At 68.9% G+C, this 56,816-nt stretch carries 50 protein-coding genes and 10 pseudogenes; 29 read left to right on the top strand and 31 right to left on the bottom strand.

All coding sequences use genetic code 11. From position 1 onward, the window contains the following. Nucleotides 1-268: 268 nt before the first annotated feature. Nucleotides 269-1,621: an outer membrane protein assembly factor BamB family protein gene (locus ACZ5ID_RS23590; protein WP_468901243.1), complete on the bottom strand. Its 1,353-nt coding sequence runs from the start codon at nt 1,619-1,621 to the stop codon at nt 269-271. Between the two features lie 689 nt (nt 1,622-2,310). Between ACZ5ID_RS23590 and ACZ5ID_RS23585 the strand changes: the two are divergent. Both ACZ5ID_RS23585 and ACZ5ID_RS23580 read left to right on the top strand, forming a co-directional pair. Next, a pseudogene (locus tag ACZ5ID_RS23585) lies at nt 2,311-2,761 on the top strand (transposase); the annotation flags it as partial. A gap of 685 nt (nt 2,762-3,446) precedes the next feature. Continuing rightward, a complete protein-coding gene (locus ACZ5ID_RS23580; protein ID WP_468901240.1) occupies nt 3,447-4,622 on the top strand; it encodes a Cmx/CmrA family chloramphenicol efflux MFS transporter in 1,176 nt (391 codons plus the stop codon). Nucleotides 4,623-4,751: 129 nt separating this feature from the next. Here ACZ5ID_RS23580 and ACZ5ID_RS23575 read toward each other — a convergent pair whose 3' ends face one another. Continuing rightward, the gene (locus tag ACZ5ID_RS23575) at nt 4,752-5,066 is read right to left on the bottom strand and encodes a hypothetical protein (RefSeq protein WP_468901238.1); all 315 of its coding nucleotides are present in this window, start codon (nt 5,064-5,066) and stop codon (nt 4,752-4,754) included. Between the two features lie 346 nt (nt 5,067-5,412). Between ACZ5ID_RS23575 and ACZ5ID_RS23570 the strand changes: the two are divergent. The 6 genes and pseudogenes from ACZ5ID_RS23570 to ACZ5ID_RS23545 all read left to right on the top strand — a co-directional run. Beyond that, nucleotides 5,413-5,933: pseudogene (locus ACZ5ID_RS23570) on the top strand (IS5 family transposase); the annotation flags it as partial. 104 nt (nt 5,934-6,037) lie between these two features. Continuing rightward, a complete protein-coding gene (locus ACZ5ID_RS23565; protein WP_468901236.1) occupies nt 6,038-6,772 on the top strand; it encodes a phytanoyl-CoA dioxygenase family protein in 735 nt (244 codons plus the stop codon). Nucleotides 6,773-7,242: 470 nt separating this feature from the next. Next, the gene (locus ACZ5ID_RS23560) at nt 7,243-7,401 is read left to right on the top strand and encodes a hypothetical protein (protein ID WP_468901234.1); all 159 of its coding nucleotides are present in this window, start codon (nt 7,243-7,245) and stop codon (nt 7,399-7,401) included. A 362-nt stretch (nt 7,402-7,763) separates the two neighbouring features. Continuing rightward, nucleotides 7,764-8,417, top strand: coding sequence for an RICIN domain-containing protein (locus ACZ5ID_RS23555; RefSeq protein WP_468901232.1), 654 nt, complete (start codon nt 7,764-7,766; stop codon nt 8,415-8,417). 6 nt (nt 8,418-8,423) lie between these two features. Beyond that, a pseudogene (locus ACZ5ID_RS23550) lies at nt 8,424-8,683 on the top strand (hypothetical protein); the annotation flags it as partial. 62 nt (nt 8,684-8,745) lie between these two features. After that, nucleotides 8,746-8,934 (top strand): annotated as a pseudogene (locus ACZ5ID_RS23545) (IS5 family transposase); the annotation flags it as partial. A 64-nt stretch (nt 8,935-8,998) separates the two neighbouring features. On the opposite strand, the gene ACZ5ID_RS23540 reads toward ACZ5ID_RS23545, so the two are convergent. Beyond that, on the bottom strand, nt 8,999-10,087 hold the full coding sequence (locus tag ACZ5ID_RS23540) for a zinc-dependent alcohol dehydrogenase family protein (protein ID WP_468901230.1): 1,089 nt from the start codon (nt 10,085-10,087) through the stop codon (nt 8,999-9,001). 178 nt (nt 10,088-10,265) lie between these two features. Further along, nucleotides 10,266-10,670: a nuclear transport factor 2 family protein gene (locus ACZ5ID_RS23535; protein WP_468901227.1), complete on the bottom strand. Its 405-nt coding sequence runs from the start codon at nt 10,668-10,670 to the stop codon at nt 10,266-10,268. 146 nt (nt 10,671-10,816) lie between these two features. Between ACZ5ID_RS23535 and ACZ5ID_RS23530 the strand changes: the two genes are divergently transcribed. The 4 genes from ACZ5ID_RS23530 to ACZ5ID_RS23515 all read left to right on the top strand — a co-directional run bounded on the left by ACZ5ID_RS23530 (nt 10,817) and on the right by ACZ5ID_RS23515 (nt 14,404). Further along, the gene (locus ACZ5ID_RS23530) at nt 10,817-11,392 is read left to right on the top strand and encodes a TetR/AcrR family transcriptional regulator (protein ID WP_468901224.1); all 576 of its coding nucleotides are present in this window, start codon (nt 10,817-10,819) and stop codon (nt 11,390-11,392) included. Between the two features lie 477 nt (nt 11,393-11,869). Then, nucleotides 11,870-12,133 carry a hypothetical protein gene (locus ACZ5ID_RS23525; protein ID WP_468901221.1) on the top strand — a complete coding sequence of 88 codons (264 nt, stop codon included), beginning with the start codon at nt 11,870-11,872 and terminating at the stop codon, nt 12,131-12,133. A gap of 320 nt (nt 12,134-12,453) precedes the next feature. Next, nucleotides 12,454-13,113 (top strand): hemerythrin domain-containing protein, encoded by a 660-nt coding sequence (locus ACZ5ID_RS23520; protein ID WP_468901218.1) that lies wholly within the window; start codon nt 12,454-12,456, stop codon nt 13,111-13,113. A gap of 142 nt (nt 13,114-13,255) precedes the next feature. After that, nucleotides 13,256-14,404, top strand: coding sequence for an MFS transporter (locus ACZ5ID_RS23515; RefSeq protein ID WP_468901216.1), 1,149 nt, complete (start codon nt 13,256-13,258; stop codon nt 14,402-14,404). Between the two features lie 346 nt (nt 14,405-14,750). Here ACZ5ID_RS23515 and ACZ5ID_RS23510 read toward each other — a convergent pair whose 3' ends face one another. Next, nucleotides 14,751-15,638: a LysR family transcriptional regulator gene (locus ACZ5ID_RS23510; RefSeq protein ID WP_468901214.1), complete on the bottom strand. Its 888-nt coding sequence runs from the start codon at nt 15,636-15,638 to the stop codon at nt 14,751-14,753. Nucleotides 15,639-16,103: 465 nt separating this feature from the next. On the opposite strand from ACZ5ID_RS23510, the gene ACZ5ID_RS23505 reads away from it, so the two are divergent. Both ACZ5ID_RS23505 and ACZ5ID_RS23500 read left to right on the top strand, forming a co-directional pair. After that, nucleotides 16,104-19,682: a CHAT domain-containing protein gene (locus ACZ5ID_RS23505; RefSeq protein WP_468901213.1), complete on the top strand. Its 3,579-nt coding sequence runs from the start codon at nt 16,104-16,106 to the stop codon at nt 19,680-19,682. 63 nt (nt 19,683-19,745) lie between these two features. Further along, nucleotides 19,746-20,054: pseudogene (locus ACZ5ID_RS23500) on the top strand (hypothetical protein); the annotation flags it as partial. Here the strand turns inward: ACZ5ID_RS23500 and ACZ5ID_RS23495 are convergent. Further along, complete coding sequence (locus tag ACZ5ID_RS23495; RefSeq protein ID WP_468901211.1) at nt 20,032-21,318, bottom strand: MFS transporter; 1,287 nt, start codon at nt 21,316-21,318, stop codon at nt 20,032-20,034. The pseudogene ACZ5ID_RS23500 and the gene ACZ5ID_RS23495 overlap by 23 nt on opposite strands. 235 nt (nt 21,319-21,553) lie before the next feature. Here ACZ5ID_RS23495 and ACZ5ID_RS23490 point away from each other — a divergent pair, with 235 nt between their 5' ends. Next, on the top strand, nt 21,554-22,108 hold the full coding sequence (locus ACZ5ID_RS23490) for a hypothetical protein (protein ID WP_468901208.1): 555 nt from the start codon (nt 21,554-21,556) through the stop codon (nt 22,106-22,108). Here the strand turns inward: ACZ5ID_RS23490 and ACZ5ID_RS23485 are convergent, their stop codons facing one another. Then, nucleotides 22,109-22,303, bottom strand: coding sequence for an NAD-dependent epimerase/dehydratase family protein (locus tag ACZ5ID_RS23485; protein WP_468901205.1), 195 nt, complete (start codon nt 22,301-22,303; stop codon nt 22,109-22,111). Nucleotides 22,304-22,396: 93 nt separating this feature from the next. On the opposite strand from ACZ5ID_RS23485, the gene ACZ5ID_RS23480 reads away from it, so the two are divergent. The 5 genes from ACZ5ID_RS23480 (at nt 22,397) to ACZ5ID_RS23460 (ending at nt 26,647) form a co-directional block, all read left to right on the top strand. Continuing rightward, nucleotides 22,397-22,585 (top strand): hypothetical protein, encoded by a 189-nt coding sequence (locus ACZ5ID_RS23480; RefSeq protein ID WP_468901203.1) that lies wholly within the window; start codon nt 22,397-22,399, stop codon nt 22,583-22,585. 762 nt (nt 22,586-23,347) lie between these two features. Further along, the gene (locus ACZ5ID_RS23475; protein WP_468901201.1) at nt 23,348-24,169 is read left to right on the top strand and encodes a GNAT family N-acetyltransferase; all 822 of its coding nucleotides are present in this window, start codon (nt 23,348-23,350) and stop codon (nt 24,167-24,169) included. 169 nt (nt 24,170-24,338) lie between these two features. Further along, on the top strand, nt 24,339-24,614 hold the full coding sequence (locus ACZ5ID_RS23470; RefSeq protein ID WP_468901199.1) for a transposase: 276 nt from the start codon (nt 24,339-24,341) through the stop codon (nt 24,612-24,614). A 237-nt stretch (nt 24,615-24,851) separates the two neighbouring features. After that, complete coding sequence (locus ACZ5ID_RS23465) at nt 24,852-25,763, top strand: MerR family transcriptional regulator (protein ID WP_468901196.1); 912 nt, start codon at nt 24,852-24,854, stop codon at nt 25,761-25,763. Nucleotides 25,764-25,957: 194 nt separating this feature from the next. After that, a complete protein-coding gene (locus ACZ5ID_RS23460; RefSeq protein ID WP_468901194.1) occupies nt 25,958-26,647 on the top strand; it encodes a hypothetical protein in 690 nt (229 codons plus the stop codon). Between the two features lie 91 nt (nt 26,648-26,738). On the opposite strand, the pseudogene ACZ5ID_RS23455 reads toward ACZ5ID_RS23460, so the two are convergent. Next, a pseudogene (locus ACZ5ID_RS23455) lies at nt 26,739-27,486 on the bottom strand (methyltransferase domain-containing protein); the annotation flags it as partial. Between the two features lie 465 nt (nt 27,487-27,951). Here ACZ5ID_RS23455 and ACZ5ID_RS23450 point away from each other — a divergent pair. Then, nucleotides 27,952-28,362, top strand: a complete 411-nt coding sequence (locus ACZ5ID_RS23450; RefSeq protein ID WP_468901701.1) for a peptidase inhibitor family I36 protein — start codon at nt 27,952-27,954, stop codon at nt 28,360-28,362. Between the two features lie 127 nt (nt 28,363-28,489). On the opposite strand, the gene ACZ5ID_RS23445 is transcribed toward ACZ5ID_RS23450, so the two are convergent. The 7 genes from ACZ5ID_RS23445 to ACZ5ID_RS23415 form a co-directional block, all read right to left on the bottom strand. Beyond that, complete coding sequence (locus tag ACZ5ID_RS23445) at nt 28,490-28,690, bottom strand: hypothetical protein (protein WP_468901191.1); 201 nt, start codon at nt 28,688-28,690, stop codon at nt 28,490-28,492. Between the two features lie 19 nt (nt 28,691-28,709). Continuing rightward, the gene (locus tag ACZ5ID_RS23440; RefSeq protein WP_468901188.1) at nt 28,710-29,831 is read right to left on the bottom strand and encodes a sensor histidine kinase; all 1,122 of its coding nucleotides are present in this window, start codon (nt 29,829-29,831) and stop codon (nt 28,710-28,712) included. Next, entirely contained in the window at nt 29,828-30,460 is a 633-nt protein-coding gene (locus tag ACZ5ID_RS23435; RefSeq protein ID WP_468901185.1) for a LuxR C-terminal-related transcriptional regulator, read from the bottom strand. Before ACZ5ID_RS23435 ends, ACZ5ID_RS23440 begins: the two co-directional genes overlap by 4 nt. Nucleotides 30,461-30,465: 5 nt before the next feature. Beyond that, nucleotides 30,466-32,253, bottom strand: coding sequence for an ABC transporter ATP-binding protein (locus tag ACZ5ID_RS23430; protein ID WP_468901182.1), 1,788 nt, complete (start codon nt 32,251-32,253; stop codon nt 30,466-30,468). Between the two features lie 615 nt (nt 32,254-32,868). Continuing rightward, a complete protein-coding gene (locus ACZ5ID_RS23425) occupies nt 32,869-33,105 on the bottom strand; it encodes a hypothetical protein (RefSeq protein WP_468901178.1) in 237 nt (78 codons plus the stop codon). 138 nt (nt 33,106-33,243) lie between these two features. Further along, a complete protein-coding gene (locus ACZ5ID_RS23420; protein ID WP_468901175.1) occupies nt 33,244-34,968 on the bottom strand; it encodes a caspase family protein in 1,725 nt (574 codons plus the stop codon). 25 nt (nt 34,969-34,993) lie between these two features. Then, entirely contained in the window at nt 34,994-35,437 is a 444-nt protein-coding gene (locus ACZ5ID_RS23415; RefSeq protein WP_468901172.1) for an effector-associated constant component EACC1, read from the bottom strand. Between the two features lie 826 nt (nt 35,438-36,263). Here ACZ5ID_RS23415 and ACZ5ID_RS23410 point away from each other — a divergent pair. Next, nucleotides 36,264-36,653: a hypothetical protein gene (locus tag ACZ5ID_RS23410; protein ID WP_468901169.1), complete on the top strand. Its 390-nt coding sequence runs from the start codon at nt 36,264-36,266 to the stop codon at nt 36,651-36,653. A 113-nt stretch (nt 36,654-36,766) separates the two neighbouring features. Here ACZ5ID_RS23410 and ACZ5ID_RS23405 read toward each other — a convergent pair. Both ACZ5ID_RS23405 and ACZ5ID_RS23400 read right to left on the bottom strand, forming a co-directional pair. Beyond that, nucleotides 36,767-37,060, bottom strand: a pseudogene (locus ACZ5ID_RS23405) (aldo/keto reductase); the annotation flags it as partial. A 78-nt stretch (nt 37,061-37,138) separates the two neighbouring features. Next, nucleotides 37,139-37,726, bottom strand: coding sequence for a TetR/AcrR family transcriptional regulator (locus ACZ5ID_RS23400; RefSeq protein ID WP_468901166.1), 588 nt, complete (start codon nt 37,724-37,726; stop codon nt 37,139-37,141). A 210-nt stretch (nt 37,727-37,936) separates the two neighbouring features. Here ACZ5ID_RS23400 and ACZ5ID_RS23395 point away from each other — a divergent pair, with 210 nt between their 5' ends. Next, nucleotides 37,937-39,088: an FAD-dependent oxidoreductase gene (locus ACZ5ID_RS23395; RefSeq protein WP_468901163.1), complete on the top strand. Its 1,152-nt coding sequence runs from the start codon at nt 37,937-37,939 to the stop codon at nt 39,086-39,088. Between the two features lie 393 nt (nt 39,089-39,481). On the opposite strand, the gene ACZ5ID_RS23390 is transcribed toward ACZ5ID_RS23395, so the two are convergent. The 9 genes and pseudogenes from ACZ5ID_RS23390 to ACZ5ID_RS23350 form a co-directional block, all read right to left on the bottom strand. After that, nucleotides 39,482-39,799 (bottom strand): hypothetical protein, encoded by a 318-nt coding sequence (locus tag ACZ5ID_RS23390; protein WP_468901161.1) that lies wholly within the window; start codon nt 39,797-39,799, stop codon nt 39,482-39,484. Continuing rightward, nucleotides 39,780-40,226 (bottom strand): MerR family transcriptional regulator, encoded by a 447-nt coding sequence (locus ACZ5ID_RS23385; protein ID WP_468901158.1) that lies wholly within the window; start codon nt 40,224-40,226, stop codon nt 39,780-39,782. Before ACZ5ID_RS23385 ends, ACZ5ID_RS23390 begins: the two co-directional genes overlap by 20 nt. Next, nucleotides 40,223-40,558: a hypothetical protein gene (locus ACZ5ID_RS23380; protein ID WP_468901155.1), complete on the bottom strand. Its 336-nt coding sequence runs from the start codon at nt 40,556-40,558 to the stop codon at nt 40,223-40,225. Before ACZ5ID_RS23380 ends, ACZ5ID_RS23385 begins: the two co-directional genes overlap by 4 nt. Before the next feature lie 92 nt (nt 40,559-40,650). Further along, nucleotides 40,651-41,355: a hypothetical protein gene (locus ACZ5ID_RS23375; RefSeq protein WP_468901152.1), complete on the bottom strand. Its 705-nt coding sequence runs from the start codon at nt 41,353-41,355 to the stop codon at nt 40,651-40,653. Between the two features lie 339 nt (nt 41,356-41,694). Further along, on the bottom strand, nt 41,695-41,994 hold the full coding sequence (locus tag ACZ5ID_RS23370; RefSeq protein ID WP_468901150.1) for a hypothetical protein: 300 nt from the start codon (nt 41,992-41,994) through the stop codon (nt 41,695-41,697). Beyond that, nucleotides 41,958-45,695 (bottom strand): LamG domain-containing protein, encoded by a 3,738-nt coding sequence (locus ACZ5ID_RS23365; RefSeq protein ID WP_468901699.1) that lies wholly within the window; start codon nt 45,693-45,695, stop codon nt 41,958-41,960. The genes ACZ5ID_RS23370 and ACZ5ID_RS23365 overlap by 37 nt, the downstream gene beginning before the upstream one ends. 20 nt (nt 45,696-45,715) lie before the next feature. Next, nucleotides 45,716-46,906 carry a hypothetical protein gene (locus tag ACZ5ID_RS23360; RefSeq protein ID WP_468901718.1) on the bottom strand — a complete coding sequence of 397 codons (1,191 nt, stop codon included), beginning with the start codon at nt 46,904-46,906 and terminating at the stop codon, nt 45,716-45,718. A gap of 844 nt (nt 46,907-47,750) precedes the next feature. After that, nucleotides 47,751-48,293: pseudogene (locus ACZ5ID_RS23355) on the bottom strand (LamG domain-containing protein); the annotation flags it as partial. Between the two features lie 1,577 nt (nt 48,294-49,870). Further along, a complete protein-coding gene (locus tag ACZ5ID_RS23350) occupies nt 49,871-50,371 on the bottom strand; it encodes a MarR family winged helix-turn-helix transcriptional regulator (RefSeq protein WP_468901147.1) in 501 nt (166 codons plus the stop codon). A 108-nt stretch (nt 50,372-50,479) separates the two neighbouring features. Between ACZ5ID_RS23350 and ACZ5ID_RS23345 the strand changes: the two genes are divergently transcribed. Next, complete coding sequence (locus ACZ5ID_RS23345) at nt 50,480-50,917, top strand: hypothetical protein (RefSeq protein ID WP_468901144.1); 438 nt, start codon at nt 50,480-50,482, stop codon at nt 50,915-50,917. A gap of 548 nt (nt 50,918-51,465) precedes the next feature. Here ACZ5ID_RS23345 and ACZ5ID_RS23340 read toward each other — a convergent pair. Continuing rightward, on the bottom strand, nt 51,466-52,074 hold the full coding sequence (locus tag ACZ5ID_RS23340) for a hypothetical protein (RefSeq protein WP_468901142.1): 609 nt from the start codon (nt 52,072-52,074) through the stop codon (nt 51,466-51,468). 155 nt (nt 52,075-52,229) lie between these two features. Here ACZ5ID_RS23340 and ACZ5ID_RS23335 point away from each other — a divergent pair. Continuing rightward, a pseudogene (locus ACZ5ID_RS23335) lies at nt 52,230-52,388 on the top strand (IS5/IS1182 family transposase); the annotation flags it as partial. Between the two features lie 116 nt (nt 52,389-52,504). On the opposite strand, the gene ACZ5ID_RS23330 reads toward ACZ5ID_RS23335, so the two are convergent. Beyond that, nucleotides 52,505-52,639: a nucleotidyltransferase domain-containing protein gene (locus ACZ5ID_RS23330; protein WP_468901139.1), complete on the bottom strand. Its 135-nt coding sequence runs from the start codon at nt 52,637-52,639 to the stop codon at nt 52,505-52,507. Nucleotides 52,640-52,669: 30 nt separating this feature from the next. Then, a complete protein-coding gene (locus ACZ5ID_RS23325) occupies nt 52,670-52,873 on the bottom strand; it encodes a hypothetical protein (RefSeq protein WP_468901136.1) in 204 nt (67 codons plus the stop codon). A gap of 338 nt (nt 52,874-53,211) precedes the next feature. On the opposite strand from ACZ5ID_RS23325, the gene ACZ5ID_RS23320 reads away from it, so the two are divergent. The 3 genes and pseudogenes from ACZ5ID_RS23320 (at nt 53,212) to ACZ5ID_RS23310 (ending at nt 55,111) form a co-directional block, all read left to right on the top strand. Continuing rightward, nucleotides 53,212-53,712 carry an IS630 family transposase gene (locus tag ACZ5ID_RS23320; protein WP_468901133.1) on the top strand — a complete coding sequence of 167 codons (501 nt, stop codon included), beginning with the start codon at nt 53,212-53,214 and terminating at the stop codon, nt 53,710-53,712. Next, a complete protein-coding gene (locus tag ACZ5ID_RS23315; protein ID WP_468901130.1) occupies nt 53,709-54,284 on the top strand; it encodes a transposase in 576 nt (191 codons plus the stop codon). Before ACZ5ID_RS23320 ends, ACZ5ID_RS23315 begins: the two co-directional genes overlap by 4 nt. A gap of 45 nt (nt 54,285-54,329) precedes the next feature. Beyond that, nucleotides 54,330-55,111 (top strand): annotated as a pseudogene (locus ACZ5ID_RS23310) (transposase). Between the two features lie 25 nt (nt 55,112-55,136). On the opposite strand, the gene ACZ5ID_RS23305 reads toward ACZ5ID_RS23310, so the two are convergent. Next, a complete protein-coding gene (locus tag ACZ5ID_RS23305; protein WP_468901696.1) occupies nt 55,137-55,661 on the bottom strand; it encodes an Imm21 family immunity protein in 525 nt (174 codons plus the stop codon). Nucleotides 55,662-55,853: 192 nt separating this feature from the next. Further along, the gene (locus ACZ5ID_RS23300; protein WP_468901127.1) at nt 55,854-56,471 is read right to left on the bottom strand and encodes a TetR/AcrR family transcriptional regulator; all 618 of its coding nucleotides are present in this window, start codon (nt 56,469-56,471) and stop codon (nt 55,854-55,856) included. 75 nt (nt 56,472-56,546) lie between these two features. Between ACZ5ID_RS23300 and ACZ5ID_RS23295 the strand changes: the two genes are divergently transcribed. After that, nucleotides 56,547-56,759 carry a hypothetical protein gene (locus ACZ5ID_RS23295; protein WP_468901124.1) on the top strand — a complete coding sequence of 71 codons (213 nt, stop codon included), beginning with the start codon at nt 56,547-56,549 and terminating at the stop codon, nt 56,757-56,759. Nucleotides 56,760-56,816 lie beyond the last annotated feature (57 nt).

Here is a 56,816-nt window from a genome sequence, read left to right as displayed (position 1 = left end):
GGCAGACAATTTCCGCTTCGGACATCGGCACAAGAACTGGCTCGCCGCTCTCGAACGCGAGCGTGCGTGCCACCGGGAGTGTCGGGCGGCGGGTCACGGGGGTGTCGGGACGCGGGTCAGACGGGGCGGGATCAGCCAGTCGATCCGGCTGCCCGACTCTGGCCCATTCCTCCCGACACCGCCCCCACCGGGAGCCGCTGGCCGGCCAGGACCCGCCGGGACCCGCCGGGCCCTGGGCGGGGGCGGGTAGCCGGTGTGCGCCCGTCCGTCAGACGGGCTGGGTAGCGAAGATGAAGAGCCCTCCGGCGCTGCGGACAGCGGCGTAGCCGTTCGTCGTGAACTGTGGCAGCTCCTCGATCCCGGAGGCCAGCAGCTTCTTGTCGCGGGCGTCGAGTGCGGCGCCGGTGCCGTTCAGATACGCGTAAAGGACACCGTTGCCCGGGAGGGCGCGGGGCGTGATGTTCACTTCGTCCGCCGCCTGGCGCCACAGCTCCTTGCCGGTCTCCGGGTTCCAGGCGACCGCGCCCTTGCCGTACTGCACCACGGTGGTCTTGCCGTCCGGGGAGATGGCGAGGCCGTCGTCATCGATGGTGCCGTTGGTGTCGATGCCCGGCCCCTCGGCGAGCCGGTGACCGCTCTTTACGTCGATCAGCGTCATGACGGCTTCGGAATTGCCGTAGGAGGACCATTCGAGGAGGGCCTTGTCGCCCTGATACGGCATCAGCCGGGCAGTGGTCGCCGTGGACGAGGTGATCAGCTTGGCGATGACGGCCGGGGGTGTGAGGTCTTTGGTGTTCCACGCCTTCTTGCCGGTGCGGATGTCCGTGGCGGTGAGCCACTCGGCGTACGGCTGGAAGGAGGTTTCCTTCTGCGAGAAGTAGCCGAGACCGGAACCGACCGTCCCCTGGAGGTCGATGTGTGAGGCTCGGGCGGTGAGGGTCTGTCCGTCACCGATCGGGATGAACTTGGCGCCGCTGAAGTCGCTGGTGTCCACGAGGTAGCCGTGCCTGACCGGGGTGGACATGTGGGTGTCGCCGTCGAAGGAGGAGCTCCCCAGCTTCTCGCCGGACGGCGCGTACATGGTCAGCACGGTCTGGGTCGAGGCCTTCTTCAGGCCGTTCGCCGGGGTATCGACACGGTTGCGGATCAGCAGGGCGGGCGATCCGTCCCGCCACTCGCCCACCTGCGCGAGGGCCACGGTCGGGGTGGACCCGCCGCTGTTCTCGGGGAGGGGATAGTCGAACTTCTTGCGCAGTTTGCCTGTCTTGGCGTCGAGGAGCCGGGCGGTGAAGGTGCTCTTGCCTGACTGCCCGTCGCGGTAGCCGGTGACGATGACGGCATCCCCGACCGTGCAGACATCGCGCTGCGACGAGTCCTTCTCGGACGCCTTGCTCGCGCAGCTCCCCGCCTCATCCTTCGTCAGGCTCCAGGCCGGCTGCGCTGCCAGACCGGGCACGTGCTTGCCCTGGTAGGCGGAGCCCTTCTGCGCGGCGGACTCCGCTGCCTTTCCCGTGTTTCCGCTGCCGGCCTTGGCACCGGCGTCCGTCCCTCCGGAGCAGCCGGTCACGAGACCCGCGGACAGCACCAGACCGAGTGCCACCTTCGTACGTATGCGATTCAACTTCTTCGTCCGTCTTTCCTCTTGGATGGTCACGCTCGACGGGCAACCCTACTGTGATCATGGTCCGCCCCTGTCCGGCATGCCTGCGCGCCTCGATGCCGAGCACGGGAGACGACGAAAGCTGCTGGAGGACAAGGAGTTCTCGGCCGGGCTGCTCTGCCGGAAGGGACCGGGCGGGCAAGCAGCACCGAGTCGAAGAAGTAGTCCTGCCCCTCCCCGGGTGGGTCTCGGCTGGGTGGCCGGTGAAGCCCGCTGCCGTCATCCGCGTGGCAGTGTCGGCGGTGCTCATGCCGAACTGGAGTGGCCCACCGCCCGAAAAGAGGTGTACTCCCGGAGCGGCCCGCGGCCCGCGGCTCGGTCCGCTCGGTCCGCGTCATCGACAACGGCCGGAGCCGGGATTTCACCGGCGCGCACCCCTGCGAACGCTGCGCGCCGGCCCGGGCTGGGGGGAGGAGGAAGTACGTGGTGTGCCGCTGCCGCAGCGAGCAGGACGTCGCATCCGTCCGCCAGATCACCGGGCTGGCGCCCCGCACGGCAGCTCCGGGACACGGCGGGCAGTTGGCCGGCCACAGCGGCGCACCCCGGGCCCGCCGATCCCTTTCGCTGGGCCCGACGGTGGCAGTGTCTGGTCCCGTGCTGGGGGAGTGCGCACGGGCCTCCCCGGTTTGCTAAAAAGAAGAACCCCCGACTTGGCCACGGTCATAGACCTCGCCTCTCGACGCCTGGCAGGCTGGGCGATCGCTGACCACATGCGTGCCGAATTGGTCACCGAGGCCCTGGCCGCCGCCGAGCGGTGCCGCGGCAGCCTCGCCGGCGCCGTGATGCACACCGAACACGGGCCCAGTACACAAGCCGGGCATTTGTCGACACCTGCCGCCGGGCAGACCTGATCCACAGCATGAGCGCCGTCGGCAGCTCGGCGGACAACGTCTCGCCGAGTCCTTCAACGCCACACGCAAGCGGGAAACCCTCCATGGCCGCAGTGCCTGGGCAGACGAGAGTGAAGCCCGCCTCGACCTGTTCCGCTGGCTGCACCGCTACAACACTCGACGCCGCCACTCCAGCCTCGGACAACGCAATCCCATCGCCTACGAGACAGCAGTCGACGCCACATCAACTACCCTGGCCCAAGCCGCATAACCCGTGTCCAAGATTCCGGGGCCAGCCCCCCCTACTGCTACCCGATCCTCTGGACAAACTCGCCCGGGATGCTCCTCACTCGGTGCCGCAGACACATCACGATCGGCACATCATCTGACTAGCCTTGACTCGCCCTGGCTCTTCGCTGGCGCTTTCGCGGGCCAGCCCCTCAGCAGCTACCACCTGAGGACCCGGCTCAAGCAGTTGGGCATCTATTCCCGTCCAGGCCGGACCTCGGCCTTGATGGGACTATCCACCCCAGCTGTCGGCGGCGGTCCTCACGGAACTTCTCGGGATCCGCCCCGAGAGCGCCACCGCATGGACGCCGCATGGACCCAGTCCGGAGGCAACTGGGCCCGCTACGCGGCACAAATCCACGACCGCACCCACCCAAGAGCATGAGATCTGGGTGTTGCGGGACATGACGTTGTCGACCCAGGCCCTCTGTCTACAAAAACCTCTGTATACAAAAATGGGTGCACCGTGCGGGCCTCAGTCGGATAGCGTGCGGGCTATGGTGAGCCCTGAGTCGGACGAGGTGGGGGCTTTCGGTCACCCCGTCAGCCCCATGAACCGCTGAAGTTCATAGTCCCGCTACGTTCTGCGGCCGGACGAGTGTGCCCTTGGGCGCTGACCGCGGTGACGAGACGCCTCCCTGTGCTTCTCCTCATCTCGGAGCCACTCGATGCCCCTCCCGCTGTACCTGCTTGCTCTGGCGATCTTCGCCATGGGCACCTCTGAATTCATGCTCGCCGGCCTCTTGCCGGACGTCGCGTCCGACCTCTATGTGAGCGTCGGGACAGCTGGCACGTTGACCTCGGCCTTCGCGATCGGAATGATCGTCGGAGCCCCGCTCATGGCCGGGCTTGCCCGCACTTGGCCAGGACGGACAAGCCTTCTCGGGTTCGTGCTCGTGTTCGCGGCAGCTCATGCCGTGGGCGCTACTACCACCAGCTTTTCGGTCCTGTTCGCCACGCGGGTCGTCGCTGCGGTCGCCAACGCGGGGTTCCTCGCCGTAGCCCTCACGACTGCCGCCACGCTGGTCTCGCCCGACAAGAAGGGACGTGCGCTCGCCGTGCTGCTGTCCGGTACGACGGTGGCCACGATCGCCGGCGTCCCGGGCGGATCCGTACTCGGTGAACTGCTCGGCTGGCGAGCCACGTTCTGGGCTGTCGCCGCTCTCTGCCTGCCAGCAGCCCTCGGCATCCTCAAGGCAGTCCCGACGCAACCTGAGAAGAAGGACGCAACTGGGGGCCCTGACCTACGGTCGGAACTCAGGCAGCTGCGGGGACCGCGGTTGATCGTGGTGATGCTGCTCGGCGCACTGGTCAACGCCGCGACCTTCGCCAGCTTCACCTTCCTCGCCCCGGTCGTGACCGAAACCGCCGGGCTGGATCAGCTGTGGGTCTCGGTCGTCCTGGTGCTCTTCGGTGCCGGTTCCTTTGTCGGTGTCACCGTTGCTGGACGCATGTCCGACCAGCGCCCGGGATTGGTCATGGCAGTTGGAGGTCCGCTGCTGTTCATCGGCTGGCCGGCCTTGGCTGTGTTGGCCGACAAGCCGGTCGCTCTGCTCATTCTAGTTTTCGTGCAGGGCGCGCTGTCGTTCGCGCTGGGAAGCACCTTGATCACGCGAGTTCTCTACGAAGCCGCAGGAGCCCCAGCCATGGCTGGCTCGTATGCCACCGCGGCACTGAACGTCGGAGCCGCCGTAGGACCACTCGTCGCTGCGACCACCCTCAATACGTCAGTCGGCGACCTCGGGCCGCTGTGGGTAAGTGGGCTGCTCATCGTGGTATCGCTGCTGATCGCCTTCCCTCTCCGCGGAGTGATCGTGCCTGGCCGCAGCGAGGTGCTCCAGTGACGCATGCGAACGCCCCTCTCCGTACCGAGGGACACCGACGGCTCATCGAACGCTGCCGCAGCCGTCCGATTGCCACATGGCGCGGGCTTCCGGATCAACGAACGCACGGCGGGCCGGTGGCTGGGGATTTCAGCGGGTTCTAAAGCCGGAGCTACCAATTGCGGGGTCCGGGGCGGCCTCGTGCCGGGCGTCGGGGTCGGCGGGCTGGGTGACGGTGCCGGTGACGTGCAGCAGGTCGCCGAGCTGGATCTCGCGCAGGAGCACATTGGCGAGGTCTGGGTTGGCGGTGGTGCGTGCGTACACGGTGTCGGGGGTGTCGGGCGCGATGGTGTCTGCGTCGGCGGGGGAGTGGATGAGGTCGAACGTCGCGGTGCCCCAGCCGGTTCCGGGGACCGGGATCGCGTCGACGTAGCCGTCTTTGGCGAGGTGCGTATGGGCGTTCATCAGCGGGCCTCCGCCAGGGTCCTGGAGGAGCGAGGCGAGCGTCGGGTCGGGTACTCGTTGAGTAAGTTCAAGGGGCTCGCAGGGGTGGCAGATGGAGACGCCCGGTGGCTGGTGTTCGTGCGGGATCCGTAGCGATGGGGGTCGCTGCCGGAGGTGGGGGTGCTGGGGGTCCGCGACTTGCCAACCGCCTTGGACGCGGTGGGACTTCGGCCGGGCGATGTCTTTGTACGGCCTGATTTCGCCGTGGACGCAGAATTGCTGCAGGTCGCTCTGGGCGCCACCCAGGCCCACCGCGGCCCTGACGGTCGGTCGCGAAGAACAAAACGGGCGGGAAGCCGATGATCCCGGTCGGGAAGAGCGACGGCACATCCGGCGCCGGCGCAAGCTCCGGCTGAAGGCCGCACTCCTGGGAAGTCCCCGGGGCGGGCAGACCAGCAAGGTCCACCTCGCCGCCGACCGCAAGTGCCGTCCACTGGCGCTCGTCCTGTCCGCCGGACAGGCCGCCGACCGTCCGCAGTCCCCGTACTGAACAAGGTGCGGGTCCGAGGGCCCCTCGGCCATCCCCGCACCCGGCCGGACGCGGTCGCTGGGAACAAGGCGTACTCGTCCTGTGGCAACCGCGCCCACGTGCGCAGACGCGGCATCAAGGCCGTCATCCCGGAGAATAAGGACCAGGCCGCCAACCGGAAGAAGAAGGGCCGCAAGGGCGGACGCCCCGTCGGCCACGGCGCCGAGCTCTACAAGGAGAGGAACGCCGTGGAACGGCTGATCAACAAACTAAAGGACTGGCGGCGCATCGCCACCCGCTACGACAAAACTCCCACCAGCTACCTCGCTGGCCTCCACCTATGCGCCTCGATGATCTAGATCAAGAGCCTCACCAGGCGCCCGTCGATCACGACTTGATACACGCCCAAGGAGCGAAAACCATTGGCCCCTCAGGCTGTTGATCATCTAGCGTCACCCGGGTGATGAGCGAGACGCAGCTGGATGAGTTCACTGAGCGCGGTTTCGTCGTGATCCCACAGGCGGTGCCGGGCGAGCTTCTGGATCGGGCGAACCGCCGGGTCGACGGGCTGATGGCCGGGCAGCCGCCGGAAGCCGGCAAGGTGGGGCCGCATTTCTACTTCCTGGAGACCAAGGAGGAAGAGGATCTGCTGGCGCCGTTGACCGGCGGCCCGGCGTTCGGGTACGCCGAGGAACTGGCCGGTCCTGGCACCCTGGAGGTCCCCTGGCAGGTTCAGGTCGCATTGAACATCCCGCCGTTCTCGCACCGCCCGGGCATCCCGCACATCGACGCGGCCAACGCCGAGCCGGTCGACGATCCCGAGCTCGGGACCTTCACCATGCTGGCCGGTGTCCTGCTGACCGACCAGCTCACCGAGGATTCCGGCAACCTGTGGGTCTGGCCAGGCACACACCGCACCCACGCCGCCTACTTCCGCGAACACGGCACGGGCAAGTACTGCGCCTACCCCCCGATCACCCTCCCCGAGCCCGAACAGATCACCGGCCGGGCCGGCGACCTGCTCCTGGCCCACTACCTTCTCGGCCACAACATCGGCGGCAACTTCACCTCCGACCAGACCCGACGCATGCTCTACTACCGCATCAGCAACCCCGAGCATGCGACCCGCCAGAAGGACTTCCTGCAAGACGTCTGGCTGGAGTACGGGCCGATCAGATCCCGCCTCACCGAAACCTGAAGCAGGCTTCCGCGTCTCGCGGAAACAGATACTGCTCGATCAACTCATGCAGCATCAGTCAACTGTGGTCCCGCCGCGCCCACGCAAGACGATCTGCCAGATCAGCTCCCATGAGGCCGTACCTCACCGAGTGATCACAACCGATACGCGCCCCAGCGCCAGCAGGCCGAGGCCTGGGGTATCCCGCTCGGCCCCAGGCACACACAGACGCGCACTTCGTGCTGCGGGCCTGAGTCAGGATCGGCCCGTCCTGCCTCGACGGACTCGACGGACTCGACGGACTCGACGGCACGACGTCGCCAGCGGCTCGCTGGACCAGCACGTCTACTGGCGCCTTCAGGGGCGGCAGTCGTTCGAGGCACCTATGCCGAGGCCCTGGCGAAGTTCTCCGTTGTCCTGGCCGAGCAGGTCCCGCTGCGGGCCCGGCCTGCGACTTCGCGCTCTTACTCCCCGGCGGGCTTGACTCGTCGGTGCTTGCCTACCTGCTGTGGCCGCCGGTCTGCGTCACCGTCGGCTACCCCGGACAGGACCGGCTCGACGAATCGGAGATCGCCGCGAGGATCGCCTTGTCCACCCACAGGGCGACTCCCTTCCGCTCGCTCTGCGTACCCGGGATCGTGGTGAGGTAGCGAGACGCGGGGAGTCCACAAGTGCCTGGCGCACCGTCCTCGCCCTTTTCGTGCGTGATGCGTGCATGGCGGGGGCTGGCGGCCATTGCCCTTGATGTCTCTTCGTTGTCCGCGGACAACCCCACTTGTCCGGTCCTTGGACGTGAGCTGACCTGCCCGGAGCTCGGCGGAGCTCTGCGGCCAACTCCGCCTCCCTGCAGTGTCGGAGTGTGCAAAGCCACCCCGGGGGGCGCCACTTGCCCGGTCTACCGGAGTCGGTTGTACCGCCTGCCGCGGAACCCGAGAACGCGCCGACGGTCTGCCCGCGGCGCCTCACCGTCGTGGTGTCCCAAAGAAGATCCCGACCACAGGCAGGACGAACCATGAAACCCGTCAAACGGATCCTTGGCACGCTGAGTGCCGGCGTCACCCTGCTCGCGCTCACGTTGGCCGCCGCCCCCGCTCAGGCAGCACATCACGCAGAGGCGGCGGCTCTGAGCTCCACCGCGCTGCGCATCGTCGAGCCTGGCAAGACCACCGCGTTGCCTCGTGGTTCCCAGCAGATGACGCCCGCCGCCACTACCTATGGGCCGAGCCTGATCAAGAACGCCGTCACCGGCCAGTGCATCGACCTGCCCAATTACGGGCCCGGCACCATCAACGGACCGGTCAACGAGTACCCGTGCAACGGTTCGTCCGGGGACAACCAGCTGTTCTACCGGGACTACGTAGGCAATAGCTCCAACGGTTACCCGCTCTACAACTTCCGCAACGTCAAGGACAATCTGTGCCTCGACGTGCCCAACTACGGCAGTGTCGGCGCGGGCACCAAGGTCAGCGAGTACCGGTGCGACCAGACCACCAACGACAACCAGCTCTACGGCCGCGTCGACCGCTCCGACGGCACCTTCTGGCTCGTCAACCTCGCCAGCGGCCTGTGCCTCGACGTAGACGGAGTGCGCACCGGCGGCAACAACGCCCCCATTACTCTCTACTACTGCAGCGACAACGACGACCACCACTGGTACTACGCGTAAACGGAAACGTCCGTCCCTGGTGCCCACCTGGACAACTGGCAGCTGTGCAACGTGACAGAGACCAACGGAGTTCTCGAAGGGTCCCTGTGGCACTGGGGCAACGGTGGGTTGGCGACCATCCCGGCGGACATCGACAACCAGGAGCCGGCCTCCTTGACCACCGCCACCTGGGGAGAGGACGACCTCCAGCGGTTCGACACCTACCGCGACGTACCGGCAGCTCGAAGATCGGTCTGCAGAACAGGTATCCGGCCAGCGCGCCCGGCCTGCCGGGTCTTGGCGCACGTACGATGAAAGCCGCGTTACACCATGCGCCGGCCATGCGCAGCCTCGGGACCGGGGGGTTCAACCCGGTCCCGAGGGGTGGGTGGTCGAGCGGACCTGCGGCTGGCTCATGCTCCACCGGCGGCTGGCCCGCGACTACGAAACCCGGCCCACCTGCTCCGAAGTCAAGATCCATATCGCGATAACCAACCTAATGGCCCGCTGCCTCACCAGCGAGAAAACTATCTCCTGACGCGACCCGATACTGCAGAGCAAACAGCAGATTCCGGGATGAAAAGACGGGAGATATCGACCTCTCAGGGGTTACTGATGACCACCTTGCCGAACGGTGAGCCGGTGGCGTAGTGGCGGTAGGCGTCGACGGCGTCCTCGAAGGGGAAGGAGCGGTCGATCACCGGCCGGATCCGGTGCTTGTCGATGAAGCTGTTCATGGCGATGAACTGGGCACGGCTTCCGACCGCCACGGTGCGGATCGTGGCGCCGGATGCGAAGAGCGCCTGAGGGTCGAGCGATGTCACGGTGCTGCCGACGAAGCCGACGCACGCGATTGTGCCGGCGAGGGTGATCGCGCGGACGGACTCGTGCAGCAGTCCGGCGACGTCGAGGATGCGGTGGGCGCCACGGCCGTCGGTGAGTGTGCGGACCTCGTCGGCCCAGTCGGGTGTGGCCGAGTAGTCTACGACCGCGTCGGCACCGAGGCGCCGCAGACGCTCCGCTTTGACCGGTCCGCTGGTCGTCGCGATCACGCGCGCGCCCAGGGCCTTGGCGAACTGGAGGGCGAAGAGGGAGACGCCGCCGGACCCCTGAGTCACCACGATGTCGCCGGGTCGGACGCCTGTCCCGTCACCGGTGAGGGCGTTCCATGCCGTGACCGCCACACATGGCAGTGTCGCGGCCTCCGCGTACGTCAGGTGCTCGGGTATCGCCACGAGCGAGGTCGCGTCGACCAGAGCGAACTCGGTGAGCATGCCGTTCAGCGACCCACCGCGCTGGTCGAGGTGCTCGACGCCGAACGGCCCGTCCTGCCAGGTGGGGAAGAGCGTTGCGGCCACCCGGTCTCCGACACCGACCGCGTCGACGCCCGGCCCCACCGCCACCACCTGGCCGGCCCCGTCGGATACGGGAACGACGTCCGGCTTGACCGGCAGGACGTACGTTCCATTGAGCACCATGAGCTCGCGAAAGCTCAGCGACGTCGCCCGTACTGCCAGCAGGGCCTGGCCTGGGCCCGGTTCGGGAATGTCGTGTTCGCGGACCGCGAGACCGGCCACTCCGGCCCCGCTGTGTGAAAGGTGGTAACTACGCATCCGGCGCATGGGGCGATATCCCTTGATCGATGTGACGGTGACGGTGACGGTGACGGGCAGGCCGTCGGTGAGGATCAAGGCCGCGGGGCCTCGATGGCATGACCGCGCGCTGCCGACGCGGTGGCAGGCGTCCGACCGAGACGACGACCAACACGCACTTGCCGATCGCGACTCGCGGCTTGACGCGTACGCGTACGCGGACCCGGACGCTGGTGCGGGAGCGGCGTTGGCCCCGGTCCCGGTCCCGGTCCCGGACTCAGTCCCGGCCCCCGGTCCCGGACTCGGCGGCCAGCGGGACCTCGCCGGCCGTCTTGCTGAAACCGAGCGCCTCGACGATCTGGCCATCGGTCACGCGCATGACATTGACGCCGCTCACCCACTCCTCGGGGCCCGGTCCGAAGCGGTAGCTCCACACGATCGTCGCGCGGTCGCCGGCCACGATCACGTCGCGCGGGGTGAACTGCGTGGCCCGGTCGTCGACGAGCGCCGCCCACCACTGCGTGCACGCCTCGCGACCGACGACCCGCTCCCCGCTCGGCGCGGGCTGAACGCTCTCCATGACGCAGTCCTCGGCGATCAGGTCCGCGAGGAGGTCGACTTGCCGGTCGGTGAAGGCGCGGTTGAAGCGATTAATGACCTCGACAGTGCTGCGTGCCGACATGACGACTCCTCAAGTGACGTGTCCCGCATGGCGGTTGACCCGGCGTCGGACAGTTTCGATGGGCGCTGAGCGAGTAGACCGTTCGTTCTATAGCTCAAGAGATAGACCGGTTGATCTACCGTGTCAAGTGCTGGCACAATCACGCCATGAGCACTTCCACCAAGCCCGGCCCCCGCGAGCGACTCCTCTCCGCCGCACAGGAGTTGACCTACACCCAGGGCGTTGGAGTGGGCGTGGACGCCTTGCTCAAGGCGGCCGGGGTCGCCCGCCGTTCGCTGTACGAACACTTCGGTGGCAAGGACGGCCTCGTCGCGGAGGTACTGCGGCGCAGCTCCGCCGAGGATGTCGACCAGTACCGGTCCACCATGGACGCGGCCGGGGACGACCCCCGCGCACGGCTGCTTGCAGTCATCGACCGACTCAACGTCATCGCCGCCGCACCCGACTTCCACGGCTGCCGATACCTCGCCGCCGACCTAGCCCTGACGCAGCCGGAGCACCCCGGGCACGAGGTCACCCGGGCTTATCGACGCACCGTTCAAAGCCTGTTCGCGGACGAGTTCACCGCTCTCGGGCACGCCCGGCCGCAGTTCGCCGCGCAGCAACTCCTGCTCCTCATCGACGGCCTACTCGCCGCCGGCGCGACACGTCCGGACCTCGTGTCCGCCGCCTCCCGCGAACTTGCCGAGCACATCATCGACGCGGGCGCCACGGGAGCGTAGGCGCGTTGGCATATCGCTGCGTCGGCGCGTTCCCCTCAGGGCCGACACACACGAGGTCACCAATGCGCCACGCGGTAGCGGGAGCGACGAGGTCATCGCGTCCGGTTGAGCCAGCCAAGGCACGTCTTCGAATGCTGAGCGAGCCTTCCGAATGGTTTGTGCGTTGAGGGCAAGGGCGGAGACGAGCTGGCCGTAGCGGGCGTATCGAGGCTGAGCACGGCAAGGACCCTGCGGGTGAGCGAGCTCAATGCCTATGCCCCCGACCCTTCAAAGCCGTGGTCCGACAGCTGGCGGAGTGAGGAACCTGCGGTTCGATCGGCGCGCTCACGGGGGAGTGGTAGCCGTCCGGAAGAGGTGACGATCGCCGGTGTGGCCAACGACATGCGGGGCCCGCGACCGGCTGCGCGCTGAAAGCGGGATCGAGGCGCCGGTGCACGTTTTCGCGGCCTCCTTCGCCGGTGGCAGGGCCCGCGCTGCATGCTCGCTTCGGAGGTCTTCTTGGCGGCGGTGGGCGCGCCTGCGCTGCTGGTCCACTGGACCAAGCACACGTTCGTTCCCGTCGAGTCCTCACGCAGGTACGTCCGCGCCTTCGTCGGGCCCATCCGGTTGATGGAGTTGGACGGTGCACAGCATGGGTGCGCCGTGCGCGAAGACCTCCAGTATCAGCATCCGCAGACGCAGGCGTGGCAGGCCGAGGTCATCGAGTGTGTTACTGCCTTCCTCGCCGGCGCGCCCCTCTAGCAGGGCACAGCCTTCAAGGCCTGGCGCAGCTCACGGACTCCGACCCTGCGCCCGTGGGCACGCAAAGGGGTGATGGTGCACCGGAGTTCACCCAGGATCTGATCGAAGGCCAGTGGCTGCTCGCGCATGTGCACCTCTTCGCCCGGGCGCCTTGCGGGAGCCGGAGAACGCTCATTGATAACCGCTGAGTTATCGATCGGCTCACGAAGTCTGCGTTGATCCTTTGGTGACCCCGGGAGAGGCTGTTTCGCGTCAGGGACGACTCGTGCTGTCGGTTCCCGACAAACCATCAGTCATTGGCGCACGGGAGTGGGACCGACGTGAGCGAGAGGCTCGACATGACCGTGACGTACGCGGTGCACAACGCGTTGCGCAGGGAGTTAGGGCACGTCGCCCGGGCCGTCGCCGTCCATCGTGCCGATCTCCGACGTGTGCTGCGGGTGGCCCCGGGCTGGGGGATGTTCCACAGCGCCCTGCACGCCCACCAAGCCGCTGAGGACGAGGCGCTGTGGCCTTCGCTGCGGCGGGCGCTGGCCGGTCGGCCCTTCGACCTGACGCGGCTTGAGGCGATCGAGGCCGAGCACGCGGCTCTCGTTTTCCTCATCGAAGCGGTCGATGACGGACTGGCCGACGTCCACATCGGGCCGGACCTTCTTGAAGAGCTCGTCGACTGCCTGGTCACCGGCCTCGACAAGCACCTCGACCATGAGGAGGAGACCGTCCTTCCGCTGGTTCAGGCGGTTTTGAGTCAGCAGCAGTGGGATCTCTTCGGACGTGCCCATGCCCGAAAGATCGAACCGTGCGTGGCGGGGTTCCTGCCCTGGCTCCTGGACGGTGCCGACGAGCGGACCGTTGCCTCGGTCCTGGACCAGCTCCTGCCGAAGCACGCGCACCACGTGTACGTGCGCAGGTGGCGACCCCAGTACGAGGCGCTCGACCTGTGGGGGACCCGTTACCCCGCCGCAGTTACCCGACCGTGAGGTCCGCGCTCCCCACGTCCCTTGCCCGCACATTCTCCTCTCCCACCCCACCCTCCAGGAGTTCGTCTTGTCCACGGCCGAATCCGCTCGAAGATCCGGCGGTTCCGCGCCGACGTCGGAGCCTGGCTTCTCGGCTCCCTCCGTGCCCCTGCGCAGATGGCTCGCGCTGACGGCCGTGGCCGTCGGCACCTTCGCCATGGTGACCGCTGAGCAATTGCCCATGGGACTGCTCACTCCCATCGGCGGCTCGTTGGACGTCTCCGAGGGGACCGCCGGACTGTTGGTCACCGTGCCGGGTCTTGTAGCCTCCGCCACCGCGCCGCTGCTGCCCGTCCTCATCCGGCGGGCCGATCGACGCACGGTCCTGATCGCCCTGCTGGGTCTGATGGCCGTCGCCAACGTGCTGTCCGTCCTGACCTCCGACTTCGCCGAGCTGCTCGTCTCGCGGTTCCTCATCGGCATCAGCATCGGTGGGTTCTGGGCGCTCGCGGCCGGCATCGCTGTGAGCATGGTGCCCGGCGCTTATGTCGGTCGGGCCACCGCCCTTGTCTTCGGCGGTGCCACGGCCGCCAATGTGCTGGGTGTCCCGGCCGGGACGCTGATCGGGGAGTACAGCAGTTGGCGGACCGCGTTCGCCACCGTCGGCGGCCTCGGCCTGCTCGTTGTCGTCGCCCTGCTTCTCTTCCTGCCGTCCGTGCCCGCCCGCGACCCCGTCCGGCTGCGCACGCTGGCGGCACAGTTCCGCAACCCGGCCGTCCGCACCGGAGTACTCACCACATTCCTGCTGGTGGGAGGACACTTCGCGGCGTTCACCTTCGTCAGCCCCGCCTTGCGGGACATCTCCGGCATCGGTCAGAGCATGGTCGGCCCGCTCCTCCTCGTGTTCGGCGTCGCCGGCATCCTGGGCAACTTCCTCGCCGGTGCGGTCGTGGGGCGCGATGTACGGCGGGTGATCACGATCATCGGCTGTTCGCTCGCCCTGGTCCTGGCGCTCTTCCCCCTCATCGGGACAAGCCCTTGGGGCGGGATCGTGCTGTTGATCGGCTGGGGGCTGGCCTTCGGCGGAGTCCCGGTGAGCGTCCAGACCTGGATTCTGCAGTCGGCACCCCGCGAGGCCGAGGCCGCCACCGCTTTGAACACCTCGGTGTTCAATCTGGCGGTCGCCCTCGGTGCCCTCTTCGGCGGGCTGGCCGTCGACGCCGCCGGCCTCGACGTCGCGCTCTGGGGCGCCGCGGCGGTCGGTCTGATCACCACGATCACGGTCTGGCGCACCCGGGGCACGGCGGCCTGACGCCGTCACGCGCCATGGCCGGGATCGGGGGCCCCCGGGCGGACCCCCGGCAAAGGGCGGAGGCGCCGTCGCGACGGACGGGGTGTACGGCGGACTTGCGGCCGGTTTCGCGGCCCGTCGCTCCCGACCACCTTCGTCGTCGGGAGCGACGGGCACCTCGGGCGTCCCGCGAACGGACGCGCATGATCGAGGCCGCCGTACAGGGCACGGCGGACAACGCCCAGGTGGCTGTGTTCGCCACCACGACCCGCCGTCCTGTGTGCGTCCTCGCCCGGGGACGCCGGCATCGTGGCTTCCACGAATTGACGAGGCCGCCCAGCGGTTGTCGCCACTGAGGGGCAGCGCGTCAGAACTGGAAGGCGCCGAGTTCGCGGACCGTGTCGGCGAGGGCGCGGATCGCCTCGTTCTCTGATTCGGTCCGCCAGATCAGGACATAGGACAGGGTCGCCAGGTCAGGGACGGATAGCCAACGGATGTTCGGCATGCCCCAGTGCCGGATGACGTGGCTGGGGAAGCCGTGGATGGTTTCGCCCATGCCTACCTGGTTGATCATGTCTTCGGCGTTGTTCGTGGGCCGACCGCGCTCGATCAGCCTGCCCCGCGGTGTGTTGAAGGGAAGGTAGCCGTCCTCCCAGTAGTCGGGGATGCCGGACGGCATGGCGTGCTGGAAGTCGGCGAACATTTCCAGCCGTACCGAGGTGCGCTGCGCGAGTGGGTGGTCGGCGGTGACGGCGAGGATTCGGGGGTCCTTCATCAGGACCGGTCCGACGGTGAAATCCGGTTCCTCGACGGGCAGCCAGGCAACCAGGACGTCGAACTCGCCGTTGCGCAGCCGGCCGAACGGGTCGAGATACGTCAACTGGTGGACCTCCAGCTCCCAACGGGGATGCCGCGATCGGAAGGCCTTCCAGTAGAAGTGCAGGTCAGCGACGTTGAACGGCATCATGCCGATACGGAGCCGGCCGGTGACGCCGCGGGCGGCCAGCCGGGCGCGTTCCATGGACGCGTGCAGGCCCGCGTAGACCGGCTGCAGGTCGTCGCGCAGTTGGCGCCCCACGGCGGTCAGGCGCACGGTGCGGCTGGTGCGCTCGAAGAGCGCGGCACCTATGCGACGTTCCTGCTTCCGGATGACCTGACTGACGCGGGCCTGGGAAACCCGCAGCCGTTCGGCTGTCCGGCCGAAGTGCAATTCCTCGGACAGCACCAGAAAGATCTCGATGTCACGCAGCTCCATGACGCCCCCGTGTCCCGCCCGACGCCCCCATGGTCGTTGAGCCCGGGAAGTATATGGCGATCATTCCCGATGGCTGAAACAGGTCCATCGTGCTCGCCGTGCACCGCCTCGCTCGGTGTCACCGAAGGGGAGTGGCACGTCGGCGCGTTCGGGTCGTACTCAGCACGAGCGAGTGGTCGGGGAGGATGTGGTGTAGGAGGCGGCCGTCTCCACGCCCGGTACGGGCGGCAGCGTGGACCCAGCATGTCACTTCCGACCAACAAGCGGTGCGCGATTTCAGCTCCGGCGCACAGTGGTCGGCGACCCTGTCGAGGTACTCCGACGTGTCGGCGATTACGCAGGCGAGTGGTTGCCCGCGGGTCGGCCTTGCCGGCGAGGCCAGGCGCCGAGGCGTTACGGACCCGGTTCGAGTACACAGGCGTACCAGCCGATCTGAACGAGGCCGTGCGCCTGGGGGCTTTGGCGGTGAAATCGACGCCGGAGAACCATCCCGATCGCCCGACCATGCTGGCGAACCACAGCATCGCGCTGCTGGCCCGGTTCGGGCAGACCGGCGATCCGGCCGACTTGGACGAGGCCGTACGTCTGGGCACTCTGGCTCTGAACACCGCCCCCGAGAGTCACCCTGGCCGCACCATCATGCTGACCAACCTCGGTGGTGCGCTGCACCGGCAGTTCGAGCGCACCGGTGCGCTGACAGATCTGAACGAAGCCACCCGCGTAGGTACCCTGGCCGTCGAAAACAGCCCCGGTCACCACTCCGGCCGCGGCGTGATGCTGTCGAATCTCTCGAATTCGCTGCTGGCCCGGTTCGAACGCACCGGCGCGCTCAGCGATCTGCACGAGGCCGTCCGCGTGGGCACCCTGGCTGTGGAGACCACTGCCGAGAGCGACCCCGGCCGCGCCACGTGGCTGTCCAGCCTGGGCAACGCGCTACGGACCCGGTACGCCCGCACCGGTGCGCTGGACGACCTGGACAAGGCCGTGGACATGGCGACCGTGGCCGTGGGACGCACCCCCGTAGACCATCCCGGCCGCCCCGCCAGGCTGGTCAGCCTCGCGGGCGCGTTGAAGGCCCGATCCGAACGCACCGGCTCACAGGCCGACCTGGCAGAGTCCGTACGCCTGCAGACCCTGGCCGCCGAGGCCGCCGGCGACGACAGCCCCGACCGCGTCGCCATGCTGTCCAACCTCGCGGAAGCGCTGCGAGCCCGTTTCGACCGGACAGACGTCCTGGCCGACCTGGACCAAGCCGTGGAGGTGGCGGCCCAGGCAGTCGAGGCCACGCCCCCCGACCATCCCAACCGGGCCTTCATCCTGACCAATCTCAGCAGCGCGCTACGGACGCGGTTCCTGCGCACCGACGCGCTGCCGGACCTCTACCGAGCCGTGGAGGTGGCGACCCTGGCCGTGGAGTCCGCTGCCGACGGCCATCCCCACCGGGCCGGCATCCTGAACGATCTCGGTGCCGCACTGCTCGCCAGGTTCATGCGTGTCGGCGCGCTGACGGACTTGAACGAGGCCGTGCGCATGATGACCCGGGCCGTGGAAACCACCGCCGACGACCATCCCGACCGCGCCAAATGGCTGTCCAACCTCTGCGCCGCGCTGCACGCCCGGTTCGACCGCACCGGGGCGCTCGCGGACCTCGACGAAGCCGTACGCATGGGCACCCTTGTCCTGGCGAGCCTTCCCGAGGACTACCCCGGACGGGCGCTCACCATGGCCAACCTGGGCAACGCGCTTCGGACGCGGGCCATACGCACCGGCGCACTGCCCGACCTGGACAAGGCCGTGCAGATGGGCGGCCTGGCCGTGGCGGCCACCCCTGACGGCGATCCGGACCGCATCAAGGGTCTGACCAATCTCGGCGCGGCCCTGGTCACCCGGTTCGAGCTCACCGGTACCCTGACGGACCTCGACGAAGCCGTACGCGTGGGCACGCTCGTCCTGGGGACCCTCGCCGAGGACCACCCCGACCGCGCCACCCGGATGTGCAACCAGAGCATCGCGTTGACGTCCCGGTTCCAGCGCACCGGCGATCCGGCAGACCTCGATGAAGCCGTGCGCCTGGGTGCCCTGGCGGTTGAGCGCGTCCCCGACGACCGTCCGGAACGCGCCAGGATTCTGTCCAACCTCGGCGTCACCCTGCGGACCCGGTTCGGACACACCGGCGCGTCGGCCGACCTGGACGAATCCGTGCGGGTGGCCGCCCTCGCCGTGGCGGCCACCGCCGAGGACCACGCCGACCGTGCCCTCATGCTTACCCTGCTTGGCAACGGGCTGCGGATCCAGGCCGAGCGCGGCGCCGACCCCGAGGCCGCAGAGCAGGCCGCTGACCTCCTCGAGCAGGCGGCCTCGTTGCCCTCAGCACCTCCGACCGACCGGATCCACGCCGCGCTGCAGGCAGGCACGCTGATCGGGGTCACCGACCCCGGCCGGGCCGCCGATCTCTTCGAACAGGCCGTGCGCCTGCTGCCCGAGATCGCTTCGGACCGACTGCTCCGTGACGACCGCCAGTTCGCGCTCAGGCGTTTCAGCGGCCTGTCCTCCGATGCGGCAGCGTTGGCGTTGCTCGACACCTCCAAGCCCGAAGGCCAGCGGGCCGAGCGGGCTCTGGCGCTGTTGGAGGCCGGGCGTGGAGTGCTGCTCAGCCGGGCCATGGGGCTGCGCAGCGACGTCACCGACCTTCAGGCCGAACACCCCGAACTTGCCCGCAGGCTCACCGAGCTGCGCACCTTGCTGGACGCCGAGTCCGACGGTCGTCTCGTCACCGCCGACCCGGCCGACGGCGCGGTGGCCGGCAGTACCCGCGCCGAGTGGGCGGTCGAGCTGGCGGCGGTCCTGGAGCGGATCCGTGCGCTGCCGGGCTTCGAGTCCTTCGGCCTGCCACCGTCGATGGAGCAGCTGCGAGTCCAGGCAGCGGCCGGACCGGTCGTCAGTTTCACCGTCAGCTTCCACCACAGCGCGGCCCTGATCCTCACCACCGACGGCGTCACCGCGGTGCCACTGCCCGGCCTGACACCGGAGGCCCTGATCGAGCACATCGACGTCTTCCATCGTGGGCTGGACGACGTCCACGGCTCGGAAGACGTGGGCCGCGAAGCGAGTCAGGCCTTGCTGAACACGCTGGCCTGGTTGTGGGACGAGGTCGCCGAACCGGTGCTGGACCACTTGGGGCACCGCCACCCACCGCTTCCCGGTGTGGCATGGCCGCGGGTGTGGTGGGCCACCGGCGGCCTGCTGGGACTCATGCCGCTGCACGCCGCCGGACACTACGAAGACGAATCCGACCCGGGCCGGCGGAGGGTGGCCGATCGTGTCGTGTCCTCCCACACTCCGACTGTTCGGGCTCTGGGCCACGCCCGCCGGCCCCGCCCGGACGTCACGGCGGCGTCCTCGCTGATCGTCGCCATGCCCACCACCCCGGACCTGCCGGCGGAGCTGCGCGGCGCAGAATTGCGGTACGTCCCCATGGAGGCCGCGCGCCTGGCCGAGCTGCTGCCCAGCCCTGTGACGCTCAGCGGCCCGCAGCAGGGCGCGCCGGCGCAGGCCCCGCCGACGCGGGAACGCGTTCTCGCGGAGATGTCGGCCTGCACGATCGCTCACTTCGCCTGCCACGGCGTCAGCGACGCCGACAACCCCTCGAACAGCCGTCTTCTGCTGCACGACCACCGGGATCATCCGCTCACCGTCGCGGCCCTGGCTCCGGTCGACTTACACACGGCACGCCTGGCTTATCTGTCAGCGTGCAACACTTCGGCCAACCACGCCGCAGACCTGCTGGACGAGGCGATCCACCTGGCCGGGGCCATGCAACTGGCCGGCTACCCACACGTGATCGGCACCTTGTGGCCGATCGACGACGAAACCGCCGTCGATGTCGCCACCGGGTTCTACACCGCGCTGCGGGGTGCGGCCGGAGACCTGAACGTCGAAGACGCCGCGATCGCCCTGCACCAGACTCTCAGAACACTTATTGAGGAGCAGGAGATTCACGCGACACCATGGCTGTGGGCGCCCTACATCCATGCAGGGGCCTGACTGCGGCGGCGCTCGCCTTGAGGGTCACCGCATGGCCTCCTATGCCGGGTCGGCGGATTCGCCACGCCGGAAGGGCTGTCCGCCGCGCGCGCCTTGGGGGGTGCTGGTATCCGCGTGGGCAGTGCGTTCGCCTTGTGTGCCGAGTCGGGTGTCGACGCCGCGCTCAAGCAGCGACTGCTCGAACGGGCATGTGCGGGCACGCTCTCGGTACGCAACGAGCCGTATGTCTCCCCTTTCGGTTTCCCGTTCAAAGTCGCACCGGGGGCAAACGCCATGGCCTGCCGAAGTCGACATGTTCGCGTCGGTTTCGGCAGCGGCAGAAAACCTGTTCAAGGACACTGCCAGGGTGTTATCGGGCGCGTCCTTGGCTGAGGGACCTCGGCTCGGCGGTCTCGGCGCGGGTGGGCGGCAGGGCATCGACCGCCGTGGTGAACACGGCCTCGGCCGGCAGGCTCCGCTCCAGGACGAGCAGCATGGCAGCCCCCGCCGTCGAGCTGGCGGCCAGCACCAGCCAGGGCAGCCGGCCGTCGAGCGTCAGCAGCCCGGTGAACAGGGATGGGGCCAGGGTCTGGGACAGGGCCCAGGACAGTTGATAGGTCGCCAGGTAGCGGCCACGCGCATCGGTGGGAGCGGCGCTCACCGAAAGCGCGCCCGCGCTCGGGCTGTGCACCAACTCGCCGATGGTGTAGAGGACCAGCAGTCCGACCAGGCCGGTCATCACGCCCTCGCGGGGCATGGCGCCCAGCAGGGCGTAACCGAGGAAGGCGGCGGCGAAGATCAGGGCGCCGACGGCGGCCACCCGGGTGCGTCGGGCGAAGCGCCTGCCGAGCCTGCCGACCGGCACGCCGGCGAAGGCGCAGAGCGCGGTGTTGACGGCGAACAGCGGACCGGCCACCGAGGCGGGCAGATCGAACTGGGTCACGGCGTACACCGGCAACAGCACACTGAGCGCCGAGTACCCCAGGGCGATGAGGAAGTTCGCCACGGTGAGCCCGGTGTACGGGCGGTCGCGCAGCACCGCGCGGTAGCCGGCCCGCTGCCGGCCGGTCACCAGGCGGGCTGGGTGCGGTGTCCTGATCCGTAGCGCGAACAGTGCCGCGATGAAGAAGGTGGCCGCGTTCAGCCAGGCGACCGCCAGGAAGCCGCTGTCACCGCCGAGTTGGACCAGTCCCGCAGCGAGCAGGCCACCGGCGCCGAGACCGGCGTTGTTCACGCTGCGGGCGAGTGCCATCAGCCGGTCCCGGTGCTCCCCCTGGGCGAGGTCGCCGATCAGGGCCTGCTGGGTGGCGGGGAACGCCTGGGCGCCGGCCGCCGTGAGGGTGGCGACCAGGGCGAAGACCGGCAGGCTGGTGCCGAGCGGGAAGGCCAGGAAGCCAAGACCGCGGATCAGGTAGAGGACCAGCCGCACCCGCCGGGCGCCGAACCGGTCGACGGCCCAGCCACCGACCGGCATGGCCCCCATCGCCAGCAGTCCGGCGACCGTCAGGACGGTGCCGATCGTCGCCAGTGGCAGGTCGGTGATGCGCTGGAAGAAGACCAGGCTGAACGGCACGTACATGCCGGTGCCCACCGCGTCCACCAGCATCCCGGCGATCAGGTTCCGCTCACCGGGCAACCGGCGGTCCTTCGCTTTCATTTTCTCTCCTCAAGTCGACTGCGCTGTCTATGGATCGAGGCCTCGTGGGGCCGGGCGACGCCCGTGGTGTCGGTGCGGCCGACGGTCTCGACGATCGGACCGCCGTGAAGCCGACGTCCGGGCGCGCGGTGGTCCGCAGGCCCTGGGTCGGGCCGGTGGCCGTGGGGTTACCGCGTTTCCTGCCGGGGCCGTTCTCGCCTGCCCGAGGTGGCGGGGGCGTGGATCGCGAGAGCTGGTGGAGTCGGCCACGGGTGTCTCCGGCCAGCTCCGTGAGGACGTACGGGCGGGTGGGAGCCACCGCCCGGCGGCTGCCGCCCGCGGCCACGTCGGCGGCGGCCAGCACGAACAGGTTGGCGAGGTCATCCACGTGCACTATCGGCCACCGGGCGCCGGAGAGCCCACTGTGACCAAGGCCGACACGGGCCCCGTACTGCACGGGGTGGCGCACGAGGTGGTGCCGGTACCGGCCGATACGGTGCTCGTGGGCCCAGCCGACCATCAGGCCGGGGATACCGCCGCCTTGGCCGTACACGATGCCGGGCCTCACGACGACCGCGCGTACGTCGTCGGCGCGGGCGGCCAGCACCCGCTGCTCGAAGCGGGGGCGATAGCGGACAACGGCGACGGCGTTCGTCGGGGCGTCCTCGTCCAGGGTGGCGTCATCAGTGGCCCCCAGCACTCAGACGCCGCTGGTGCAGACGAAGGTACGTCCGGAGCCGCGCAGCCGGGCGGTCAGCACGTCAACGGCCGTGGTGTCCGCGGCGCGTCGTCGGTCGGGGTGGCAAGTTGATTACGCCGTCGATGTCCTCGGTGAGGGCGGCCCCAGCGAGTCCGGGCCGGCCAAGTCGCCGATCCGCGCCGGTGCACCGGCCGGCAGCCGGCTGTCCTCCCTCACGAAGTGGACCAACTGGTGGCCGTGCGCGGTGAGCTGCCGGACCACGGCTGATCCGATGTAGCCGGTGGAACCCAGCACGAGTACCTTCACGATCGATCTCCTGTGCGGATGGAAGAGCAGAAACGGTGGGATGGCAGACGAACAGTCCGCCGCTCGTGAGCCTGAAGCGGCGGCGAGGCCGACGTGAGCACAGATGCGGTCCAGGCCGTCGCCCGCGTGTGGGCGCTGTGGAACCTGATCGTCAGGGCGACCGCCGAGCGCGCCTTCGGCGATCTATTGGGTTGGCTTCTGCACAGCGGCGCCTCCACGTCAACGGGCTGGGGCGCGCCCAGTAGCCGCCCGGCTGAAGAGGCGCCGAAGGCGACGCGCTGACGTCGTCGACGACCTCTAGCCGTCCGGTGTGGCCGACCCTTTCGGTGACGGAGCAGGACGCGGCGCGGCTGGGAAAGAGGTCGACGGGGCGAGCCGTCATCTGCCCGGGGCGGGCGGGGACCGCGAGACTCTGCAGCCATAGGCGGCCCGGAGCCACCCGCTACTGCCCGTCAGTGCCGCTCGGGCGGTTGCGACGCCTCAGTCGCCGTCGCGGCCGAACCGGACCTGGCCGACGGTGTCAGGTGGGGTGTGCATGCGGGGTCCTCCTGTGTTGGATGACGTGGGTGTCGCGGTGTGATGGCCGCGACCGATTCTCCGGCTCCCCGCTCGGCCCCATCAACGCAAAGATCTGCAACCTCCGATAACCCGGGCTTATGGAAAGGCCTGACTGCTGTCGCGAGCGCGTGATGTCGCAGCAGATCCCTTCAAACCGGCTGGTGCTGCCGGAGCGCTGCGCCTCCGCCGCCGTAACGTCTGCGGTGCGGATCCTCCCGGGCTGAGCTGCAGCCGGGATCGGGCAACCGGTGATCTGCGCGTCTGCTTACCCGGCTGCGGTTGGAGGCGCTGCGCCAGTTCGAGGGATGACGATGAGCAGTACGCCGGCGGGCACGGCCCCAACGACCGCGCGTGGTTGGTGAGGCAGACCGGCGCGTGCCCCGACGGCGGCCATGTTGAAGCTGGCGGTCACCTGAGGGGAATGGAGGGTTCGTACAGTCGGGAAAAGGGGATGCGCCGGAGCCCGGCGCCGTACGACGATCGAGTATGACCTGGTATCTCACGGACGACGTCGAAGCCTTCCGGGTGGCCGCGCACCCGTTCCTCGCTGCTGACCCGGCACGCAACACGGTGCTGCTCACCCTCTCCGAGAGTGCGCGTGACGGGCACTGGCCGGGTGCGCGGTTCGGCTGGTGGACCGGTACGGGCCCGGCGGTGGGTGGTGCGTACGTCCAGACGCCGGGAATGCCTGCGGTGCTGGGCACGATGCCGGACGGGGCGGCCCGGGAGCTCGCCGGGGCGCTGCGCGGCGGGGTGCTCGTCGGGGTGAACGGCGCCACCGCCACCGCCCTGGCCTTCGGCGAGGCGTGGGGCCGGTATCGGGTGAACCGGGAGGAGCGGCTGTTCCAACTCGCCGAACTCGCTGACCCGGCACCGGTCCTGGGCCGCGCCCGTCTGGCGACCGAGGCGGATCTGCCGCTGGTTACCGCGTGGATGACCGCGTTCCTCGACGAGGTGGCGCTGCCGCCCGGCCTGGGCGCGGCGGCGGCAGCGGCGAGGCGCACGGCGGCCGGGCAACTCGTGCTGTGGGAAACGGAAGAGGGCCCGGTGTCGCTGGCTGCTGCCTCCGGGGTGCTGGCGGGCCAGTCACGTATCGGTCCGGTCTACACCCCGCCCGCGCTGCGAGGCCGCGGCTTCGCGGCGGTCGCCACGGTGGCCGCGACCCGGCTGGCCCTGGGGTGGGGCGCGGCGCAGGTGGTGCTGTTCACGGACCTGGCCAACCCCACGAGCAACGCGCTGTACCAGAGGCTGGGTTACCGGCGGATCCAGGACCACCTGGTGCTGGACTTCACGGGCGGAGGCGACTGACGCGGTACTCCCACTTGGTGCGCCGGTCGCGTGCAGCCCAGTTGGCCATGCCCGGACCGTTGACCCGGGCGCCGCGCAGCACACCCATCCCGCCCACCGGTGGTGCCCCGACGGGAAGGCCTCGGCACGCTCGGCGTCGCCATGCTTGCGGCGAGGTGACGATCAAGATGTGGGGCGAGGGGACCTTTCTGATGAGCAGTGGTCGGTGCTGGAGTCGTTGCTGCCTGCGGTGGGCACAAGTCGCAGGTGGCCTGGCTGTCGGCGGCTGGTAAACGGTGTGCGGTGGCAGGTTCGGACCGGAGTTCCTTGGCGGGACCTGCCGTTCGAGTACGGACCGTGGCAGACGGTGTATGGACTGTTCCGGAGATGGCAGCGTCGGGGTGTGTGGGCCCGGCTGTTGACGTTGTTGCTGGCGAGGGCTGATGCGGCCGGGCTGATCTTGTGAAGGTCAAGCCGACTCCACCATCTGCGGCTCAGGTCGCGGCGATTCATCAGTGGCTGTGAACCCTCAGTCTGCCGTCGTGCGGATGCCCCAGCAGGAAAGGACGGGCCTGCGGTCATTACGGAGGAACAGCGCGTTCGTGGCATTGGCGCGGGGCGGTGTGTAGGGGGTTGCACCTTCCGTAGCGGCATGTGGTCCGGTGGACTTACGTCCCGGTCCCTTGAGGAAAGGTCCTTGCTCATGCATTCGCCGTTCATGCCACCTCGCCACGTCAAGATCGGTGACGCGGCGGCCTTCGCCGGCACCACGCCGCGGGCGATTCGCCATTACCACGAGATCGGCCTGCTTCCCGAGCCTGAGCGGGGCGGCGATGACCGCCGCCGCTACGGGTACGAGGACATGATCCGCCTGCTGTGGATTCGCAAGATGGCCGACGCCGGGATCGCCCTGGACGACATCCGTGACGCCTTTACCACCGGCACGGCTCCCGCCGGTGCGGACAGCGGAGACGGTATCGCGGGCATCCTGGAGCGGCTGGAGGAAACCCTCGCCGAGCAGGAGGCGGAATTGCGGCGGCAGCGGACCGCCGTGCAGCGGATGCGCACCGAAGGCAGCCGGATGGGCCTGCTCTCTGACTTCGTCACCGAACGCCTCAAGAGCCTGCCTGAGGGCTCCCTGCGTCAGGCGGACCTGGACAGCCTGCTGGTCACTGAGCGGATCTACGGCCCGCTCGGCGCGGCCATCCAGGCCACCCGCTTCGTCGCCCTGGCCACGCATCCCACTCTGCGCAAGGATTCCGACCGCATCGATGACGCCGAGGAGGCACTCGATGACAGCGTCGCCGTCGATGATCCACGGGTGGCTCAAGTGGCCGTCGAGCGGCACGCCTTCGAAAGCGCCCTGCAGTCCGTCATCGAGGAGTCCGGCCTGGGGAAGGACGACGACGCCCTCTTCGACGCCTGGGACACTTTGCACCCTGCTACCGCCGATGACGGCGAGGACGAGGCTGACCTCAGCTCCGGCAGGCGGGAGGCTGACTCCATGAGCGTGCTCGAAGCCACCGGCAAGATGCCCTACGACTTCTCCCCAGCCCGCCTGCGCTGCATGGAACTGGCCGAAGAACTATCCGCCCAAGAGCCACCCGCTACTTAAACACCGCCTAGCGCCGCGATCACATCGATCATTTCTTTTCCCAAGACAGCACGGACTCCCTGGAGCGGGCCGGTGGTGACCGGCGGCAGGTTGCGGTGCCTTCGCTTCGCTCAGGCACCGTCGCCCCTGGTTCAGGGCTCGCTCTCGACACGAACGGCCATCGGTAGATGATCACTGCTGGATATGGTGAGGCCATGTCACGTGTACACGTCATCCTCGCCACTGCCTTGCTCGGTATGACCGCGCTCACCGCCTGCTCATCCAGCAGCGACAACTCGGGCTCTGCCGCGAACGCGCACGACAGCAGCAAGCCGTCAGCGTCCTCTCCCATGCCGAAGCCGATCACGAAGGATCTCCCTCAGGCGGCGCTCACGCAAGCCCTACTGGGCAACGGCGAGACGCTCCCGGGATGGTCCCTGCACGGCAGTAAGCAGGTGATGGAGGGCCAGTACTGCAACACCAACGATGCAAAGGCCGCACCGCAGGGGTGGGTCCGCAGCAGCGACGCCTCCTACGAGTACAACGGGTCCACGAGGAACATGACAGACGTGGACATCTGCCTGTTCGATACCGCCGAGAATGCCCACCGCGCCTACCTGGCGGTGAAGGGCAAGGAGACGAAGAAGGAGCAGGCCCCCAAGCCGGCCGTCGGAGATGAGAGCACGCTCGTCCTCAACCCTGGGGCCGCAAGCGACTCCGTTTACGCGTACAGCCGGTCTGGCAGGGTCAACATCCGTGTCCGGATGGACGGTGGCACTGGCGGTGACCCGTCCGGGGCGCAGGCCACCCTCTCCGCGACGTTGAAGCGGCTTCAGCAGCTCCAGGACGGCCAGCCCGCCACGGCCCGGGCCACGGACGAGAAGGTCGCCGTTCCCGGCACGTAGCCCAGAGCAGCCGTTGTCGCACTCTGTGACTCAACGGCCTGGAGATGCTGTTGAAGCATTGCTCCGGGCGGACGGGGACGGGCGCGCTGCTTCACTGAACAGCGTCGAGGCGATGCTCCCAACGCAGTTCTGGGTGATTGCCGATCCAGTACGTATGGGACGTGGCCGTGATCCGGAGCTGTACGGCGGCGATGTCGGGGTGCCCCGCGGCCTGCCAGGCGATGAGGGTCCGCTCGACCTGTCCCACAGGGCCACGGGGCCGCCCTGGCGGACGACCCAGCCGTCACTGTCAGCCCTGAAGTGTGCGAAGGACTCGCGCTCGGGGTCGAAGAGGTAGAGCAGTCGGGCGCCGTCGCTTGTGGCAACACGGACGAAGTGTGCGCCGGGAGCGGAAAGCTGCGTGAGGAAGGCGGGTACCCATTCCTCCAGCCCGAGCGGTGACACCTTGGCCTTTCGCTCGATGTCGGCGTACGCGGTACGGGCGGACAGGTCACCCGCCACGGGGGTGACAGCCTGGGCGCGAGCCTGCATGAACGAGGAGCGTCCGATAATTGATCCCTCGGCGGTGCCGTCCTCGCTGACGGTGACCTTCGCGAGGCCGGTTCCCCAGGGCCAGGAGCCAACGGTGCTGAGGATGATCCCGCCGGGCTTCGTCTGCCTGACCCAGGTGTATGGGATGCGGCGGACGGCACAGGTGGCGATCACCCGGTCGTAAGGCGCTCGGCGCGGGTGACCGAGGAGTCCATCGCCGGTCACGGTCCAAGTCGAGTAGCGGCTGTCTCCAGGGCGGCGTCGGCGCGTGCCGCGACCTGTGGGTCGACCTCGATCGTGGTGACGGACACCGCCGTCACGTTCGCCGGCCTGTCCGGAGACAGCGAGACGCAGTACCACGTATGGAACCGCCTGGCGATGGTGGCCGGACAGCGTAAGGACTACGCTTCGCGACGCTCCTGGTCGACACGACGCATCGCCAGGGGGGCCGCTCCGCGCCCTCGCAGATCACTCTAGGTAAGGACGGCTCATCCCCACGGGGGGCATGAGCCACCAGGTGGCCTTTCGTCCGCTGCGACGGGGGAGAGACCCTCGATCCAGCGGTGGGACCAGAGCACAGGGCTTCGACGAGGTCGGCTTCCGCCGGGGTGGGGGAAAGCGGCGAGGTTGATCTCGCGGCTTGGTTGCCGTGTGTCGGTGGCAGGGATGTTCGGTGAAGTCTGTGTCGACCCCGACATGGGGAAGGCATCTTGCTCAAGGGGCGTGCAGACAGCTTCCCGGCACGTAGGGTCACACGGAAGGGCGTGAGCCGGATGAAAAGGATTTCCGGAGCACTTGGCACCGTCATGCTGACCGTTGTCCTATTGCCAGGCGGTACTGCGGCGGCCGTCCAGCAGTCACCCGCCGGACCGGACGCGTGGTCGGACTGTCCGCGTGCCACCTGGTGCATGTGGGACGGGGACAACGCCGTCGGTGACATCTACAGTGACTCCAACGAGCCCAAGTACAACGCAAACCTGACCGAGTATGGATGGAATGACCGGGCCAACTCCGTGGTGAACAATTCCACTCGGAACATCTGCGTCTACTGGGACAAGGACTACGGTGGAAACTACGTGCGCATCGCAGCCGGGGCCAAAGTGAACCTCCCCGTCTCCTGGCGCAACCGGGTGAGCTCGTACCGCCAGCTACCAGCCGGTATCAGCAGTTGCGTCTACGACTGATGTGAGGACATGCGCCTGCCGAAGGCGGCGTGGCGCCGCGCGAGTCCTCTCCGCGAACTCGCCCGTCCCGCGTGGAGTCGCCCGGACACGTAAGGAAACGCCGGGCCGAGCATGTCGCCTTGCTGTCCTACCGGCCGAAACTCAGGCACACGAACAGGATGCCCAGCAGCGTGAAGGCCCCAGTAGCCTCGGTAGCGCGGGTGGACGGACCATGGCCCCAGACGTCCTCGGTGGTGACCGTGTCCAGGAGTGCGCTGATGATCGCGGTCGGCGTGGAGGTGATATCCGTGCTGTGCCACAGGCGGTCGCCCACTGGGTTCCCTGTCAAGTTCAGCATGTTGAAGCGGTCAGTCGGGCCGGGCGGGAGCTCGTAGTTCGATCTTGTAGCCGCCGTCTGGGGTGGGTTCGGCGGTGAGGGTGCCGTCGAGGAGTTCGGCGCGTTCCTTCAGGCCGATGAGGCCGTGGCGGGCGCTGGGGAGGGCGACGGTCGGGCGGGTGGGGGCGGTGTTGGTGACGGTGACGCCGAAGTGGTGTGCGTCGTGCCAGAGGTGGACGTCGGCGCGGGCTCCGGGGGCGTGTTTGCGCACGTTGGTGAGGGCTTCCTGGACCGTGCGGTAGACGGTGCGCTGGGCGGTGGTGCTGATGCCGGGAGGGAGCTCGCCGGTCAGGGTGGTCTCGATGCCGCTGTTGGCGATGAGCTGCCGGAGGTCGGCGAGGGTGGGCTGGGGGGTGAGTTCGGTTGCCTTGCCGCCGGAGGCGCGGAGCAGGGTGACCATGTGGCGGAGTTCGTCGAGGGTGTTCGCGCTCAATGTGCGGATGGTGCGGGCGGCCTCGCGGGCGTCGGCATCCTTCGCGGCCATCTGCAGGGCGTCGGCCTGGACGGCGATCAGACTGACCTGGTGGGAGACGACGTCGTGCATCTCCCGTGCCAGCTGGGCCCGTTCGCGGGCGAGGACGGTCTGGGCGTACAGGGCACGCTCGTGCTCCCGGGCCTCCTTGACCTCGACGAGCCGGCGGGCCACGTCGTGCCTGGCCTGCACGAGCTGGCCGAACAGTACGGGCGCGAAGGCCGTGGCCAGCGTGTAGACGAACTGGACAAGCGTCCATGTCCGGCTGCCGTCGAACGCGTCGGACAACGGCCATAGGAGGGTGGCCGCGGTGGCGTTCAGCAGGGCGCAGCCGGCGAGCAGCGGGCGGTTGCGGGTGGACGCGGCGAGTGTGTACAGGGCGGCGATCGGCGCGACCGCGACGTCCATGAACAGGGTCATGGGCACGGTCAGCAGGAAGACGGGCAGCGGGAAGCGCCTGCGCAGGAGCAGGCCGGCGGAGCCCACTGCGGCGCAGGCCCACATCACGGGGGTGCCCTCGCCCAGGAGGTTGATCCAGGCGTCGAGCACGGCCAGCGCCACGAGCCCGGTGTCGACGGCCCAGAGCGGTACGCGCCGCCACCATGCCCGGCCCGTGCTCATCGTCCGTTGTCCCGTGCCGTGTCGTCGTTGTGGGTGAGCAGTCCGGCGCGCTCGGCGAGGAGTGCTGCCTGGACGCGGCTGGTGACCCGCAGTTTGGTCAGGATCGAGCTGACGTGGTCCTTGACGGTGTCCTGGCTGAGGTGGATGCGGGTGCCGATGTCGGCGTTGGAGAGTCCTTCGGCGATCAGGACGAGGACGTCGCGTTCCCGGTCGCTGAGCAGGCCGACACGCGCGACGTCCGCGTCCTGGGGTGCTCCGGCCCCCGGGTGGCTGCGGAGCAGGGCGCGTGATGCCTTGGGCGACATGACGACGCCGCCCGCGGCCAGGGTGCGGACCAGCTGCGCGAGCTGTTCGGGCTCGGTGTCCTTGAGGAGGAAGCCGGAGGCTCCCGAGCGCAGTGCGGTGAGGATGTATTCGTCGGTGGCTGGCCCTTGGTCACGAGGGCGGACTTGGGACTCCAGGTCAGGTGAGGTGGACAGAGCACGGAGCAGCGAACCGCCTGGTGATGCGGCGCTGACGTCAGCCTCACGGCTTCGTACAGTCCGCCGGTATCCGACGGCTGTGCGGTGCCACTCCGCCACCCAGCAGAGCTGCCCCCGCCATGCCGGCGGGGGCAGCTCTCGGGCCACTCCTCTCACCCGGCGGGGCGCCCCGCCGGGGTCAGGAGCTGGGTCGCGGCGAGCTGTGCGTACAGCTCGTCCTCGGCCACCAGCTCCTCGTGGGTGCCGATCGCGGGGACGGTCCCGGCGTCAATGACGACGATGCGGTCCGCGTCCGTCACCGTGGACAGGCGGTGCGCCACCACCAGGACGGTGGTCTCGCGCGCCGTCTCGGCGATGACGTCCCGCAGCGCCAGTTCGTTGACCGCGTCGAGCTGCGAGGTCGCCTCGTCCAGAAGCAGCAACCGGGGCTTGCGCAGCAGGGCGCGGGCGATCGCGACGCGCTGGCGCTCGCCACCGGAGAGCTTCGAGCCGCGGTGCCCGACCAGGGTGTCCAGGCCGTGCGGGAGACGCTCGACGAGGGTGTCGAGCCTGGTCCGGGCGAGGACGGCGCGGATGTCGTCGTCCGTCGCGCCGGGCGCGCTGAAGACCAGGTTCTCCCGAAGCGTGCCGGCCAGCACCGGAGCGTCCTGCTCGACGTACCCGATGACGGCCCGCAGTTCGGACAGCGGCCACTGCCGTATGTCCCGGCCGTCGACCAGGATGCGTCCGCCGGTCGTCTCGTAGAACCGCTCGATGAGCGAGAAGACCGTCGACTTGCCCGCGCCCGAAGGCCCGACGAAGGCCGTCATCCCGGCACCCGGCACCTCGAAGTTCACCAGCTGGTGGATGTACGGCAGCCCGGGACCGTAGCGGAAGGTCACGTCCTCGAAGCGGACCGACGCCGGACGCACCTCGGTCCGCACCGGCCCGGGTGTGGCCGGCGGCTCCGCCGCCAGGCGGTCCACCTCCTTGATCCGGGAGATGGCAGCCGCGCCCTCCTGGTACGCGGAGGCGGCCTCGACCAGCTTGTACACCGGCTCCATCAGGTAGAACAGGTACAGCAGAAAGGCGATGAGCGTGGAGACCGGGATGTCCCCCGACGCCACCCTCGCTCCGCCGACCGCGAGCACCGCGAGAAACGCCAGTTCGACGGCGAGGTTGTCCGCCGTACCCAGCAGCGCCTCCCACTTCGCGCCGCGCACGCCATGGCGCCACGCCCGCCGGGCCGACGCCTCGACCTGGGCGGTCTCCCGCTCCTCGGCTCCGGACGCCTTCACCGTGCGGAACGCCCCGAAGACCCGCTCCAGGCCGGTGGACATCTCCCCGACTGCGGCCTGGGAGCGCTCGGCGGCCTGCCCGATCTTCGGCAGCACCAGGGCAGCGCCCGCGCCGACGACCGCGACCACACCGAGCGTGACGCCGAGCAGGACGACGTCGAGGAAGGCCATCACCACGACCGCCGCGACCAGCGTCAGCGCCCCGGTCGCGGCGTTGACCACCGCCTGGGTGCTCACGGCCCGCAGCAGCGTGGTGTCGGAGGTGACCCGCGACATCAGATCGTCCGGCTGCATCCGGTCCACAGCCGAGAGCCGCAGCCGCAGCAGCCGGCCGATCAGGCTGCGGCGCGCGGCCAGCACGACCGACTCGGCGGTCCGCTCCAGCACATAGGCGCCGAACGCCTCGGCCACCGTGCTCAACAGCACCAGCACGGTCAGCGACAGCAGGACGGTGGTGAGCGTGCCACCGGACGAGAGTCGGTCGACGAGCGTCTTCGTGGCCAGCGGCTGCAGCAGCCCGCCGACGGACCCTGCCAGCGCCAGCAGCAGACCGAGTACGACGGTCCACCGGTGCGGGCGGACGTACCCGTACAGCGCCTTGAGCGTCTCGCTGAAGCGCAGGGACTCGGCACCCGTCGTCTCCAGAGCGGATGCGGTGTTCACAAAGATTCCTTTCGTACGTGGTCTCCCGCGCAGCGCGTGAGCAGCGGCGGGCATCGGTCCGAACGGGTCGTGGCGTTCGACTCAGGGCGCCAGCTCGACAGCCGTCGCGGCGATCGTGTGCACAACAGCAGCGCGCAGGTCAGGGCTGACGACAGTCAGGCAGAAGCCGCTCGCCACGAGCGCCGTGCCGAGGAACTCTCAGAGCGTGCTTCTGCGCTGCCCAACGGTTCCCCTGCTCCGGCCGGCGGCCGATGGGAAGCGTTGGCCTCCACCTTTTGCGCATGCTCTGTCATGCCACCAGCCTGGAAGCCCATGCCTTCCGTCGGCTATCCGACGACCGTCGGCTGCACCCCCGCCAAGTGGCTGGAACACCCAGCGCACGCAGTCATCGCTGGCGTCCCAAGCTCGCAGCGTCCACGGCGTACAACACCGTGTCCCGGTCCGTCTGTACGATGAGTCGGCCGAGGTCCTCGCCGTTGGTGCCGGTAGCGCACACCGGGGCTGTCGTCGATGTAGGCCGCGAAGTCGCCGCCGTACTCGAGCACGGCCCGCTGCCGCCTCGCGCATCCGAGCGCGTGAGTGGAGCACATTCGCTTGCGTTTCTGGCCCACGGATTCATGTGCACAGTTCACGCGGGGACGGCGGCTGCAGTTGTCTGGGCAGCAAGCGAAGTGTCCCATCTCGTGTGGCCGGTTCCGCCCGCAGCTGCTGGTTCTCCGGTGCGAGCTGGTTGAGCGTGCGAACCAGACCCTCGACGTGGGCGCGTAGCCGGGTGAGTTCCTCGGCGTCCTTGGCCCGCAGTTCCTTGAGCTTGACAACCTGCTTGCGTAGCCGCTTCTCGCTGTCCGGCATCTGTCCACAGGCCCGGACCCTGCCCAGGGGCCAAGGACGCTGTTTTGGCAGGAGGCGGAGGGAACGGGCCGCTTCGGTATCGCCGCGTCCGCTGAGCCGCCCTTCGTTGGTGAGCCGCCACCGTCCCGCCGCGTTCGTCTACTCCTGGCGCGGGGGCTTCTCGGAGGTGGCCGGTGGACGGATCGCCCGGTCGATCTCCGAGCTGTAGCAGTGTTTGACCCGCCCAGTCGGCCAGAGGGTGCCCTGCGGGGTGCGGACAAGCACCCATTGACCGGGGTGGGGCACGCCCATGACCTCTACTGGCAGCGGGGCGCCCGTTGCGGGGGGCGAAGGACGTTTGGCGGTCCCGCTGAAGAAGCCCGACGGCAGCGCCAACCGGTAGTCGTCGGACCACAGGTACGTTCGTTCTTGCGGCGGAACCGTCACGGGCGGCCCGACATCGGGGACGAAGGTGTACGCAGGTTTGACATGTGTGTTCAGCAGCATGCGGCGGACCGGGAGCTCGGGGAGCTTGACGAATCGCTGGAGTTGGAAGCTGACCCAGACAAGGGAGAGGTAGGCGCTCACGAAGAACCCGCTCAGGAGGGCAAGGAAGAACGGGTAGGCGGGTATGTCGTCGGGGACGTGAGGAGTCATCACCCGGACGGTCATGAACACGGACGCGGCGAAGGCCACCAGCGATCCTGCCAGCATCCAGGGCGCGCGCGTGAGCCTGCGGTACTCCCGGTCGTGCGCCTTGAGGACGGTGTGGGTGGCATCGGTCTGGGTCGGCCGCGGAGTGGTCGGCCAATTGCTGGTCGCGCGTGCCTCTTCGTAAGCGTTGAGCTGCTTCGCCGACCAGGTGACCGTACCGGTGCCGTCCGGCAGAGTGAACCGCACGCCACCGCCCACGGGCACCGTACCGGTCAGCCGTGACCGCTTGCGGCGAAACCCGAGCGGTTGGGCAGCGAACCACCACCCCAGGACCTCGCCGCCGCTCGCCGCCGCGAGGAGTGCGTCCCGGTAGACGCTCAACGTTCCCCGGGAGCCGGGCAGCAACACGTGCATGGCTCCGGTGAAGTGGCATTCCATGGCGGGCTGTTGGCTCGGCCCCCGGGCGGGCGTGAACACGGGGCATGTGTCCAGGGCGGCTTCGGGCGGAGATTGCCCAACCGCCTCGACCGCCCACTTGGCCGGCGCCGGTCGCCGCGCCAGAGGGACGTCGCCGGTCACGCCCTCGGTCTTGCAGCACGGTCGCTGCCCGCTACCGCGCAACTGATCGTCCACGTAACGCAAGACCTGGTGGGCTGTGACATAACCGTCGTGCCCCACCGCTCCGTGCCGCAGCGCCGCGACGAGGTGCCCGGTGAACAGACTGGGCTCGCCGTCCCAGGGCGCGTCCTCGGCGGTGCCGCGTCGTTCGCAGCTGCTCATGACGAACCGTCCGCGGCCCGCGAAGGGGACTGCCACGTCAAGCCCCTTTGCGTCGGCCGCCCTGCCGCTGTAGCAGCAGTCCAGGACGACGATGATCGCACGTGCGGGGCAGTGGTCCATCAGATCGGTGACGTAGGAATGGCGCACCACACGCAGCCCAAGTCTCGCGAGCGTCGTGTCCCGAGTGCACAGGAAGAGCTGACCGCGCCCGTCGAGCAGTCCGTGGCCGCTGTAGTAGAGGAGCAACTGTTCCTCGCGCGCGGCCCCTTCGAAGAAGTCGTACATCGCCTCCTCGACCTCCTGGCTGGTGCGGTCTCGTACCTCCGTCACCTGCCAGGGCAGTCCCACCTCGGGATCGGCCAGGGCAGCGCCCAGCTCTCTGAGATCGTTGGATGGGCCGCGCAGCGGCTTCAGCCTCGGTTCGTCCGGGAAGTCGGCGTTGCCGATCAACAGGGCCCGGTACGGTGATGGTGCCTCATCCAACGGAATCGCCGTCCGTCGGCGGGTCGCCCTGCGTCGGCGCAGGTTCTTCCTCCCGTTCGACACCACGGAATCTGGAGCGCAGCCAGTGCTCCACGGATGCCTGCATGGTGGCGTTGTCGCTGTTCTTGGTGGTGACCGTCAACTCGCCCTTCTCGCCCCCTTCGTCCCATCGGAGATGGACAGCGCGGTCGCGGCTGTTCTTGAGCCAGTCGCTGATGACCACCCCGACCACGCCGACGGCCCCCGACACGATCACCAGGACCACCTCTGGCAGCCCGCTGCTCTTCGTGCCTGGCTCACCGGCCGTGTGCCGCGTCTCCAGAGGAACTTCCCTGCCCAGCTCGTCCAGGAGAAGACGTACCTGGGAGAGCCACCTGTCGTCATCGGCATCGAAGCGGTCACTGGTCGCCGTGATACGTACGTGCAGCTTCTTCACCCTGCACCACCCCCCGACGGAGAGGGTACTGACGGCAGTGCGACCGCGGGGCTGTTTCGCGGTCTTGCACCACGATGCCTGCCTCCCACCGCCCAAGCTACGAAGCGGGCGTTCCGGACCCGGTGGGCCCGGTGTACGGCCGAGCGCGGCGCTCACGAGTTCGGCGTGCGACGAGGACGGCCTGGGGTGGCCCGGTGAGGGACTGCTCGCGCCCTGCCGCAATCAACCGCCTCTCCGATGCTTGCGCCTGGCTGGGGGGCATGCGCTGCTGTCCCGGGGGCCCAGCCAGTCGGAAGGCTTCCGCCAGCTCTCCCGTGACAGCAAGGACCTGGCGAAGAACCCCGGGCGGCATCACCCGGTTGAAGCCCACCAGCGTCTGTCCGGCCAGCGCCGCCCGGCCCTGGAAGACGCATAGCGGCGGCTGTGGCACCACTCGCTGAGCTGTCCGCACCCTGTGCGTCCCGCTGGTTTCGCGGGTCTCGTACGGGCTCGGACCCACACCAGAACATCGGGGACATCAGTCGGGGGGGGGCTCCACACCCCGGCGCTCAATCAATCCCCACCGTTGTCCGCGGACAACCGCACTTGTCCGGTGCCCGCCCCGTGCATGACCTGTGCGGATCACCTCCCGGCCACGCGGACAACTCCTCGTACCGGCACTGTCGGACTGCGGACCGCAAACAAAGGGCGGCCTCCAGAAGGATGACGCCCGGTGATCACCGCGCTCAAGGCATGCCCTCTCAAGAGCGGCGATCTTGCCGTGGGACGGGGTTGCCGCCCAGCGCTCCAGTCACACCACCATTCGCCTGCCGAGAAGGGGAAACGCATGCGTCTCAATAGGATCGCCGGCACGGTCGCCGCGCTCGGACTGGCAGCCGCCGGAGTGGTCGGCACCGCAAGTACCGCGAGTGCTGCCGTCATCGGCGGGTGCACGCACACGTACCACAGCTACTACGGGGCCGAGTACTACATCTGCGATTCCGGGACCAACCATGTCTACTGGGTTGTCGGCAACGGCAACGCCACCACCGACGAGCGCTTCTACGTCGTTGTGCACGACAACTGCGGGAACACCAACAGGTTCAACTGGAACGACGTAACCCAGTCCGGATACAACAACACCGGCTATTGGACGGCGTGCAACATCGACTACGCCTACATCTACCCGACCGAGGCGAGCAGGGGGCAGGACGGCCCGACCCTCTGGGCTATCTGACCTGTTCGCACGTGCCAGCGCCCCGCCTGCATCTGGCGGGGCGCTTCAACTTCCACAGCCGAGGCCAAGGACTCGTCGAAGGCCGGCGGTAGCCCGCACTACCGGGAGGTGGCCTCGGCGAAGATCGCTTTGCGGGACAGCCCGGCCCCGTTCGGGCCGGGGCGCATCCGCATCCAGACCTTGGTAGAGAGAACGACCTCCTCGCGCCGGGTGAAGTCCTTGACCGCCTGGCCGACGATCTCCTCGCTGCTTCCGGCGCTGTACCCATTGGCCGTGTCGAGGAAGTTGACGCCGCCCTCCAGGGCCTGCTTGATGATGTCCCGGCTGGCGTCCGCGCTCAGCGACCAGGGCTCGCCACCCCGGGACGGCTCGCCGAAGCTCATGCAGCCGAGGGCGATGGCGGCTATCGGTCTGCGGCAGGAACGATGTTGAACGAGCGAGGGCCGGGTGCGGTCCGTGTGGCGACACCGGCCCGCCCGCGAGGGTCAGCTCTGGCGGCTGATGGTGGCCCAGCCGTGTTCGAGGAGTTCGAAGGCGCGTGTGAGGGCGGCCTCGGGATCGTCCCGGTCCCTTGCGAGGCCCGCTGCTTCCAGGGCGAAGCGGGCCAGGGCTGCGCACGCCACGTCGTCCGGCGGGGAGCCGATGTCCGCCGCGATGGCGCCGGCGAGCGCGGTCTGGTGACGCATCCACATGCGGTGGCCGTAGTCGCTCAATGCGGGGGTGGCCTCGACGAGCTCGGCAAACTGCGCGAAGCGGGGATCTGCGGAGTTCGACCGGATCCGGGCGTGCAGGATGTGCTCGCGCAGCGCCGCCGGGATGGACTGCCCCTGGGGCCGCTCGCGCACGGCGGCGACCAGGGCCGCCTCCTGGCCGGCGTCCTGGTCGAAGACCAGCGCCTCCTTACCGCTGAAGTGCTTGAACAGAGTCGTGGTGGACACGTCCGCAGCCTCGGCGATGTCGCGGACACTGACCTGCTCGTATCCGCGTTTGAGGAACAGTGTCAACGCCGCGTCTGCCAGGGCCTGGCGGGTGGCGGCCTTCTTGCGCTCCCGGCGCCCCGTCGTCTCGGTCATGCGCCCAGCCTACCCAATGGATTGACTGGATTGAAAAGTTGACTCGTTGCACTTATGTAATGAGTGTGCTTTTCTGTTGATGCGGCGTTGGGCATCGCCTCGGGCGTTCTCTGACCCGGCCGTCAATCAAGGACTCGGCCGTCAATCAAGCCGGCGCCTCAGTACGGCCTGCCGCCGTCAACTCCTGCCTTCACAGAACGGGGCACCACCATGAACACCACCGCACTGCGCATAGCGATCATCGGCGCCGGGCCCGGGGGCCTGACCTGCGCCCGCATCCTGCAACTGCACGGCATCACCGCAACCGTCTTCGAGGCTGACGCCTCCCGCACCGCCCGCGACCAGGGCGGCACCCTGGACCTGCACGCCGACTCCGGCCAGCTCGCGCTGCGCAGCGCCAAGCTCCTGGAGGACTTCCTGCGCCTGGCTCGCCCCGAGGGCCAGCGGATGCGCCTGCTCGGCTCCGACGCCGCCGTCCTTTTCGACAAGGAGCCCGGGGGTGAGCAGGACGGCAACCCAGAGATCGACCGCGGCCAGTTGCGCGATCTCCTGCTGGACTCCCTGGCCCCCGACACCGTGCGCTGGGGCCACGAGATCACGTATGTCTCTCCGCTCGGCGACGGCGCCCATCGCCTGCACTTCGCCGGCGGTGCCACTGCGGACGCCGACCTCGTCATCGGCGCCGACGGCGCCTGGTCCCGCGTGCGCCGCCTGCTCTCGCCCGAGGCCCCCGCTGCCCCCGTCTACACCGGCGTCACCTTCGTCGAAGCCGGCCTGAACGACGCCGACACCCGCCATCCGGACTTGGCCGCCCTCACCGGCGACGGCACCATGATGGCGCTAGACGACAACAAGGCACTCATCGCCCAGCGCAACAGCAATCAGCACATCCGGGTCTACATCGGTCTGCGCACCGACCGGGACTGGTACGAGCGGGCCGGCATCGACCTTGCCGACACCGCCGCCGTCCAGAAGGCGCTGCTCAAGGAGTTCGCCGCCTGGAGCCCCGACCTGCTCGGCCTGATCACCGATACCGACACCGGCTACATCAACCGGCCGCTGTACGCGCTGCCGGTCCCGCACACCTGGAACCACACGCCGGGGGTCACCCTCCTCGGCGACGCCGCCCACCTCATGTCCCCCTTCTCCGGCATGGGCGCCAACCTCGCCATGCTCGACGCCGCCGACCTCGCAATGGCCCTCGCCACCAGTATTACGATCGACCAGGCGATCCGCGCCTACGAAGCCGTCATGCTGCCCCGCTCCGCGCAAGCCGCCGAAGGCGCAGCCGAAGGGCTCGACAGTGCCTTCGCCCCCGACAGCGCCGAGCAATCCCTCGCCCACATGAACGCCCACCACTGACCGCAATTCCTCCGGCCGATCGCCGACCGTTTCGTGATGCCGACAACGTCCTGCGACTGTCCGCTCATTGCCCTTCAGGGCTTCCTGCCTTCTCCCATGGCATGGCCATCGCCCACCAGGCGATGCGCCGAAGCACCGTCGCCCCTCCGCTGACGGCACGTCTCAACCGCGGCGGGTGCGGCACCGCGTGGAGATCCACGGCGCGGATCTCGGCGGCCCTCCGGGTCCGCGCCGGGCCCGGGTCCCCGTGGGGTGGTGTCTCGTGCTGTAGCGCGCTCATGGTGGGTGCCCTCCGGTACGGGGTGCGTGCATCCCACGGTTATGCGGTCCCGGTACGGCTGGGGGAGGCCCTGCAGAAGGGGCCCCGGACTGCTCGCCGGGGGGCTGGCGACCCTACCGGCGGGTGCTCGTGATCTTCAGCGGGTCCGTGGACGCCTTGCATCCACATCCGCTCTCACCTGCGGCCTTCGCAGCGCAGGCGCAGGGGTGGGAGCGGCGGCGCTGGCCGAGCCACCAGGTCCCCGCGGCGAGCACGGCCAGGACGACGGCGAAGGCGGGCAGCCGGCCGACTACCGCCCGGGCCCCGGCGCCGACGACACCTGCGGTGATGAGGACAGGCGGCGCGCAACACGCCACACAGGCCAGGGCGGCCAGGCCCCCGAGCGCCTTCGGGGCGCGGTGGGGGCGCAGGTCAGCAGCAGGGTCCGGCATGGCGGTTCTCCTCGGCGAGGCCGGTGAAGGGGATGGGACAGCAGGCGCTGGAGGCGCAGTCGGTCAGGTCGACGCAGCCTGCTTCGACGGCAGCGGCCAGGGCGGTGCGGATGGTGGTCAGGTCGGCGATCTTCGCGTCGACCTCGGCGAGCTTGGCCGCAGCACGTTTCTGAAAGCCCGTGACGGGGCGGCCGTGGCGGTGGCGGCCGGCCTCCAGCAGCTCGGCGACCTCCTCCAGCGTGAAGCCGAGCCGCTGGGCGGCCTTGATCACCCGCAGCGCGGTCACCGCGTCTTCGCCGTACAGGCGGTGGCCGCCATTGCTTCGTGCCGGCTCGGCCAGCAGGCCGCGCCGCTCGTAGTAGCGCAGGGTCTGCACGTTCACCCCGGCCGCCTCGGCGACCTGCCCACTGCGCAGGCCCGAGCTCACCGCGACTCCCGAGAGGCGGCGGTCCGCGTGGCGAGGGCGTCCAGGACGGCCTCGTGCGCCGGGTCCACCGAGATGTCCAGAGCGATCAAGTCCTCGCCCGGGGTGGTGGTGAAGGTGAAGAACGAGCAGAAGCCGCCCTCGCGCTCCACCAGATCACGGACCCGCTCCTCAACGCCCGGTCCGCCGGCCAGTTCCAGACGCAGCCGGAGCGGCTCGGGCCGCGACAGCGAGGTCAGCCGCTCGGAGGACAGCACGTCCCATTCTGCGACCCGCAGAGGCCGCTCCTCGGTTGGCAGCGTGCAGGACTGCGGCACCCACGCCAGATCACTCATCGCACTCGCTCCCGTCATCCCGCCCCCGAGGGCGGGAACACCTCCGACGGTAAACCCGTACCTAGGTACAGGCTGCAAGTCCGCCGCAATAGCTACTGGCCGGTCCCGGCGCGGGAGATCGCGGGAAAGTTCGCGGCCGTGTCGATGTAGTACTTGCGGATCAGCGGGCCGAAGCTGTTCGCGTCGTCGCCGAGGAGCATGAGCTTGATCTGTGCGATGGCGTCCGCGTGAGTGAGCGCGGACACCTTCGTGGCGGTGTCGCCGATGGTTTTCCTGGTCGTCCACGTCTGTCGGGCCTCTGTGGCAGCACTGACGTCGGGGTCGAAGGCCAGAAAGAAGGGTCGTCCGTTGGGGCCGCCGTCGTTGCCGTCGGCGAGAAGCACGATCACGTGGAATCCGGCCCCGTTGGGTTGGATGAACAGGCTCTTGGGTCCGCCGACGTGGTTGGTCGGGCCCTTGACGGTCACGGCGCGGCCGATGTGCAGGCGCTCGCTGATTGCGGTCCACTTGGCCGTGATGTCCCCGGCCGCTGACAGGTCCGCGGGGTCGTACAGTCCCCCGGCTCCGGGCGCACTGAGGGCGTTCGCGACGTGCGTGCCGCGGGCCTCACAGCGCTTGTCCAGCATGCCGGTGAACATCGTGGTGGTCGGTAGCTGCAACCAGAAGGTGGCGCGGTCGAGGACGGTTCCCGTGTCCGGCGCGGGATTGTTGTCGATCGCGGCCTCGATCCGGGTCTGCAACGACGCGACCGCCGGGACGGTCACGTCCCCTTGCTGAAGGTACGCCTGCTCGATCATGAAAGATCCCCCCGTCCGGCTCCGCTGCCCCCACTATGGCGTACGGAACGCGCTGCCGGTGGAGCAACCGGTAAAAGACCCACAGCAGCGCTGGACAGGCCCTGCGGGGCGATGTCTGTGCAGCCGAAGGGGCGTTACTTGGCAGTCCCGGGCGGCTCTGCGGCTAGGGCGGGTTGCGAATGTCCCGACTGTTCCGCGGGAGCAGGTGGTGGTGGGCAGGACCCGGCCAGGGTCATGGGTTCCGCCTCTTGGAGAGAACTAACCGGGTTCTGCCGGTCCGGTTCAACCCATGCAATCCACAGACCCTTTGACGCTTCATCGCATTTCGAACGTGACTCACTATGACCGCATTGGATCGAAGTCGATCGCGACGGGAAGCGTGTCGGAGGCGGTCCGCTTGAGGGGCTCTGCCCGGCCCTCCGGCTGCCGGAGGGCCGGGCGGATGTCAGTTCTCCATGCCGAAGTAGCGGGTGAGGTAGTCGATGATCTCGGTGGCGTGGGGAGGAGCTCCGGCAGCTGAGCGGTGAGGGCTTCGCGGGTGGCGGTGGCGAGGCTTCCGGTAGTGGTGGCGGCGGGGCGGACGTACGGTTCGAGGCGCTTGATCAGCTCGTAGTTGCTGTCGATGTTCTCGGCGCGCATCGCCTTCTCCAGCGGCGGCGCGCTGGGCGGCGGGACGGGTGCGAGCACCCGGCTGACGTAGGTGACGCGGTGCAGGATCCGCCAGCACGGGGGTTTCGCGTTGTTCTGGCGGGTCTGCCGCAGGGCGGCGGCGTCGGGGGCGTCGCTGCCCGCCAGCCAGGTCGGGTCGACCACCTGTGGTAGAAGTCGTCGAAGTTGGCGCTGTTCTCGCCGAGGTAGAAGGAGAGGAAGCGGTAGGCGTCCACCTTGCCCGGCACCAGGACCGGCTTGCCCGCCGCGTCGTAGACGGGCTTGCCGTCCTTGTCCCGCCGCTGCAGGTCGCCCGAGGGCGCGCACTGGACGTCGAGGCCGAAGGAGCGGGAGGCGTCCTTGCTCTTGGCCCGGGTGACGCTGAACCCACCGCCCCGGGAGGCGTCCAGCGAGCCGCTCCAGCCGAGGTCGAGGAAGCCGAAGTTGAACGAGAAGTTGCCGCCCACCTGGTGGCTGAAGCTGTACGAGCCCGAGGTGGTCTCGCTGACGGCGTCGGTAAGGTCGGTGGTCTCGGCGAAGAAGCCGCCCTGCGCGGTCCAGACGTAGGTGTTGACCAGATCCCGGTGCGAGAAGCCGGTGGCGGTGGCGCTGCCGCCGGGTGTCCGCCCACCGGTCTGCGGATCGGCCGTCATCCCCAGGTCGCGCAGGATCGCCTTGGTCTGGGCCTCGGCCGGGTCCGCGCCCATCTGGTGGCCGGTCTCGGTGGAGATCGACTCGTAGTAGGCGTGCAGGCGCTGCTGGTCGCGGGTGATGCGACGCTTCAGCGCGTAGGCGTCCCGGGGCTTGAAGTAGCTGTACTCGCCGTAGCCGGTGGCGGTGGGGTAGTCGGGGTCGGTCACCTTGCCCCGGTCGTCGAAGCCCACTGCGCCGTCCAGGGTGCCCTGCTTGGTGTAGCGGGGGTTGATCGGGAAGTGGATGAGGTTCCAGTCCACCAGGATGTCCGGGTTGGGCAGCATTCGGTAGGCGACCAGGGCGCCGGTGTGCGCCAGGCGCAGCGCGAACACGTCGGCGGTCTGCGACTGCACCAGCGCCAGGCCGGTGTTGGCGGGCACGAACCGCCGGCCGAGGGCGGAGTTGAGCACCTTGAGACCGTTCTCCGGGTACCCGGTCAGGCCCAGTTTGGTCTTGCGGGTGGTGTTCTGGCCCTGGCTGACCTTGGTGTCCTGGCTCCAGGTGTTGGAGAATTCCAGGCCGCCCGTCACGCCGAACTTCATCTGGCCCTCGGCCAGCGGTTTGGCGATGCCGACGCCGAGCGGCGCGGCGACCGTCATCACGCTCGCGTCGGTCTCGACGGCGAGGGCAAAGTTGAACGCGGTGGTGATGCTGCTGCTCTTGTTGGAGGACAGGCTGCGCACCACCTGGTCGGCCTCGGTGAACTCCACCGAGGAGACACCGGCGTAGCCGTCGGGCTTGTCGGTGAGGTTCTCCGAGGGCACCGGCGGCGCGCCCTCGATGTAGCCCATGAGCTGCGGGTCGAACTGGGCCTGGCCGGCCCACTCGGTGGTCAGGTCGCCCACCTTGTAGCCGGTGACCAGGTGCCAGCGGCCGTCGCGGACGAATCCGTAGCAGCGCTTGAGCACGCCGAGCGCCTCGCCCTTGGCGTCGAACTGGAGGTCGGCGTACTCGGTGGCGCCGGGCGCGCCGGCGATGGTGTCGTGGAAGGGGGTGCGGACGTCGGCCAGGGCCGAGCGCACCTGGGCGGTGTCGGTGGAGACGGGCGCGGTGGAGAGCAGGATGCGCGGGCGCTTGGCGGAGAAGGCCAGATCGTTGCCGCGCAGGCCCTCGTCCCGCACGGAGGTGGTGCCGGGTTCGGTGGAGTCCCGGTCGAACGGCCAGTAGCCGAGCAGGTCCTGCTTGTCCCCGCGCAACCGGGCGAACAGGTTGTCGTTGATCTGCTCCCGGGTGCGGACGGTGCGCCAGACCCGCACCTCCTCCAGGGTGCCGGTCAGCAGGTCGGCCGGCTTGCCGCCCGCCAGCCGGGCCCCCAGGGTGAGCTGGGTGTCGCCCCAGGGCACCCTGTCCTGCGCCGTCACCGGGCCCTCGGCGAGCGGCTCGCCGTTGCGGTAGACCCGCAGCGGGCTGGCGTTGGGGTCCAGGTCGCGGGTCCAGCGGGCGCCGCGCAGCTTCGCCGGGAAGGAGCCGGAGGTGTCGAGGGTGACGTTGCCGGCGTTCTCGTTGAAGGGCCAGCGGGCCAGCAGTCCCTTCTCGCGCGGGGCGACCGGCAGCCCGAGCTGGACGGCCGGGCGGGCGGCGTTCCACAGCCGCACCTCGCACAGCACGCCGCGCAGCCCGCGGCCGATCTCCAGCTCGCCGGTGTTCGACTGCGCGCCCGGGCCGCTGTAGAGGAAGCTGCCGGCCACGATGCCGTCGAGGAAGAAGCGGATGTCCTGTTCGGGCTGGAGGTTCGGATTCGCCTGGGCGGTGGCGGAGTTGTCGGGTTTGCGGCGCTGGCGCACCACGGCCACCCGCTGGAAGGTGCCCGGCGTGACGGCCCGGTCGGAGGTGTACCGGACGGCCTTGCCGTCGGCCTCGGCGAAGGCGAACTCCACCCGGCCGTCCGCCAGGATGCCCAGCTGGTACGGGACCCCGTCCCGGCCGCCGTCCACCACCTTGCCCTTGGCGACCAGCCCCATCGGCGTGCCCAGCCGGTCGATCTGGACGAACGCCTCGATGGTGAGGTCCTCCAGCAGGTCCAGCGCGGACTGCGGGGCCACCGCCAGGCCCTCGCCCCCGTCCAGGCGCAGCGCCCAGGACTGGGTGAAAGTGGCGGCCAGGTGCGCCCACTCGTGGCACGGAAAGCGCTCGGCCGACTTCACTACCTTGTCGCCCACCCGGGCCACCACCTGGTAGCCCTTGATCGGTGAGGCGGGGTTGCTCGGTCCGTCGGAGGTGGGCCAGTAGCCGAGCAGGCCGGGCTCCCGGCCGGAGAGCCGCTGGTGGCGCTCGGCGGAGATCTCGTGCGGGGTGCGTGCCCGGCCGAAGACGCGGACCTCGTCGATCTGCCCGTCCAGGTAGTCGCCGGTGAACGGCTGGTGGCCAAGGAGCAGCGGCCCGCTGCCGGTGTAGGGACCGGTGGCGGTGCGGCGAGCCACCTCGATGCGGTCCCGGTAGAGGAGTTGTTCGCGGGTGGCGTGCTTGTACACGGCGGCCCAGTGGTGCCACTCCAGGTCCGGGTAGGGCTGAGCGGTGGTCAGGTCGTCGCAGTACAGCCCGAAGCCGAAGGTGTCGTTGGGCTCGAAGTACAGGTGTAGCGTCTGGTCCACCCGGCCCTGCATGACACCGTGGGTCAGCAGCGGCTCCCGGCGGCCGCGGGACTGGTTGCGCTTGGCCCACAGCTCGATGGTGAAGTCGCGGCCCGCGAGGTCGAGTGCGCCGGTCAGCTCGGCCTTGCGGTCACCGAGGAACTGCCGCACCGGCAGTCCGGCGGGGGCGAGCGCCAGGGAGTAGGCCGACTCGTCCGTCCTGGCGTGGATGATCCGGCCCTGTCCGGCCTCGGGGCTGACCCAGGCTTCCAGGGTCAGGTCACCGCTCGGGGTGACGCCCTGCTGCTTGCCGGCGGGCAGCGAAAGGTACTGCTCCTTGCCGTCGAACAGGAAGGCACGCCCGGGCATCTCGGCGCGCCAGCGGCAGCCGCGCCCGCTGATCGTCGGTTTGGCCGTGCCGTTGGGCACCGAGTCGACCCCGCCCGCGCTCAGCCCGACCAGCCGGGACCCGGCGGAGAGCAGGACGCCGGCCCGGGTGGACTCCGCCCGGGCCCAGTCGTAGCCGACCAGGCTGATCCTGTCGCCGGGCTTGGCCGCGGTGGCCGCCGCCGTGAGGGTGAGCGTCTTGGTGCCGATCGGGAGGCCGCGGCATAGCCGGCGCCGCCGATGAACAGGTGGGCCCTGGCCGGGATCAGGACGGTGGTGGCCTGGGTCAACTCCACGGTGCTGCCCGTCACCCGCGCGACCGCGCCCACCGTCACCGGCCGACCGGGGTTGCCGGCCAGCGCGGCGGTCATCAGGTCGGCCTTGCGGGGGAGCGACTTCCAGGTCTCGGTGTCGGTCCCGACGGTGATGGTCAGGTCGCAGCGACCGGGAGCGTCGCCGTCGCTGACCTTGATGGTGCAGCCGTCCAGGGCGATGCCCGGGTCGCGGGCGACGAAGGTGAGCGTGCCGCCGTCCCCGGCCAGTGTCTGGGTGCCACGGATGACGGCGGTGTCGTAGTACACCGCGAAGAACTGCTCGTTGGCGCCGCGGAAGTACAGCACCACGTTGCCGGTGCCGCTGTCCAGCAGCGCGGGCCGGTCGGTGCCCCGGGCGAATTCGAGCAGGCCGCCGGCCAGGCTCAGACCGGTGGTGTCCACCGCGAGCAGCGGCATGGCCACGGTGAGGTCGTCGCCCCCCTGCAGGGCGGCCGACAGGCGCGCCAACTTGTCCTGGGCGTCTTGCAGTTCGGCCTGCTTGGCGGCCAGTGCGAGCTGCAGCTCGGCGACGCGCTGCTGGGCCGTGCGCGCCTCCTGGAGCAGTTGGCGCGCGGCGTCCATCTTCGCCTTGGCCGCCAGGTACGCCACGTCCAGACCCGAGGGCATGGAAAGGCGGTTCATGCGGAACAGGCCAGAATCCGCCTTGAGGCATTCGCTCGACTGGAGCGGGAGCGCGTACTGGGCCGTGCCGGGCAGGCCGATTGCGAGCCGGCTCCGGCGGTTGACGATGCGGACGTACTCGCCCTCGGTGATCAGCTGGAACTGCGCGGCCTGGTTGGACGGTTCGCGAGTGGTCGCCGTGCTCAGCCGGGCGTTCTCCGCCGTCGAGTTGTCGGCGACGCGCAGGTCCGCGTTGCGCTCGTTGGCGACCAGCCAGTAGCAGGGCCGGCCGTCCTGGCTCTCGCCGACGGACTGCACCCGCCAGGTCGACCGGGGGGGTGTCGGGGGTGAGGGCCAGCCCGGCCTCGTTCTGCGAGGAGAGGACGGCGAAGAGCCACTTCGCCGCGTAGTCGTTGAACATACGCGGGGTCTTGAGCTCCAGGCTGTAGAGCCAGGAGGTCACCAGGTCCTTCTCGGCGAACCAGCGCGCCTCCAACGCGTCGAAGCCGGGCTTGAGCCGGTCGTGCTCCGCCTGGCGCTCGGCCCCCGTGCCGGCCGTGGCGGCCAGCCGGGCGATCTCCGGGGGCAGGGCGGCGACCTCCGGCTCCAGCCGCTTGATCAGCTGTTGGAGGGTGCTGATCTGCTCCGAGTCCTGGCCCTTGGCCGGCCGCTTGAGCACCGCCGGGTCCAGTACGTCCGGGGCCTGGGCCAGCCGGCCGTCGCGGCCGACGGCGAAGTCGAGGGTTGCCACGGCCGGGTCCTGGCCGTACTTGGCGGCGAAGGCCAGCAGCACCCGGGCCTGCCGCTTGGCGGGCTTGGGGTCCGGGCGGTAGCCGGTGACGACTTTCTCCTGCTGGTGGTAGAGCACGGCCGACATGCCGGAGACCACCGTGTGCCCCTTGAGGGCGAAGCTGTCGCGTCGCACCCCGGGGTGGTCGCCGACCGGGGCATCCGAGCCGGTCCACCGCGCGTCGCCCTCGAAAGTGCCGTGCAGGGCCCGGTCCGTCTGGTCGTAGACGGTGGTTCCCGCGCCCTCGTCGAAGCGGTAGTAGGCCACCAGGCCCGGCTCGTTGCCGATCAGCCGGTGGCTCATCTGCTCCGTGAGCTCGGTGGCGGAGCGGACCCGGTTCCACACCCGGAGCTCGTCGATGTCACCCTCGAAGTGGTCGGCGGTCCGCTTGCCGATCAGGGTGTTCACACCGGTGGCCGGGGTGAAGGGCAGCGCCCCGCTACCGGCCGGCCTGCCGTTGACGTACAGCCTCGCCGTCGTGCCGTCGAAGGTGGCGGCGATGTGGGTGTAGACGTCGGCCGTCACCGTCTCGGTGGAGGTCAGCGCCGACGGCGCCCCCTCGTGGCTGAGACTCACCGCACCGGTGGCGTCCAGGCTCAGGTGGTACTCCCCGCTCCTGGCGAGCACTGGGCCGCCGAGAGAGGCGGGCTTGACCCAGGCCTCGACCGAGTACGCCTTGCCGCCGAAGCGCAGGGCCGCCGGATCGCCCAGGTCGACGTGGGCGTCGGTGCCGGACAGCCGCAACGCCGTCTCCGCGTGCCCCTCGCTGCCCGTCAGGCGGCACCAGCTCGCGGCCGGTGAAGGGGCAGTTGCCCGGACTTCGCTCGAACACCGAATCCCGGTAGGCCGGGTCCGGGCCGGTGTAGAAGCGGGTGCCCTGGGTGTTGAACAGGCCCTGGACGCCCTGCTCGACATTGAAGCAGTCGATCCGTCCGGTGGCATCGTTGTGGGCGAACAGCTGCCAGCGCTGCACCCCGCTGATCGCGGTCGGCACCAGCACGGCGGCGAACCGGCCCTGGGTCAGGTTCCGGACGAAGGACAGCTCCTGGGTCGGCTCGTAGAACGGCCGGCCCTCCATGTCCTCGGTGCCCAGGCTGTCCTTGGCCGACTCGGGGCGGGTGGCGTGCCGGCTGCGCCTGTAGCGCACCTCCAGGACCGGTTTGAGCTTGCCGTCCACCAGCAGGAACCGGTCGCACAGCAGGGTGTCCCGCACCAGCGGCACCTTCTTCGTGCCGCTGAGCACGTAATCGGTGCGCGCGGCATCCCCCGAACAGCCGCCGCGGGTCAGCTTGTACACCGCGCCGGAGTCCGTCTCGCCGACCGACTGCCGCAGCACCACCACGTACGTACCGTCGGAGATGACGTGGAACGGCGCGTCCGCCGTCAGCCGCGCCGTCGTCGACAGGAACGGGTCGGTCTCACTGGCTGTCGGCCGCTCGTCGGCGGCTGCTTCGGTGCCGCCGCGCTTGACCGTCGGCATCGCCGTCGCACCGACGACGGCGTACCCCACCTCGGCCAGCTCCCGGGGGAAGACCAGCTCGGCCGGGTTCTCGCTCCAGTACGCGGCGTCCGTGTCGCCCTTGGCCTGCTGCCCGGACAGGTCCAGCACGGAGTAGACGATCCGGCGAGACGTGTCCATTGCGAAGGCTATGGTCGTGCCCTGGTGCCGCGCCATCGTCACGTGCCGGTACGAACGGTCTCCGTAGACCTTGAGCAGGGATTCCTGAGGTGCCACTGTTCCCCTCCCACAAGCATGGACGCCAGTCCCCGGTTCCTCCCCGATCCGGAGCGGCGATGGACTTGCGTCGCGCGCCTGACGGGGCATCAGGCAGTGTGACACCGGTGCCTCGGTTGTGAAGCAATCGTGAAAATACTCGAGTGGGATATGACTTGATAGCGCATGAGGTGGCTGGACTTCGCCGTCAGCTGGGGCAGGTCAGCACACCGCGCAAGCCTGATGTTCAAGATCCGCAGCAACCCGGGACCCGCCCTGCCCGGCCAGTACTACCCCCAACGGCATCCTCTGCCACGCGCTGCAACCGCGGCGTGTGCCGCTGGTAGGGCGTCGTCAGACCCGGCACTTGCTCGGCAAAGGTGACCTTCGGGCACGTCGTGTTTTCGCAGTACAGTCGATGTACTGACAGGCCGATGCGCAAAGGTCGGCCCGCGAGTGTGACGTCGGCGAGGCGTCGTGCACAGCGGCTGTGGCACCACTCGCTGAGCTGTCTGAACCCTGTGCGTCCCGCTGGTTTCCTGGTTCTCATACGGGCTCGGGCCGACACCACGGCAGGGGAGACGATTCCCCCAGCACATCAGACAACTGCGGTAACAGGCCGGGCGGTTCAGCAGGGCACAGTCAGAGACTGCCCGCTATACGGACGGCCGGCCGTGTCACCGAGATGATCTCGGGCTGCGAAATTCTTGCCGGGGCCGCGTTCGCTTGTACGCCGACGCCGCGTGATTGTGAGCGGTCTTGGCGTGCGGTGGGGTGGTCAGGGGGTCGGGGGGTGGGGTGCCTGCTGGGTGTGGTGGTCGAGCAGTCGGGTGAGCAGGTGTACGAGCTGGGTGCGTTCGGCGGGGGTCAGTGGGGCGAGCAGTTGGTCGTGGAGGGTGTCCAGGACCTTGTCGAGGTGGCGGAGGTGGCGGCGGCCCTGGGTGGTGATGGTGATGACGTTGCGTCGGCGGTCTTCGGGGTCTGGTGCCCGCTGGATGAGGCCGCGTTCGGCCAGTTCGTTGAGGACGCCGACCATGTCGCTGCGGTAGATGCCGGTGCGCCGGCTCAGTGTCGCCTGGCTGCCCGGGCCGTGTTCCTGCAGTGAGGCGAGCACGGCGTAGTGCCATGTGCGGGCGTCGGCCTGGGCCAGCCCGTCGCTGATCAGGCGTTCCGACTGTGCGGACATCTGTGCCAGCAGCCGGCTGGCCCGTGTGCGCAGTCTGTCCGGCGTGCGCCGTTCGGGGTCTGGGAGGTCCATGGGTTCGGTGCTGCTGGTCATGTCGGTGATCCTACCGGTTGTGTTAGTCGGACTAACGATGTAAGTTCGTTCACGCCGGAAACGTTCGGCGAATAAACGTTAGATCAGTGAACGGATTGAGGCCAGATCATGACCAGCACCCAGCCCTTCGGTACCGCACTCGTGGGCCAGACCGAGAAGGCCCTCAACGCCATCTTGGAGCGCCATCTCGTCGGGACCGGCATCACCGAGCCCCAGTGGGTGACCCTGACACTGACCGTCGTCAGCGGCGGGACCGTCGACCGCGCCGAACTCATCGGCAAGGTCACCGGTGCCACGCAGGCCAGCGAGGAGGCGGTGGCCGAGCGGATCGCCGAGCTGACCACCGCGGGGTTCCTGACCGATGACGGCGAGGGCCGTGTCCACGTCACCGACGAGGGCCGAGCCCGGTGGACCGAGGTCCGCACCGCACTCGGCCCGCTCATCCAGGGGCTGTGGGGCAACCTGCCACAAGAGGACCTGGCTGTCGCCGGCCGCGTCCTCGCAACCGTCCTGGAACGCGCCAACGCGGTCCTGGCCGGCGCCTGAAACCCTCACCCCAGCTCAGACACCTGCCGGGGTCCCACCGCCCCGGGGCCGTGCACGCCCCCCTGACGCAGGCGAGCGGCTGAGTGGGCTGCCGACCGGCTGGCCCACGGAATCCGCGCAGGAAGCGATGCCGCCAGTCGACCGACCTTCGGCCCTCCCAGCCTCGGGCCCGACTGCGCAGTTTGGCTGAGCACTGCGCCGTTTCACTGATCCTCGACACCACGTATGGACAGCCAGCGGCGGCGGCACCTTCCTGGGACCACCCCGCGTGCGCGGGGACCACAGGGGGCGACCTGCGAATTCAGTCGGTCGCGGGGTGGATTTCACTGACTTTCTTTGCGCGGGGTGGGGGTCACGGCCCCGGGCGGCGCCCGTATTGACGCTCGTAGCGACTCATCGCCGTCTGAAAACCCGGCGCGGGATTGCCGCCCGCTACGACAAGACCCCGTAGAGCTACCTCGCCGACCTGCATTTGCGCGCGTCCATGATCTGGATCAACGACCTCACGCGAACCATGCTCTGATCACAACCAGATACAGGCCCTCGTGCTACTGCGCCCAGCGTCCCATGTCTGGCGCAGAGCCGATCAGGCATTCGATGTCATTCGGGAAGCCAACGAGCGCGTGGGCGGTCAGGCGCAGGTGGCCCTCCAGACAGACCAGTCTGGCCTGCCCCTCGCCTACGAGGATGAGCGGAGGAAATCGCTCACCTCTTCTGAGCGCGCGGGCTGCCTCGACGAATGGTTCGTTCGGCACGTCGAACGCCCGTAGCCCTGCCTTGATGCGTGTGGCCGCGTCGGTCGGCCGGCGGCTGCCACCCGACAGCTCCGCCCAGTAGGAATAGCCGACGTAACGCACGTCGGCCGCTTCGTCGGCGGACAGAAGCGCCCTGTTCCACGTGACGTGAGGGGGGAAGTTCTCGAACAGGTCGCGGTTCTCGCCGTACCCACGCGTCGCAGCGAGCAGAGCGCGACGTGCGAAGTTCGCCCCAGCGTCGGAGAGGTCCGGATGTGTCAGCAACTGCTCGGCCTGTCCGCCTGCCGCCAGGTGGGACCGGAGGTTCTGGCCGAACCTCGCGCTGGACAGCTCGCCGTTCAAGAAACAGGCGACCATTTCGTCCTCACTGCTCACACCCAGAACCTGCACGACCGCCAGCATAGGATCCAACTCTTTGGTGGAGCTGCAGCCTGCGAGCACGTCAGCTCGTCCACAGGTCTTGACTATTGCTCGGCCTTCGGCCTGGGTCGGGTCAGATCGTCGCGGTGACGCTGGCGCGATGGAAGTCGTCGATGCGGGCGTAGTGGCTGTACCCCTACAAAGAGCGGAACACTGCCGAGCTCCTGATCAGCAAGCTGAAGGCCTGGCAAGGCATCTCCACGCGCTATGACAAGACGCCAGAGAGCTACCTCGCCAACCTCCACCTTCGCACCTCGATGATCTGGATCAAGGACCTCACACGGACCGCCCATTGACCACTCGAATACGCGCCCTGGAGCGTACTTCCGCCGAAGTCACGCCGTGCAACGGCAGCGACTTCGGGCGCACTGTCGTGCCGCCCGTGGCCTCGCCAGTGAGCGCGCCTCACCGGTCAGTCGAATTGACGTAGCAGGGCAACGTTGCGCTCGTGGGCTTCCGGAAGTTCGTAGCCACGGTGCATCGCCACCTGAGTCTGTGCCGACAGGCAGGCAACCGACCTACCATCAATGACACCGCGTCCTTCCAAAGAGCCCGCGTCGAACGGCCAGGGAACGTCTCACAATGGGACGACGACGCCTGCCTCCACCTCGATCACATGGACGTCCAACTCCACGCCCTCCGCTGTTCCCGCTACAAAGGCGGTCGGCCGGGTGCTTCCGTCCACCTCGATCCATCGGTTCTCGGCCTCCCATACCCGCAGGACTCCGAAGCCGTGATCGCGGAACACCTCGTCGAGGAGAGGTAGGTCTTCAGCAAGCACCAGTACGTCCAGGTCGTGGTGCTCTCACGTCTGCGCGCCGAGCAGCGCATCGACTCCCCAGCCACCCATGACCCTGCACCGGATGCCCTCCGATGAAGCACTTCATAGAGATCTGCGGCAGCCTGTGCGCTCAAGTTCATCAGGCCGAGTCTGCCTCGAACTGGTGCGATTCCGACGCACTCTCGCGTCACGCGAGACGATCTGCCGGATCAAACCTCGTCCCGAGGGCAAACCCAAAGATTGATCGCGACTCGATACGATCCCTACTGAGTTTTTCGTTAGTTCTGTGGGTGCAGAGGCGTCGGTGGTGTGAGGATGTCGGCGTGTCCTGTGAACCTGTGTCTGTTGATTCCGAAGTCTCCGTTCCGCCGCTGACGCGACCGCAGTTGGCCGAGGCCCGGCGCATGCGTGCGGTGGAGTTGTTCGAGCAGGGACGTCCTGATTCTGAGGTCGCGCGGATGGTGGGGATCCACCCGGAGAGCGTGCGCCGGTGGAAACGTCTGTGGGAGGAAGGCGGGTCCCAGGCGCTGCGGCGACAGCCGGCCCCTGGTCGGCCGCCCAAACTCGATGACACCCAAGTCGGTGTGGTGCGGGCTGCGTTGGAGGAGGGCGCCCAGGCCCGCGGGTTCGAGGCCGACTTGTGGACCCTGGAGCGGGCCGGCATCGTGATTGAACGCCTGACCGGGGTGAAGCTGGCGCGGGCATCGGTGTGGCGACTGCTGACCGGGCGGCTGGGGTGGAGTCTGCAACGACCCAGACGTCAGGCCGTGGAGCGGGACGAGGCGGAGATCGCCCGGTGGGTGGCCCAGGAATGGCGGCGCATCAAAAAGGGGCGGTGAAGAAACGTGCATGGATCGTGTTCTTCGACGAATCCGGTGTCTCGCTACTGCCTCAGGTCCGCCGCACCTACGCACCCCGCGGCCGCACCCCCATCCTGCGGCACCGGCTGAACTGGAAACGCGCCGGCATGGCCGCCGCGCTGGGCTACCACGCGGCCGACCCCGGGCGTGGCCCGCGGCTGTGCTTCCACCTCAAGCCCGGCAGCTATGACACCACCTCACTGATCGAGGTTTTGGAACAGGTCAAAACGTTCTACGCCGGTGAGCCGGTACTGCTGGTGTGGGACGGACTGTCCGCGCACTGGAGCCGCGGTATGCGGGCCTGGGCAGCTGACCAGGGCTGGCTCACCCTGGAACGGCTGCCCGCCTACGCACCCGAACTCAACCCCGTGGAATTACTCTGGTCGGCCGTCAAGACCCGCGAGCTCGCCAACCTCGCCGGCGACCACCTCGCCGACGTCGCAGATGCTGCCGAACGCGGCATCCACCGCGTCTGCTCCAACGACCAACTCCCGTGGTCCTTCCTCACCCACACCGGACTCACCATCCACCCCAAACACCCACAGAACTAACGAAAAACTCAGTAAGGGCTGTCCCGTAAGTGATCTCGCCCTGCGATGATCTCAATCGTGTCACGCGTGATCACAGCGTCCGAGCCGTCCTGGATAGCCCCGTTCACTGGTGTGGCTCCGCGCCAGTTGAACCGGGTGGTGCGTGCCCTGCGGCGGGAAGGCGCCGACTTCGCTCGGCGGGGCCGGCCATGGGGGATGCCGCTGGAGGACCGGGTGCTTCTGGTGGCTGCCTACTGGCGCACCAACGTGACACTGTGGCAGCTCGCTCCGCTCCTCGGTGTCTCGAAGTCCGCAGCTAGCCGCATCGTCAGGCATGTCGGGCCTCTTCTCGCGTTCCGTCCCCGGAAGCGGTTTCGCAAGGACGCCGTGCTCATCGTGGACGGCACTCTGGTTCCCACCCGCGACCACGCGGTGGCGGAGCGGTCCAAGAACTACCGGTACTCGACGAATCACCAGGTCGTCATCGACGCTGACACCCGACTGGCGGTCGTGGTCGGCCAGCCACTGCCGGGCAACCGCAACGCTGCAAGGCATGGGAGCTATCCGGCGCCAAGGATGCTGTCGGGAACGCCGCAGTGATCGCCGACGGAGGCTACCGAGGTACCGGGCTCGTCATCCCACACCGCCGCGACCCTGGACAGAGCGAACTGCCCGCCTGGAAGGAAGAGCACAACGCCTCTCACCGCATGGTCCGCGCTCGGGTCGAGCATGCCTTCGCCCGGATGAAGACCTGGAAGATCCTGCGCGACTGCCGCCTCAAAGGCGATGGCGTGCACCACGCGATGCTCGGCACCGCCCATCTGCACAACCTTGCGCGCCGCGACTGACCACCCCCGGCGAAGCACTGTCCGTTCAGGTTTCGGCGGGCAGGAGCTGGACCAGGCCGACCCAGTTCCCCTCATCCACCTTGGTCTGCGTGGCGCGGACCCTCCAGCGGCCAGCGGGCAGTGGAACTGACGCCTCAGCGGGCATCCCCCCATCGGGGTACTGGACGCCCAGGTCGGAACCCGCTTCGGCGGAGTCCATGAGCACCGCCGGACCGTCCGAGACCCAGGTGCCGCACTCCTCCCATACCGTGGCCGGGTCTGCAAGGACAGTGTCCGCCGCGGCTCTCAGTCCGGCCTCGGAGCCGGCGGCGCGCCACCGCAGGAACGCTCGGTGCTGGGGCAGATAGCAGCTGGTTGCCGGCTCGTCCGCCAGCACCAGTGCCTGCGCACCGTTCTCGTCGAGGGGGATCACACCGGCCAGATCCTCCACCGCGCAGGCCCGGTCGTAGTCGTCTGGAGCAGTGGCGTCTCCCGCCATAAGTCCACTCTCCGTACACCCGCCCCAAGAGGCCAGGGCGGAGACAGGGACGACGATCAGGGGGCCGCCCATCGACTCCACCCAGACAAGGGAAGGGCCGGAGGCTACGTCTGCGGTGGATGAAGAGGTGGCCACACACGTCATTGTGCCCTCGCCCACTGACAACGTCCCCGCGCTCAAGGGAACCCAGCACGGAGAAAGGCGCAGCGCCTGTGGCAAGCAGCAGTTACGGGACAGCCTTTGGTGGGATACCGCGTGATCCTGTCAAGGAGCGAGTTCCGCTTGGCGAAGGCCGCGGAACACCGACGCTGTCGTCCATCCGCGCAACGTGGCGTGCATCGTCGAACGGAACGCGGCCTCGGCCGTGGCGGTGTCTAGGGCCCCGGCCAGTTCGAGAGTCACGAGCCCGTGCAGGGTGGCCCAGATCGACAGGGCGATCGACGTTGCTTCGCCGGCGAGGACGGATGCCGCCAGCGCGCGATGGATCGCGGCGAGGAGCGGACGGATCGGGTCACTGGCACCGACCTCTCCCGACGGGTCGAAGGACTGCACACCACCGAACAGCACCGTGTACAGGTGGCTGTGTCCGCGCCCCCAGCGGCGGTAGGCGACGGCCAGCGCGTAGAGGTCGGCGAGAGGGTCCGCGGAGGTCTGCACCGCCGACAGGTCTTGGAACAGGCCGGCGACGGCTCTGTCGCGCACCGCACCGATCAGTCCGTCCTTGCCGCCGAACAAGGAGTACACCGCCGTCGTCGATGCCTCGGCAGCAGCGGCCACGGCGCGGACCGTGACCGACTCTCGCGGACGGGTGGCGAGCATCTCGGTCGCGCACTCCACAAGCCGCTCTTTGACGACCTCGTCGTTTGTTCTCGGCCTACCCACGGCCAGCAGCCTACCCCTCTCTGGTAACGTCGTTTTGAAACAGCGTTCTGAAACTGTCGGAGGTCCACTATGCCCGTGTCCGCCATACGCCCCGTCCGCTTCACCGGACGGTTACTGCTGGCCCTGGCCGCCGTCGCGACGCTGGTCGTCGTCTTCCTCGCACTGATCGCCCTCACGGACGGGGCAGGTACGGGGCTCGCCGCGTGGTTGGCGACCCTCGGGGCCGGGACCGTCCTCGCGATGTGGCTGGTGATAGGGATCTCTGAAATTCCCCACCCCCTGCTCTAGCGCCGTCCAAACCTGCTCAGTCGATCTCCCCACCCTTCGCGTGATCAGACTTGGGCA

Source organism: Streptomyces sp. NPDC031670, assembly GCF_055580545.1.
This window is presented reverse-complemented; position numbering and strand designations above follow the sequence as displayed.

Coding starts and splice junctions, on each gene's coding strand:
- ACZ5ID_RS23440 (WP_468901188.1), bottom strand. CDS start 29,831: ATGAGCACGGGCCGGGCATGGTGGCGGCGCGTACCGCTCTGGGCCGTC.
- ACZ5ID_RS23535 (WP_468901227.1), bottom strand. CDS start 10,670: ATGTCGGCACGCAGCACTGTCGAGGTCATTAATCGCTTCAACCGCGCC.
- ACZ5ID_RS23305 (WP_468901696.1), bottom strand. CDS start 55,661: ATGGGCGGCCCCCTGATCGTCGTCCCTGTCTCCGCCCTGGCCTCTTGG.
- ACZ5ID_RS23475 (WP_468901201.1), top strand. CDS start 23,348: ATGACCTGGTATCTCACGGACGACGTCGAAGCCTTCCGGGTGGCCGCG.
- ACZ5ID_RS23450 (WP_468901701.1), top strand. CDS start 27,952: ATGAAAAGGATTTCCGGAGCACTTGGCACCGTCATGCTGACCGTTGTC.
- ACZ5ID_RS23375 (WP_468901152.1), bottom strand. CDS start 41,355: ATGATCGAGCAGGCGTACCTTCAGCAAGGGGACGTGACCGTCCCGGCG.
- ACZ5ID_RS23530 (WP_468901224.1), top strand. CDS start 10,817: ATGAGCACTTCCACCAAGCCCGGCCCCCGCGAGCGACTCCTCTCCGCC.
- ACZ5ID_RS23465 (WP_468901196.1), top strand. CDS start 24,852: ATGCATTCGCCGTTCATGCCACCTCGCCACGTCAAGATCGGTGACGCG.
- ACZ5ID_RS23575 (WP_468901238.1), bottom strand. CDS start 5,066: ATGAACGCCCATACGCACCTCGCCAAAGACGGCTACGTCGACGCGATC.
- ACZ5ID_RS23395 (WP_468901163.1), top strand. CDS start 37,937: ATGAACACCACCGCACTGCGCATAGCGATCATCGGCGCCGGGCCCGGG.
- ACZ5ID_RS23510 (WP_468901214.1), bottom strand. CDS start 15,638: ATGGAGCTGCGTGACATCGAGATCTTTCTGGTGCTGTCCGAGGAATTG.
- ACZ5ID_RS23555 (WP_468901232.1), top strand. CDS start 7,764: ATGAAACCCGTCAAACGGATCCTTGGCACGCTGAGTGCCGGCGTCACC.
- ACZ5ID_RS23390 (WP_468901161.1), bottom strand. CDS start 39,799: ATGCCGGACCCTGCTGCTGACCTGCGCCCCCACCGCGCCCCGAAGGCG.
- ACZ5ID_RS23370 (WP_468901150.1), bottom strand. CDS start 41,994: ATGCGCGCCGAGAACATCGACAGCAACTACGAGCTGATCAAGCGCCTC.
- ACZ5ID_RS23350 (WP_468901147.1), bottom strand. CDS start 50,371: ATGACCAGCAGCACCGAACCCATGGACCTCCCAGACCCCGAACGGCGC.
- ACZ5ID_RS23525 (WP_468901221.1), top strand. CDS start 11,870: ATGCTCGCTTCGGAGGTCTTCTTGGCGGCGGTGGGCGCGCCTGCGCTG.
- ACZ5ID_RS23410 (WP_468901169.1), top strand. CDS start 36,264: ATGCGTCTCAATAGGATCGCCGGCACGGTCGCCGCGCTCGGACTGGCA.
- ACZ5ID_RS23345 (WP_468901144.1), top strand. CDS start 50,480: ATGACCAGCACCCAGCCCTTCGGTACCGCACTCGTGGGCCAGACCGAG.
- ACZ5ID_RS23495 (WP_468901211.1), bottom strand. CDS start 21,318: ATGAAAGCGAAGGACCGCCGGTTGCCCGGTGAGCGGAACCTGATCGCC.
- ACZ5ID_RS23565 (WP_468901236.1), top strand. CDS start 6,038: ATGAGCGAGACGCAGCTGGATGAGTTCACTGAGCGCGGTTTCGTCGTG.
- ACZ5ID_RS23460 (WP_468901194.1), top strand. CDS start 25,958: ATGTCACGTGTACACGTCATCCTCGCCACTGCCTTGCTCGGTATGACC.
- ACZ5ID_RS23580 (WP_468901240.1), top strand. CDS start 3,447: ATGCCCCTCCCGCTGTACCTGCTTGCTCTGGCGATCTTCGCCATGGGC.
- ACZ5ID_RS23340 (WP_468901142.1), bottom strand. CDS start 52,074: ATGCTGGCGGTCGTGCAGGTTCTGGGTGTGAGCAGTGAGGACGAAATG.
- ACZ5ID_RS23380 (WP_468901155.1), bottom strand. CDS start 40,558: ATGAGTGATCTGGCGTGGGTGCCGCAGTCCTGCACGCTGCCAACCGAG.
- ACZ5ID_RS23425 (WP_468901178.1), bottom strand. CDS start 33,105: ATGCCGGACAGCGAGAAGCGGCTACGCAAGCAGGTTGTCAAGCTCAAG.
- ACZ5ID_RS23400 (WP_468901166.1), bottom strand. CDS start 37,726: ATGACCGAGACGACGGGGCGCCGGGAGCGCAAGAAGGCCGCCACCCGC.